This window comes from Sorangium sp. So ce590 (assembly GCF_051521365.1).
Classification (GTDB): Bacteria; Myxococcota_A; Polyangia; order Polyangiales; family Polyangiaceae; genus Sorangium.
The window spans coordinates 7,443,128-7,499,781 of the sequence record NZ_CP150346.1; the positions used below are offsets into that span (position 1 = coordinate 7,443,128).

Below are 56,654 nucleotides of genomic sequence, written 5' to 3' on the forward strand. Positions count from 1 at the left end.
CGCGACCGGGCCGCGCACGCCGGGGAGCTCGTGCCGGCTGAGGCTCCACCCGTCGCCGACGGCGGACGAGCGCGCCCTGCTCGAGGTGATCGACCCGCATCAGCTGCCGTTCGACCCCGCCGCGGTCGAGGCCATCGACAAGCACAACGGCTCGCTCTTCGTGGGCGGGCTCGGCACGCTCTGGCGCCACCTCTTCAGCAGCAGCGACGCCGGGAGCAGCGACGCCGGCACCAGCGACGCCGGCACCAGCGACGCCGGCACCAGCGACGCCGGCACCAGCGACGCCGGCACCAGCGACGCCGGCAGCAGCGACGTGAGCCACAGCGACGCCACCTAGCCGCACAGGCGGCGCTCCGCCCGCACCGTTGCCGGCCGCCGGTGGCACATGATATGCTGGTGTACTGTAAGCCTGCAGCCAGTTTCTTCGGGTTGTCTCTCGAAGTGGAAGCGTTGACGCGACGAGGAGTATGCAAGAGGCAGAGATCAAGATCGGTGGCATTTCGGTGCGCGACCTGGCGGAGCAGTACGGTACGCCGCTCTATGCCTACGACGCCGAGCGCATCCGGGAGAACTTCCGTCGACTCACGCGCGCGCTGAGCAGCTGTTACCCGGAGGTGTCCGTCTTCTACGCCATCAAAGCGTGCAACAACCTGGAGATAGCGAAGCTCCTGGTCGAGCAGGGCTCCGGCGTGGACGCCGCGAGCCCGAACGAGATCCGCCTGGCGCAGGCGCTCGGGCTCTCGGGCGAGCAGATCATCTACACGGGCAACAGCCTCTCGGACGACGACCTGACCGCTGGGCTGCGCGCCGGGGTGATCTTCAACGTGGATGACCACGGCATCCTGCGGCGCCTGTTCTCGCTCGGGCGGCCGCGCTGCATGTCCTTCAGGATCAACCCGAGCGGCGAGGACATCGCGACGCCCGATCTGAAGCCGTTCGCTGGCCCGTCCGCGAAATTCGGGATCCACCCGCGCTACGTGGAGGAGGCCTACCGCACCGCGCTGGAGAACGGGGTCGAGCGGCTCGGGGTGCACATGATGCCTCACTCGCAGGCGAACAAGCCGGAGAGCTTCGCGCACGTCACCGGCAAGCTGCTCGACCTGATCGGCCCGGTCGCCCGGAAGCTCGGCTTCGACCTCGCGTTCCTGGACATCGGCGGCGGGCTCGGCATCCCCTACCGCAGGGAGCAGCCGACGCTCGACGTGGACGCGGTCGCCCGCGAGATCGCCGCGATGGTGCAGAAGAAGTGCGCCGAGCACGGCCTGAAGGCGCCCCGCCTCGTCATGGAGCCGGGGCGCTACTTCGTCGGGGACGCGGGCAGCGTGCTCGGGCGGGTGATCTCGATCAAGCAGGGATACCGGACGATCATCGGCACCGACATCTCGATGAACACGATGGCGCGGCCGGTGATGTACGGCGCTTACCACGAGGTGCGGATCAACGGCCGCCGCGGCCAGACCGCCCCGATGGCGATGACGGGCCAGGTCTGCGAGAACACCGATATGTGGATCAGCGAGCGCGAGTTCCCCGCGGACGTCGCCGAGGGGGACGTGGTCGTCCTGATGGACGCCGGCGCGTACGGCCACGTGATGAGCTACGACTACAACGGCCGGCTGCGACCGGCCGAGGTGCTCATCGACGGCGGGCGGAGCCGGCTCATCCGGCGGCGCGACACGTTCGAGGACATGGTCTCGCGGATGTGCCTGTCCGACGACATCAAGGAGCGGCTGCGCACGACGGTCGTGGGGGATCCGGCGAGCACGGCGGGGCGCGGCTGAGCGGCTGAGGACCGGGGCGAGAGGCGCACGCCCGGAGGCTTTGCCGGGCAGCCCGGCCCCCTCGCAGGGGTTTGCCGGGCTGCCCGGCCCCCTCGCAGGGGCCTACCGCGCTCGCGAGAGCAAGGGCTGGATCCGGCGCGTCACGGGAACGGGCCGAGCGGAGCCGGGGAGCCAGGCGCGCCGATGCCGGTGGCCGGAGGGGGAAAGGCGCCGAGCGGCGAGCCCGGAAAACCACCGCCCGCGACCGGAGGGGGAAAGAGGCCGGGCTGCGGGCCCGGAAAACCGCCGCCCGCGACCGGAGGGGGAAAGAGGCCGGGCTGCGGGCCCGGGAGACCGACGGCGATGGGGACGCTCGGAGGGCCAGGGCTCTCGCACGGGAAACAAATGACGTTGCCGCGGCCAGTCAGGATGGCGCCGTGAGGGCACCCGTGGGCCCAGGGTGTATAATCGAAGCTGGCAGGCTCGGTGACACAGGTGTTCACCACGGCGACATACGTGGTCCCCGGCGGACAGTGGTGGCAGTGATGAGCGGCGGACGCCTCACCCACGCTCTCCTCGGCGTCCGCAGGCGCCGCGACGGCGGACAGGTCCCCCCGCTCATCCCCATCCACCTCGTCCGTCGCCGCCATGCAGCCAGCGATCACCGTCGACAACGAGGCAGCGAGCAGCACGACGATCTTCGTCGATTCAGCCATGTGGAATCTCCTGATTGAAGGGGAGACAAGATCGCTCGATCTCCTGCCCTGAAACCGACAGAGTCGTCACGACGGAGCTGACCAGCCCCAACTACTTTGGATGACACCGGCAGCTCGTCAAGCGCGCTGGCGGAGCGCCAGGAGACAGCGACTCACACCTGGATTTGCGCGAATCCAGCGATGAACAATCCGCCCACCGGCGGTTCGATCAGCGCGCATGTCGACCGGCGCCGCTCGTGATCTACCCTGTTTTCTTGTATACGTGGCTCATGCCGTTCACGTTCGTCTGCATCGATCACGTGCAGCTCGTCAGGCCGCCGACGCCCGCGACCTGGCCTTGCTCGCGTGACGGTTCGCCGGCCGGGACAGCCCGAGGTTCTCCCGCAGCGTGCGGCCCTCGTACTCCGTTCGGAACAGCCCACGACGCCGCAGCTCCGGGATCACCAGCTCGACGAAATCATCCAGCCCGCCCGGGAGCCACGGCGGCATGACGTTGAACCCGTCGGCCCCGCCCTGCGTGAACCACGCCTCCAGCTGGTCCGCGATCTGCTCCACCGAGCCGACGAGCGTCCAGTGCCCGCGCGCTCCCGCCACCCAGAGATAGAGCTCGCGGATGGTGAAGTTGCGCTTGCGGGCGATGTCGAACATCAGCGCTTGCCGGCTCTTGTTGTTGTTGGTCTCCGGCAGATCGGGCAGCGGACCGTCCACCGGGTACCCCGACAGATCGATCCCGCCCGACAGACCCGAGAGCAGCGACAGGCCGACCTCCGGCAAGATGAGGTCCTGCAGCTCCTGGTACTTCGCCCTGGCCTCCGACTCCGTCCGGGCGACCACGGGGAACACCCCCGGCATGATCTTCAGCTGGTCGGGGTGGCGACCGTACCTGGCCATCCGGCCCTTGACGTCGGCGTAGAAGGCCTGCGCATCCTCCAGCGTCTGCTGCGCGGTGAAGATCACCTCGGCCGTCTCCGCCGCGAGATCCCTGCCCGCCTCCGACGATCCCGCCTGCACGATCACCGGGTGCCCCTGGGGCGGACGCGGGATGTTGAGCGGCCCCCGAACGGAGAAGAACTTCCCCTTGTGATCGAGCGTGTGCAGCTTGTCCGGGTCGTAGTAGGCCCCCGACGCCTTGTCGCGGAGGAAGGCGTCGTCCTCCCAGCTGTCCCAGAGGCCGGTGACCACGTCGACGAACTCGCGCGCCCGGGCATACCGCTGCGCATGGTCGGGGTGGGCGTCGAGCCCGAAGTTCCCCGCCGCCTCGCCCCCACCGGTGGTGACCACGTTCCACCCTGCCCGCCCCTGGCTGAGGTGGTCCAGCGAGGCGAACTTGCGGGCCAGCAGGTAAGGCTCCTCGTACGTGGTCGACGCCGTGGCGATGAAGCCGATGCGCTCGGTGACGGCCGCGAGCGCGGAGAACAGCGTGACCGGCTCGAAGCTGGCCCCGTAGGCGGTGCGGCCCTGCGCCCCCGGCCGGTTCTGCAGCGCGAGCCCGTCCGCGAGGAACACGGCGTCGAACCTGGCCCGCTCCGCCGTCTGCGTGATGCGCTTGTAATGACCGAAGCGGATGCCTCCATCGGCCTGCGCGTGCGGGTGCCGCCAGGCGGCCACGTGGTGTCCTGCGCCAGGTAAGAAGGCGCCCAAACGGATCTGCCGCGGATTGTCGCTCATGGGTTGTCCTCGGTCTCGGTGCTGGCGCTCGCGCGCGGACGTGCCGTCCTGCGCGCCGTGCGTGCCCTGCGTGCCTTGCTTGCCCTGCCTGAGCGCAAGCGGCGTGCCCGCGAGCGGGACCACGGGCGCGCCGGCGCAGAGCGAGGCACCGCCGCCCCCAGCGCGACGACGGCGTGCTGCGGGAGCAGCACCGGACCACCAGCGCTGCGGAAGCGCTGCTGGCAGGGAAGCACCCGCCCGGCCGGAAGGCCCGAGCGCGGCGGCAGCGCGGGCTACTGCCAGCGGAAGAGCTTGAGGGCGAGCGCGAAGCAGACGGCGCCCCAGCCGACCAGCACCGCGAGCTCGGGCGCGAGCGCGGCGAGGGGCGTGGCCTCGAGCATCACGCCGCGGAGCGCGTCGTTGAGCGCGGTGAGGGGCAGCGCCTGGATGAAGGGCTGGACCGCGTCCGGGAAGCGCTCGGTCGAGAAGAAGACGCCGGAGAAGATCCACATCGGGAACATCGCCAGGTTGGTCAGGCCCGAGACGCCCTCGAGCGTCCGCGGCCGCGCCGCGATGAGCAGGCCGAGCCCGACGAACGAGAGCGCGCCGACCACGATGACCAGCGCGAGCGCGGCGAGCGAGCCGGCGATCGGCACGCCGAGGGCGAGGACCGCGAACAGCAGCAAGGCGATGACCTCGATCGCCAGGAACACGAGCCGCGCCCCGAGGTGCGCGACAAGGAGCTGCCAGCGCTTCATCGGCGCCGCCACGAACAGCTTCAGGAGCTTGCCGATGCGCTGCTGCACGATCGAGAAGCCGATCGCCCAGATCCCGGTCGACATCAGGTTCATGCCGAGCAGCCCGGGCACGAGGAAATCGATGTAGCGCGAGCCCCTCTCGGTCATCTCGAGCGCTGCCGGGCGGAACGCGTCCGCGCGCCCCGCCGCCCGCTGGAGCGCCTCGTCGACCTCGAGCCGGGCGATGCGGCTCTCCTGCCGCGTCGGATCGAACCAGTACGTGGGCGGATCGGTGGCCAGCACGACCAGCGCGACCTTGCCGGCCCGGAGCTCCTGCTGCGCCTGCTCCCGCGGGACCACCCGGGCGACGACCTGCCCGGAGGCCTCGAGCGCGGCGCGCCGCGCCTCGGCCCCGGCGCCCACCTCGACGCTCACCGGCAGCGGCGCCGCGGCCTGGTCCCGGAACGCGACGGCCAGCGCCGACGAGAGCAGGATGGGGAACACGAGCATCCAGAAGAGCGCCTCGGGCTCGCGCAGGAACTCCGCCACCCGCGCCCGGATGAGGAGCACGAGCGGCGCGCCGCGCAGCGAGCGGAACCACCGCGCCATCACGCCGCCTCCTCGCCCGCGAGCTTCCGCCCGGCGAGCGCCATGAACACGTCCTCCAGGCTCGCGTGGTGCGTCGCGAGCCGGCGCGGCGCGGCGCCGCGCGCGGCGCAGAGCGCGAGCAGCGGCGGGAGCACGCGCGCCACGTCACGCACCGTCAGCCGGAGCGCCCCGTCCGCGAAGCGCAGGGCCTCCACCCCGGGCAGCGCCCTGAGCTCCTCCTCGGCGATCTCGCCGTCCACCTCGACCTCCACGACGTGCTCGGCGCCCAGCGACGCGACGAGCGCCGCCGGCGTGCCGAGCGAGAGCAGCCGCCCGCGGTCGACGATCGCGACGCGGTCGCAGAGCCGCGCGGCCTCCTCCATGTAGTGCGTGGTCAGGAGGATCGTGCGGCCGCGCGCCTTCAGGTCCTCGACGACGTCCCAGATCTCGCGGCGCGACGCCGGGTCGAGGCCGGTGCTCGGCTCGTCGAGGAAGAGCACCTCCGGGTCGCCCGCGAGCGCGCAGGCGAGCGAGAGCCGCTGCTTCTGCCCGCCCGACAGCCCGCGCACGAACGCGCCCGCCTTCTCCTGCAAGGACACGCAGCGCAGCGCCTCCTCCGGATCGAGCCCGCGCGGGTAGAAGCTGCGGAACAGCGCGATCACCTCGCGGACCCGGAGCTTGTCCGGGAAGCGCGTCTCCTGGAGCTGGATGCCGAGGCGCTGGCGCAGCGCGATGCCGTCCCCCGCCCAGCGCTCGCCCAGCACCTCGACCTCCCCGGCGTCGGGGCGGGTCAGCCCCTCGAGGATCTCCACCGTGGTCGTCTTGCCCGCGCCGTTCGGGCCGAGCAGGCCGAAGCACTCGCCGCGCCGCACCTCGAGGTCGAGCCCGTTCACGGCCACGACATCGCCGTAACGCTTGACCAGGCCGCGGCAGACCAGGGCGGGAGAGCCAGACACGGGGCGCATGTATCGCAAGGAACGCCGAAAAGGAACCGCCGCGCGCAACGGCCGGGCGGCGCGTGCGGGGCGGAGACGTGCTCCGGATCGCCCGCGGCGCACGGAGCGCGCCTGCAAGCGCCCACAGGAGCGCCGGAAAATTCGACAGGCGACGCGACGCATTGCCTCTCCGGAGAATCGAATCTCAGCAGAGCCTGCGGTAAGCGCGACGAGCGTGGCCCTGCAAGGAACCATCCGGTCCGAGATCGTGGCTGGTCGGTCTGCAATCTCAGAGCGACGGAGTGGGGGGGCGCGTAGTGAGCGATGAAGAGGGAGTGGTGCCCGTGCACTGCGGCGAGGTCATCGCGGACCGCTATCGGGTCGAGCGGCTGCTCGGGATCGGCGGGATGGGGGCCGTCGTCGCGGCGCGGCACCTGTCTTTGGGCGAGCTCGTGGCGATCAAATTCATGCGGGCGGAGCACTGCGGCAACGCGGCGCTGCTGAGGCGGTTCCAGCGCGAGGCGCGCGGGATGTTCCGGCTGAAGACCGAGCACGTGCCGCGGGTCCACGACCTGGGCGCGCTCGCGCCGAGGCCGGGGATCGCGCTGCCGGTCCCGTACATCGTGATGGAGCACCTCTCGGGCAACGATCTCCGCTCGATCGTGGAGCGCCGCGGGCGGCTGCCGGTGGACGAGGCGGCCGAGTACGTCCGTCAGGCCTGCGTCGCGCTGATGGAGGCGCACGCGCTCGGGATGGTGCACAGGGATCTGAAGCCCGCGAACCTGTTCCTGACGTACCGGACCGACGGCACGCCGCTCATCAAGGTGCTCGACTTCGGCGTCGCGAAGTTCTCGTGCGCGAGGCCCGAGGAGGACGGGCTCGAGATGACGACGGCGCGGTCGGTCATGGGCTCGCGCCGCTACATGGCGCCCGAGCAGATGCTCACGCCCAAGGACGTGGATCTGCGCGCGGACCTGTGGGCGCTCGGGGTCGTGCTGTACCAGCTCGTGAGCGGCGCGCTGCCGTTCGGCGCGGAGACGCTGGAGCAGCTCGTGCTCGTGGTGTCGGAGCAGGCGCCCCGGCCGCTCCGGAACGTGTGCGCCGATCTGCCCGAGGGGTTCGAGGAGATCGTGATGGGCTGCCTGGAGAAGAACCGGGCCCGCCGTCCGGCCTCGGCCCGCGAGCTCGCGACCGCGCTCGCGCCGTTCGCGCTGCGCGGGCCGCCCGACGCGACGCTGCCCACGGCGGTCCAGCGGAGCCAGCCGACGTTCACATGGCTGGACGAGGGACCGCCCACGACCGCCTTCCGGCCGCCCACGAGCGCCTTCCGGCCGCCCGCGACCGCCGTTCGGCCGTCCGAGGCGCAGGGGTCCGGGGTCCTCCGCCGCCCCAGGCGGGCATGGCTGGCGGCCGGCGCCTTCTCCGCGAGCGCCGCGCTGGCCATGACCGTCCTTCCGCCCGGGTGGCCGCGCACGGGGGGGGGGCCGCGCACGGGGGGGGTCACCTGGACCGACCGCGCCGGCGCGCAGCACCTCGCGGCGGTGCCGCAGGGGCTCGCCGCGGAGCCGCAGGGGACCCCCGTGGCAGGCGGGCCGCTCCACGCGCCCCGCGCCGCGGCTGGCGGCGCGCCGCACGGCGGCGCGTGCGGCGCGCCCGAACCCGACGCGAGAGATGCGCCGCCGGCCGCGTTCGACGGCGCCGGCCCCGTCGCACCCGCGAGGGGGGCGCCGCTCGCGCGGGCGAACGCAGGGAGGCCGTCGCGCGCGCCCGCGCGCGCGGCGCTCGCGGCCGGGACGCGGGTGGGCCTGGCGCCGCAGGGCCTGGCGCCGCAGGGCCTGGCGCCGCAGGCGGCCCCGGCGCAGGCCGCTCCGGGGCCCGCGCCCACGACGTCGTCTGCTGCGGCGCCGCCGCCCGGTCGGGACTCCGCGGCCGGCGCTCCGGTCCACGTGGCAGGGCCCAGCCTCGGCGCGAACGCTCCGACGGTGGGGGCGCCGGACAGCCCCTGGTGATCGCCATGCGCCGAGGAGCTCTCCCGAAGGTCTGCAGCTCGCGCCCGCGCCGGCTCGCCTGCGCCCTCGCGGCGCTGTCGCTGTCGCTCTCGCCGGCGAGCGGGGCGGCTTCCGAGTCCGGCTCGAGGCCCCCCAACCCGGGACAGCCCAACCCGGGACAGCCCAACCAGCCCAACCCGGGACAGCTCAACCCGGGACAGCCCAACCCGGGACAGCCCAGCTTGAGGCCCCCCAACCCGGGACAGCCCAACCCGGGACAGCCCAACCCGGGACAGCCCAACCCGGGACAGCTCAACCCGGGTCAGCCCAACCCGGGTCAGCCCGGGGGACACAAGGAGCAGGTGCTCGCGCTGTATCAGGTCGCCCGACAGCTGCTCGACGCGGGGCGCGTCGCCGAGGCGTGCGCCGTGCTCGAGCAGGGCAGGACCCTCGATCCGACGGCGATCAACCTCCTCCTGCGGCTCGGCGAGTGCCTCGCGCGCGCGGGCAGGACCGCGGGCGCCTGGAACGTCTTCAGCGAGGCCGCGGCCATCGCGAAGAGCGCGGGCGACCCCCGCGCCGCGCGCGCGGCTGCGCTCGCGGCTGCGCTCGAGCCGCGGCTCTCGCGCATGGCGATCGAGCCGCCCGCGGCCGGCGCCGCGCCGGGGCTGGAGATCCGGCGCGACGGCGTGCTGATCCTGCCCGCCCAGTGGGGGCAGGCGCTCCCGGTCGATCCCGGGACCCACACGGTCGAGGCGCGTGCGCCCGGCAGAAGGCGCTGGTCCACCGCGCGCGCCGTCCCGCCGGACGGCGCGCGCGTGGTGATCCACGTGCCCCCCCTGGAGCAGGAGCCGCCCCCGCGCGCGCTCTCCGCGGCGCTGCCGGGCCCCCGCCGGCAGGCGCCTCCCGTCCTGGGGAGCGCCGGCCGCGGCGACGGCGGCGACACCGGCGGCCGCGCGCAGCGGATGATCGCGCTCGCGACCGGCGGCGCCGGCCTCGTGGGGCTCGGCCTCGGCGCCGTGTTCGGCGCGGAGGCGATCGCCCGCCGGGACGCCTCGAACCGGGGCCACTGCGACGCGCGCAACCGCTGCGACGCCGCCGGGGTCGCGCTGCGCGAGGACGCCCAGTCCGCCGGCACCGCCTCGACGATCGCCTTCTCGGCCGGCACCGCCGCGCTGCTCGCGGCCGGCCTGCTCCTCTGGACCGCGCCGCCCCGCGCCGCCGCCCCGCCCGCGCGCCGCGCCACGGCGGCGGCCGCCGCCGGCCCCGGGGCGTTCTCGCTCGTCGTGGGCGGGAGCTACTGACGTGGGCGCGCGCGGCGCGATCGGGATCGGCGGGCGCCTCTCGCTCGTGGCGCTCGGCTGCGCCGGGTGCAACACGCTGCTCGGCCTCGAGGACGGCCTCCTCGTCGACGAGCGCTGCGAGCCGCTCTCGGCCGTCGCCTGCTACACCGGGCCGCCGACGACCGAGGGGATCGGCGCCTGCCAGCGGGGCCTCCGGCGGTGCAACGCCGCCGGCGACGGCTACGGCCCCTGCGAGGGCGAGGTGACGCCCGCGCCCGAGCGCTGCGGCAACGCGGCCGACGACGACTGCGACGGCGCGGTCGACGAGGCGGACGGCGACGCCGGCGACCCCCCGGCCGGCGGCGGCGAGGTCTGCGCCTGCGGCCCGGGGACGGTCGAGGTGTGCCCCTACGGCGGGCCGCCGGGGACCGTGGGCGTCGGCGCGTGCAGCGCCGGCCGGCGCACCTGCGGCGACGACGGCCGCTGGGGCGCCTGCACCGGCGAGGTCACGCCGCGGGCCGAGGACTGCACGACGCCGGCCGACGAGGACTGCAGCGGCGGCGGCGACTGCGGCGCGGTGCTCCCCGGCGGGCTCCTCGGCGCGCTCCTCGGCGGCTCCGGTCAGCAGCGGGCGCGGGCGCTCGCGGCGGGCCGCGGGGGCTTCGCGATCCTGGGCGGCGAGTTCGAGGGCTCCCTCGACCTCGGCGCCGGGCCGATCGCGACCGGCGCCGAGCGGGACGTCTTCGTGGCGCGGATCGAGGCCGACGGCGCGGTCGCGTGGGTGCGGCGGCTCGTCGACGAGGGGCAAGGCGCGCTGCAGGCGCTCGCGGTGGACGCCGGGGGCGAGATCGCGATCGCGGGCGACCTCGTGGGGGTGATGGGCGCCGCCGGGCTCACCGCGCCCGCGCAGCAAGGGTTCGTGGTCAAGCTGGACGCGGGAGGCGGGCTGCGCTGGGGGACGTTGCTCCCCGGCAAACCGCAGGACGTCGCGGTCTCGGCCGCGGGCGACGTCGTGGTCGCGTCGGCGCTCCTCGGGCACGGCGGGAGCGACGTGGCGGTGGCCAGGCTCAGCGCGGCGGGCGTGCCCCTCTGGACGCGGGTGTTCGGCGGCGCGGGGACGCAGGAGCCGACGGGCGTGGCCGTGGACGCGCGCGGGGATGTGGTCCTGACGGGGACCTTCGAGGACGACCTCGACTTCGGCGAGGGGGCGCCCCGGCTGTCGTCCGCGGGGATGAGCGACGTGTTCCTGGCCAAGCTCGACGAGCGCGGCGAGCACGTCGCGTCGCTGGCCTTCGGCGACGGCCGCCGGCAGTACGGGGGCGACATCGAGATCGGGCCGGGCGGCGAGATCGCGCTGAGCGGGACGTTCGAGGGGCTCCTCGACCTGGGCAGCGGCACGCTGTTCTCGGAGGGGCTCTCGGCGTTCGTTGTCGAGCTCGGGGCCGCGCGAGAGCACCGCTTCAGCCGGGCCTACCCGGCGGAGCAGCCGCCGCGCCTCGCGCTCGAGGCGGACGGCGGGCTCGTCCTCGCCGGCAGCGTCGAGGGCCCGACCGATCTCGGCGGCGGCCCCCTCGACGGCGCCGGCCGCGGCAGCGACATCGTGGCGGCGCGGCTCGATGCCGAGGGGCGCCACGTGTGGAGCAAGCGGCTCGGCCCGGGCGCCGGGCGCAGCGGCGGGCGCCGGTCGGCGGCGGGCGTCGCGGCCTCCGTGGACCGCGGTCACGTCCTGCTCGCGGGGACGGTCGAGGGGAGCGTGGACCTCGACGGCGCCGCGGCGCAGTCGACCGCGGCCGACATCCTGGTGGTGCGCCTCGCGCCGTGAGGCCCCCGGAGCGCTGAGCAGGCGGCCATGTCGCGCAGGAGAGCGGCCGAGCCCCGAGCCACCTTCGCGTCGGGCCCACAAAACACGACAGGCGACCTGCGAGAGGCCGCCTGTCCTGTCCGGTCAGGCCGGAGAGCGGTAGATCACTCGCAGGAGTTCGAGCACTCGGTGAGCGCCTGGCAGTCCTCGGCCGCCTCGCAGGCCGTGTAGGCGTCGTCGTAGCACGGGCCCGTCTCCGACTCCTCGATGACGCACAACTCGCAATCGGTGTTGTTCACTTCCACGTTCACCTCCCCGTCTTCGCCGCAGACGTCGGTCGTGGAATCCGTGGTGTCGCAGAACGCGGCGCACCGACTTTCTGCCGCGCAGCCGCAATGCAAGAAGGTCAGCGCATTGAACGCCTCCGCCTCGCTGGGACGTGCTTCAGAACAGCAGGTCATGCACGCCTGGGCCTCCAGGCTGGAGCACTCATTGCCCCCGCCCTCACCGCCCGTGCCGCTATCCTCACCGCCCTCGCCGCCGGCGCCCGACGTGGTGCTCGTGGAGGTGCTCGTCGAGCCGCCCGTGCCGCCCTCACCGCCCGTGCCGCCGTCGCCGTCGGTGATCGTACAGGCTGCCATCGCACACACGCTGACCAGGATCGCCGCAAAACCAAGAGCTTTCATGAATGAATCCTCCGACAAGAAGAGTTGCGCTGCTCATGTGGAAGGACGCGTCGAGCGACGCCGCCCGGCAGCCCTTCCTGTGCACTTCAGCGCCGCCGTTGGCGCCGGGTTCTGTTCCTACACCAGAAATTTACGCGATGGTATCCGCTGCGTGCTCACAGCTGCGCCTTGCGGGCGCCCCCCCGGAGGCGTTCGAAGAGCGCGCGCTTCCGCGAGATGCGCCCGCCAGGCGCGTGTGAGCGATCCACCATCAGCAAACTTGTGAAGCAAGAGCAGATCCTAGCACGGAGGCGACGTGGGGGATCAAGTGTGTCGCGTAGATAACCTGCTCTCCGGGAACCACGACGAGCGCAGGCGCCCTCAGCGGCTCATGCGCGACACCGGGGCCGGACGAGCTCGCTCGTGCGACATCCTCGTACAGGGAAGCAGTATCCAGGCGAACGAACGGCCCAGTCAGGCCGGTTTGCAGCAGCGCGTCATTCCGGCGTTCCCGCGGCTCGTCCGGGCTGTCCCGCCGAGGCCAGAGCGCCGGCGCGGCGCCCGGGCAAGCTGCTTTGAGCTCACGCGAAGTGCGCTGAGCTCACGCGAGGAAGGGAGAGCGCTGGATCGCCGCGCGACGGGCGGCGCTACGAGCCGCCCGCGGCGCGCCGCATGGCGCAGTCGAGGTCGCCCTTGCAGGGGTCGCTCGCCGCGCGCGCGCCGCCCTGGCTCGGCGGCGGTGCGGCGGCGCCGGCGGCCGGTCCGCTGCTCCCGGCGGTGCGCTTCGCCGCGGCCTTGCCCGCGCCTGCCGGGGCGGCGGGCCGGGCCTTCGCCCCGCGGGCGGCGCGCTCCTTCGCCTTGTCGCCCGGCTTTGCCGGAGGCGCCGCCGCGATCGCGGCCGGGGCGTTCGCCTCCGCCTTCGGCAGGTGCGAAAGCGCCGCGCTCGCCGCGGACCGCACCCCGGGCTGCGCGGCCGCGTGGAGCGTCTCGCGCGGGGCGCCGAGCCACACCGCGCTGGCGACGACCGCGGCGCCGACGAGGCCCATGGCGCCATAGCGCACCCCCGCCGCCCGCCGCGCGCGCGGCGGGCGCAGGTCGATCGGGACCTCGGACGGCACCGGCGTGAGATCAGGCGACCTGAACGCCGGCAGCTCGGGCGCGCCGAACGGAAAGAGATCCAGGTAGCTGCTGCGCTCCTGTTCATCGCCGGCGGCCGGTCCGTGGATATCCACCGTCCCGGAGCCCTTCGGGCCCTGATCGATCCGCGCGCCGGCCACCTTCGTGGTCGCTGCCTGCTCCACCGCGAGCAGCGCGCTCAGGGAGATCACCACCGAGTTCTCGTCCCGCGGCCCGGCCACGACGCTGTTCGGCGTCGCTCCACCGCTCGCGGATCGCCCATCCGTCTCACCGGGCATGTGATTCGTGCTTCTCATACGCTCCACCCCGTCTGCCGTCCGTGTCGCTCGAGCACAGGGCGCAGACAGCATCCATCAATGTACCTGGGCTCCACCGCTCTTGATACAAGTTTTTTACTGCACTGGAGAGCGCACCTCATCGCAACAGCGCCGGAGCGCTCAGCGCTCGTGCGCGCGGAGGCCAGAGCTCCCCACACCGTATCGGCGCCGGCGACACCTGGCGTGGCGCGCGCGCCTCGCTGCCGGGGCCGGCGCTCCGGAGCCAACGCCTGCCCGGCCGCGCAGGCGCCTCGGACGGCCCTGCCCTTCGCCCTTCCGCGCGCCGCCCTGCCCGCCCGCGCGCGGCCCGCGTCCGTGCCCGCAGCCGCCGCCGTCGAGGCGGCGCGCGCGAGACTCGCTTTGTGATCGGGGACCCAAATGGCCGGCGGAAAGCGCGCCTCGTCGCCCGACCGGTCGACATTTCATCTCGAGGAAACCTCGAGGAAACATGGCACTCGGCATTAGACATTTCACCGCGACATCGTGTCGCTGGCCCCTGTCCGAGGGCCGAGCCCTGCTGCGCAGGGCGGTCCTTCGGTGTCCAGCCGGGAGTCTCCAGTTGTCGACTCCCGAGCTTTCCCACGGCTCTCGTGCAGTCGGATCGCCGCGTCGATGCAGGGCATTGAACGCGCACCGGCACCCAAGGAGGATGCGTTGAATATGTTCACGTCTGGGTTGGACGTTGAGGAGCGGCCGGCGACGGGCTCCTTTCGGCGGCGGGCGGTCTGCTTCGCGGCGGCGGCCCTCGCCGGCGCGGCCCTGCTCTCCGCCTGCGACAAGGAGGGCGAGGGGGCGCCGGCGCCCGGGACGGCGCCCGCGGCGCCCGCCTCGGACAGCGCCACCATCAAGGTCGGCGTGCTCCACTCGCTGAGCGGCACGATGTCGATCAGCGAGGTGGCCGTGAAGGACGCGACGATCCTCGCCATCGAGGAGATCAACAAGGCGGGCGGCGTGCTCGGCAAGCAGATCACGCCCGTGATCGAGGACGGCGCCAGCGACTGGCCCACGTTCAACGAGAAGGCCAGAAAGCTCATCCAGCAGGACGGGGTGGCCGTCGTGTTCGGCGGGTGGACCAGCGCCAGCCGCAAGGCGATGCTGCCCTCGTTCGAGGAGCTGAACGGCCTGCTCTTCTACCCGGTCCAGTACGAGGGCCTCGAGCAGTCGCCCAACATCTTCTACACCGGCGCCGAGCCGAGCCAGCAGATCGTCCCCGCGATCGACTACCTGCTGGAGCAGGGCAAGAAGCGCATCTACCTGCTCGGCTCGGACTACGTCTTTCCGCGCACGGCCAACAAGATCATCAAGGCCCAGCTCGCGGCGAAGGGCGGCGAGCTCGCCGGCGAGGAGTACCTGCCGCTCGGCGGGACCGAGGTCAGCACGATCATCAGCAAGATCGGCGCGGCCAAGCCGGACGCCGTCTTCAACACGCTGAACGGCGACAGCAACGTGGCGTTCTTCAAGCAGTTCAAGGACGCCGGCTACACGGTCGACAAGATGACGGTCCTCTCGGTGAGCGTCGCCGAGGAGGAGGTGCGCGGCATCGGCGCCGAGAACATCGCCGGACACCTCGTCTCGTGGAACTACTACCAGACCACGGAGACCCCCGAGAACCAGAAGTTCGTCGAGGCGTACAAGGCCAAGTACGGCGCCGCGCGCGTCACGGACGATCCCATCGAGGCGGGCTATTTCGGGGTCTACCTCTGGAAGCTGGCCGTCGAGAAGGCGAAGTCCACGGAGGTGGCCAAGGTGAAGGAGGCCGCGAGCGCCGGAGACATCGAGTACGCCGCGCCCGGGGGGCTCGTCCGGCTCGACGGGAAGAACCAGCACACCTGGAAGACGGTGCGTATCGGCCAGGTGCGCAAGGACGGCCTCATCCAGGAGGTCTGGAGCTCGGGCAAGCCGGTCCAGCCGGACCCGTACCTCGCCGCATACCCCTGGGCGAAGGAGCTGGCCGCGAAGTAGCGCGGCCGGAGGCGGCAGTCCCGCCCTCGAAGCCCGAGGGCCCGACCACGGAGGCGCAGAGCGCACAGGGGGCTCGTCGTGATGCCCGCTGTGCCTCTGCGGCTCTTACCTCTCTTGCGCGGCGTCTCAACCTGTTCGGTGCTCTAGCATGAACGAAGTTCTCCTCCACGCCTTCAACGGCCTGAGCCTGGGCTCGATCCTCCTGCTCATCTCGATGGGCCTCGCGTTCTCGTTCGGGCTGATGAACGTGATCAACATGGCCCACGGCGAGTTCATCATGGCGGGGGCCTACACGACGTACGTCGTCGGGCAGCACCTTGCGCCGCTCGTCGGGGGGACGGACGCCGGGCTCTGGTTCCTGCTCGCGCTGCCGGCCTCGTTCCTCGTGGCCGGCGTGCTCGGGCTCCTGCTCGAGCTCACGATCGTGCGCTTTCTCTATGGCAGGCCGCTCGACACGCTGCTCGCCACGTGGGGGGTCGGCCTCGTGCTGCAGCAGGCCGCGCGCAGCCTGTTCGGCGCGTCCAACGTGCAGGTCTCGAGCCCGTCGTGGCTGAGCGGCGGCGTCGCGCTCTCGGGCGGGGTGCAGCTGCCCTACAAGCGCGTCTTCCTGATCGCCCTCGTGATCGCGTGCATCGTCGCCGTCTACACGTACCTGCACCGCTCCGCGGGCGGCAGGCGGCTGCGGGCGGTGATGCAGAACCGGCAGATGGCCTCGTGCCTCGGCGTCCGCACGCGCCGGGTCGACGCCGCGACGTTCGCGCTCGGCGCGGGGCTCGCCGGGGTCGCGGGGTGCGCGCTGACGCAGCTCGGCTCGATCGGGCCGTCGCTCGGGACGAACTACATCGTCGACGCCTTCATGGTGGTCATCCTCGGCGGCCTCGGGCGGCTGCCCGGCACGGTGGTGGCGGCGCTCGTGATCGGCGTCGCGAACACGCTGCTCGAGCTCTCGACGACGGCGTCGCTCGGCAAGGCGCTCGTGTTCGCGCTGGTGATCGCCTTTTTGCAGTGGCGGCCGACAGGCCTGCTCGCCCTGCGCACCCGATAGAAGAGGACACGGACATGGCCCTTCGAGACTCCACCCTTCGCAGCTTCCTCTGGACCTGGGGCGCGCCGCTCGCGGTGGCGTTGCCGCTCCTCGTCGCGCCGCTCGTGCTCTCGGACTTCCGGCTGAACCTGCTCGGCAAGTTCCTCACCTACGCCATCGTCGCCCTCGGGCTCGACCTCATCTGGGGCTACGGCGGGATGCTGAGCCTCGGACAGGGGCTCTTCTTCGGCCTCGGCGGCTACGCGATGGCGATGTACCTGAAGCTGGAGACGTCGGGCTCGCGCCTGCCCGATTTCATGAGCTGGAGCGGCCTCGAGGCGCTGCCTTTCTTCTGGGAGGCGTTCCGCTCGCCGGTCGTGGCCGTCTGCGCCGTGGTGCTCCTGCCGATGGCGATCGCGTCGGCGGTGGGCTACCTCGTCTTCCGCAGCCGCGTCCAGGGGGTGTACTTCTCGCTGATCACCCAGGGGCTCACGCTGATCGCGTCGATCCTCTTCATCGGCCAGCAGGCGCTCACGGGCGGCACGAACGGGATCACGAACCTGAAGACGATCTTCGGCTTCGCGCGCGGGGCGGCCTCGACGCAGACGGTGCTCTATTTCGTGACGCTCTTCTGCCTGGGGGCGCTCTACCTTTTTTGCCGGAGGCTCACCCAGTCGCGCTTCGGGCGCCTGCTCGTGGCGATGCGCGACGACGAGAACCGGGTGCGCTTCCTCGGCTACAACCCGGTCACCCTGAAGACGCTGGTGTTCGCGCTGTCGGCGGGCATGGCCGGCATCGCCGGCGCGCTGTTCGTCTGTCAGGTCGGCCTCATCTCGCCGTCCTCGATGGGCGTGATGCCGTCGATCGAGATGGTGACCTGGGTGGCGGTCGGCGGGCGCGGCACGCTGATCGGCGCGGTCGTCGGCGCGATCCTTGTGAGCCTGGGGAAGAGCGCGCTGAGCGAGTCGTATCCCGAGGTGTGGCAGCTCGCCTTCGGCGCGCTCTTCGCGGCGTCGGTCATGCTGCTCCCGACCGGCGTCGCCGGCTTCCTTCGGCGCCACGGGTCGAGGCTCGTGCGCCGCCACGCGGGCGGCGCGGCGGGTCGGGCGGGCGCGCTCGGCGAGGCCGCCGTGGCCGGGGCGGCGGGCGAGGTCGAGCCGGCGGCGCGCACCGAGGTGCCGGCGACGTCCGGGCGCTGAGGGGGAGGAGCGGAGATGAGCGGGGACGAGCGCGGGAATGAACGCGGGGATGGACGCGGGGATGGACGCGGGGATGGACGCGGGGATGGACGCGGGAATGGACGCGGGGATGGACGATGAATGAGCGCGACGACGAACAGAGGAGCGAGGGGATGAGCCGCGGCAACATCGTCGAGGTCCAGCAGGTGACGGTGAGCTTCGACGGCTTCAAGGTGCTGGACGGGCTCGACTTCTCCATCCAGCGCGGGGAGCTCAGGTTCCTGATCGGGCCGAACGGCGCGGGGAAGACGACGCTGCTCGACATCCTCACGGGCAAGACGCGGCCGTCGAGCGGACGTGTGGTGTTCCACGGAGGTGGGGAGTCGGGGCGAGAGGCCGTCGAGGTGCACAGGTTGCCGGAGCACGCCCTGGTCCAGCAGGGGATCGGGCGGAAGTTCCAGACGCCGGCCGTCTTCGGCAGCCTCACGGTGCTCGAGAACCTGGAGGCGGCGATGGGCTTCCGGGAGAGCGCGCCGGGGCTGCTCCGCGGGCTGTCCGCGGCGCAGGAGAAGGAGATCGCCGAGACGCTCGACCGGATCGGGCTCCGGCGGCGCGCGGAGCTGCGGGCCGCGGTGCTCGCGCACGGGGAGCGGCAGTGGCTGGAGATCGGCATGCTGCTCGTGCAGCAGCCGAAGCTGCTCCTGCTCGACGAGCCGGTGGCGGGGATGACCCGGCGCGAGCGCGACCGCACGGGGGAGCTCGTCCAGGAGATCGCCAAGCAGCGGTCGGTGCTGGTGGTGGAGCACGACATGGAGTTCGTGCGGCGCTACGCGAGCACGGTGACGGTGCTGCACGCCGGCAGGAGGCTGTGCGAGGGGCCGGTCGAGGAGGTCCAGGGCAACGCGCAGGTGATCGAGGTCTACCTCGGGCGGGCGCACGACGCAGGGCGCGCGCGCGGCGGCGCGGCGGCCGCGGCTGCGGCGGAGGAGCGGTAGAGAACATGCTGGTGATCGAGGATCTCGCGGTCTACTACGAAGAGAGCTGCATCCTGTCGCAGGTCAGCCTGGATGTCGCGCCCGGCCGGGTATCGTGCCTTCTTGGGCGCAACGGGGTCGGCAAGACGACGCTGCTCAAGGCGATCATGGGCGTGCTGAAGCCGCGGCGCGGAAAGGTGGCGCTCGACGGGGCGGACCTCACCTCGAGGTCGCCGAGCGACAGGGCGCGCGCGGGCATCGGCTATGTGCCGCAGGGGCGAGGGATCTTCCCCTATCTGACGGTGCGGGAGAACCTGCTCATGGGCTTCGAGGCGAAGAGCGACTCCGCGCCGAGCCCGGCGGCGCTGGAAGAGATGATGACCATGTTCCCCATCCTCAAGAAGTTTCAGGCGCGGGCGGCAGGGACGCTGAGCGGCGGGCAGCAGCAGCAGCTCTCTCTCGCGCGCGTGCTGCTGAGGAAGCCGAAGCTCCTCTTGCTGGACGAGCCGACGGAGGGGATCCAGCCGTCGATCATGCAGGAGATCGGGGAGGTGATCAAAGGGCTCGGGAAGCAGGGCGACATGGCGATCCTGCTCGTGGAGCAGTTCCTTGATTTCGCGCTCTCGACGGCGAGCGAGTACTTCATCATGGATAACGGGGGGATCGTGCGGCGGGGGAGCGTGGCGGAGTTCGACGACGAGATCGCGAGAGAGTTTCTGGCGGTGTGAGCGGCCGCGCGACGACCTACGCCAGCGCCTCCTCTGCGCTGGCCGAGGTCACCGCCTGATCGAGCCATCGGTGCAGGGTGGTCAGCTCGGAGCAGGCGTCGATCTGGCAGCTCGCCGAAACGTGCGCGCAAGAGCCGCAGCCGGCGTGCCGGCCGGCCCGGCGGTTTCCTCAGCTCGGTTCGTCCAGCACTTCGGCGAGGGTCTTCGCGCTGAGCACCCGCTCGGCCCACTGCTCGAGCACCGCGATCTCTGCCCCCTCGACTCGAGCCACAGCAGCTTCCGGCAGCTCGCCGAAACGAGCGCGCAAGAGGCGCAGCAGGATGGCACGCTCTCCTTCGCGGCGACCCTGGTCGCGTCCCTGCGCGACGTACTTCTTCGCGAAATCGCTCTGGTACTCGTAGCCCTTCATCATCACCTCCAGCGCCCGGCGGGCCGCCGCGTTCAGGGAATTTAGCACGACATCGCCGTAGAACCTGGCCCTGTCCTCCTCGATCCCCCGGATCGCGGGCAGCGCGGCGGCGGCGATCCTCGCTCCCTGCTCGCTGCTGCCGTGCGCCAGGGCGGAGAGCACGGCCAGCTCGGGCCGGCGGACCGCCTCCGCGAGGTCCGTCACGACCGGAACCGCCTCACGCCCCAGCACGGGCGGGCGCAACACGAAGCCGGGGATGCCGGTCTCGATCGGCGCTGCGCACCAGGCGGCGACGTGGGGGTCGGGCGCGACGACGAGCAGGCCCACCTGGCAGCGGTGCGCGGCGCGCGCGCCCATGGTGTAGTCGGGCCAGCTGAAGCGCTTTCGTGGATCGATGCCGAGCTGGACCTCGACGATGAGCACCCAGATCGGCGCGTCGCCGTCGAGCAGGACGACGACGAGGTCGGCGCGGTACTCGGCAGGCTGGATCTCGGTCAGGTCGATCGAGGTGAGGCGCGCTCCCGAGTAGGGCGGGAGCGGGACGCCCAGCACCTCGACGAGGAGCTCGGCGGCGAGCGAGGGGCGGTTCTTGAAGAGATCCACGAGGATCTCGTGGGCCATGGAGGGCATCGCGACGTGGCTGGCACGTGGGCGCGCACGCGGTCAAGTTCAGCGCATGTCGCGGTCCGGTGACACGCGGAATAAGCACGCTGCTCGGGAGAGAGAGACATCACTCTGACAGATCGCACGTAATTGCGTGCGCCTGGGTGCGCTGCTGACCAAGCGGCTCACCAAGCCGGTGCCTGCGCGATTCCGGGTTGCTTGGCGCAATCCTCCTGGCGGTCGGCTCGCTCGATACGAAGGCGCCGCGCGGAGCGCCCGGAGCAGCGCGACAGCAGGCGGCGCCGGGGCATCTCTGCGGACCCCTGGGGGTGCGCGCTGCGGGGAGTGTGCAACCGGCTCGCGCGGCAGGGCGCGAGCGGTCACGCGGCGCGGTGGACAGCGCCCGTGCGGCGGCTGTAGGAGTAAATATGCTCAGCAGGCGCGCCGGGTGGTGGTGGGCGGCATCGACCTTCCTGGCCAGCGGTTGTACGGCGCTCCTGGGGCTGGACAAGGACTATCACCCGCTGGATGACGCGGGCGGCGACGCCGGCTCGGGCGGCGGCGACGCAAGCTCGGGCCGCGGCGGCGGCGACAATGGCACCGGCGCCGGCACCGGAGCGTGCACGCCCGGCGATGCGCGGTGCTCGGACAACCGACCAGAGCAATGCAACGACCGCGGCCAGTGGGACGCCCCGGAGCCGTGCCCTCCGGAGGCGCCCGTGTGCAGCGGAGGGGCGTGCACGACACCGCCGAGCTGCGAAGGGCTGCCAGCGACGTGCGGGTCGGGCGCCGACGAGGGCTGCTGCGCGAGCGCGCTGGTGCCGGGGGGGACGTTCAACCGCGGCAACGATCCTGCGTATCCAGCGACGGTGAGCGACTTCCGGCTGGATCGCTTCGAGGTCACGGTGGGGAGGTTCCGGAAGTTCGTGGCGGCGTACCCCGGGAGCCGGCCCGCGGCCGATGCGGGAGCGCACCCGGACATCCAGGCGAGCGGGTGGAAACCGGCCTGGAACGGCGAGCTGCCCCCGGACGCGGCGGCGCTGCGAGCCGCGGTGACGTGCACTCCAGACAACCCGGACATGCGCACGTGGACGGAGGAGCCCGGCGCCCAGGAGCACCTGCCGATGAACTGCGTGAGCTGGTACGTCGCCTTCGCGTTCTGCGCGTGGGACGGGGGCCGGTTCCCCACGGAAGCCGAGTGGAACTACGCGGCGGCCGGAGGGGACGAGCAAAGGCAGTATCCGTGGTCGAACCCGCCGGAGTCGACGACCATCGACGCGAGCTACGCATCCTATGATTGCAGGGAGAGCGCAGCGCCCGGCTGCACGTTCCAGAGCGACTTCGGCGACATCGCGCCCTCCGGGTCCCGCTCGCCGAGGGGCGACGGGCGGTGGGCGCAGGCGGATCTCGGCGGGAGCATGCGGGAGTGGATGCTGGATGGATACGGGACCTACCCGGCGGAATGCGTCGATTGCGCCAACCTGACGGACACCTCGAGCCGGGTGGTCCGCGGCGGGAGCACCTTCGGCGCGCCGAGCTATCTGTTGACGTCCGCGCGGGTCAGCGTGGCGCCGTCGGCCCCCTACTACAGCCTCGGCGTGCGGTGCGCGAGGACGCCCTAGAGGGCCGCGCTCAGCCGAAGAAATCGAACGCCGTCCCGGCGCCCCGCTCGCGCGCGGCGGCGTAGACGACGCGCGCGAGCGCCACGTCCTGGATCGCGAGGCCGGTCGAGTCGAACACCGTGATGGCCGCGTCTCCGCGCCCCGCGAGCTTGCCCGCGACGACCTCGCCGATCGTCCCCTGGATGTGCTCGCGGTGCAGCGCGCCCGCGTGCAGCGGCACGTTGACCTCGCCGCTCTCGGTCGCCTGCGCCCAGTCGTCGATGATCACCCGCGCGTCCCGGAGGATCTCCGGATCGAGCTCCTGCTTACCGGGCGCGTCGGCGCCCATCGCGTTGATGTGCGCCCCTGGGCGGACCCACGCGCGCTGCACGACCGGCGCGCGCGCGGGCGTGGAGGTGCAGAGGATGTCGCAGCCGGAGGCCTCCTCCACCGAGACGGCGCGCCCGCCCGCCTCGGCCGCGAACCGCTCGCTCGCCTCGCGCGAAACGTCCGCGGTGAGCACCTCCAGCTGAGCGCCGTAGACGGCGCGGTGGGCGTCGAGCAGGAAGCGCGCCTGCACGCCGCAGCCGATGAAGCCGAGCGTCCTCGGGTTGGGCCGCGCGAGGAGCTTCGACGCGATCGCCGCCGCCGCGCCGGTCCGCACCGCCGTGAGCCGGGTCGCGTCCATCACGGCGAGGGGCGACGCCGTGGCCGGATCGCTGAGGATGTAGAGCCCCATGACGGACGGCAGGCCGAAGCGCGCCGGGTTCTTCGGGTGCGAATTGACCCACTTCACCCCAGCCGCGCCGTCGGCGTAAGCCGGCATCGCACGGAGATCCCCGTCGTGGGCCGGCAGCCCCAGGTACAGCTTCGGCGGCATCGCGGCCTCGCCGCGGCCGTGCGCCGCGAACGCCGCCTCCACGGCGGCGATGGCCGCGTCCATGGCGAGAAGGGAGACCACATCGGACTGGGACAGGAGCAATGTTTTCTCGGGCTTCATCGGACGCGACCGTACGCGAGGCCGAAAGCGAGCGCACGCGTACCGGCGGCGGGCAGGTGTGCTCGCATGCTCCGCGCACCGCCTTCGTGCGCCCTCTTTCCGCGGAAGGGACGCCTGGCCTGCTCGGATCTGGCAGCCGGGAGCGGCCGGTCACGGAACGCCGGCGACATGAACCGGGGGGTTGGCAGGCGAAGCCATTGCGCTGAAGATGGCGAAGCTGCGCCGTGGGGTGAGGTGCACCTCGCGTCTTGACGATCTCTCTTCTGGTGGAGCGAGTGGATGAACGTACGACTCGTTGCAGGTCTCTTTGTGCTCGCGTTCTCGGCGATCGCCGGATGCGGCGATGATGAAGGCGAAGGTGGCAAGGGCGGCGCCGGCGGCGCCGGCGGGAGCGGCGGCAGCGGCGCCGGCGCGTCGGACGCGACAAGCACGGGCAGCAGCGGCGGCGCCGAGCCCACCGGCACCGGCGGCTCCGGCGGCGCCGAGCCCACCGGCACCGGCGGCGCCGGCGGCGCCGAGCCCACCGGCACCGGCGGCGCCGGCGGCGCCGAGCCCACCGGCACCGGCGGCTCCGGTGGAGGGACGTCCGCCGGCCATGGCGCGGCGTGCACCTACGACGCGGCGTGCGCCGGTGAGTACTGCATCACGGAGACCGACTGGGGCTGGCCGGCCGGGGCCTGCGCGAGCCTCTGCGATCCCGCCGTGGGCGCCTGTTCCGACGGCGCCGTCTGTGTCGATTTCGGCGAGTCGCTCGGCCTGTGCATCCTTCGTTGCAGCACGACCGACGAGTGCCGCGATGGCTACAGGTGCAGCGACATCGGCGGCGAGATCACGGCGTGCATCCCGGGGTGCACCGTGAACTCGCAGTGCGCGGATCTCGGCGTGTGCGACAGGCTCGACGGCGTCTGCAAGCTGGGCGAGGCCGACTGCGCCGACGGCGAGGACGACGAGGGCGACGGCCAGATCGATTGCGCGGACAGCGACTGCGCCGCGACCTGCGGCCCGCTCGTCGACGCAGCCTGCGCGGGCGCGACGCCGGTGACGACGACGACGATCGAGGGCGACACGTCGAGCGGCACGCGCGCGCTCAAAGGCAGCTGCACCGGCGACGGGCCGGAGGAGCTCCACCTGTTCACGCCGCCCGCGGGCCAGTCGGGCACGCTCCTCGTCGTGCTCCAGTCGGAGAGCAACCACGGCCTCTATACCCGCACGGCGTGCGCGAATGCTTCCACCGAGCTCGCGTGCGCGGATGAGCACGCCGCCTCGGACGCCGCGCCCGAGGAGGAGTCGTTCGCGCTCGTCGTGCGCGAGGGCCAGGCGGTGCCGATCGTCGTCGACGCCCGAACGCGCGCCGACGCAGGGCCGTACACGCTGGAGCTCGTGTTCTCTCCGGCCACCTGCGGCGATCGGATCGTCAGCGCGCCCGAGGAGTGCGACGACGGCAACACGGTCGACGGCGACGGCTGCTCCGCCGCGTGCACCGCGGAGCTCGACGACGTCTGCGAGGACGCGTCCGTGGCCGTCCTGGGCGACAACCGGGGCGACACGACGGGCGGCACGGTGCTGTTCGCGGGCAGCTGCATCCGCCCCAACACGCCGGAGAGGATCCACTCGTTCACGCCGCCGAGCGCCGGCAGGCTCAGGCTGGTGCTGTCCTCCGCGACAGATCAGGGCATGTACGTGCGGACGGGCTGCACGGGCCCCGAGCTGGCGTGCATCGACGCCGTGCTCGGAGGCCGCGATGAGACGCTTACGGTCAGCGTCCAGGGCGGCGTGCCCCTGCTCATCTTCGTCGACACGGACAGCCAGAGGAACGCTGGGCCTTACACGCTCAACCTCTCCTTCACCCCCTCTCCCTGAGCTCCGGCGCCGCCGCGCGGCGCGACCGAGCGCCCTCCGGACGGGGCGGATGAGGTACGCTGCGCGCGTGCTTGCCGCCCCGCCTTCCGCCCAGCCGCCTCGCCGCACGCGCCTGCTCGTCGCCGCGTTGCTGACCGCGTGCGCCTGCCAGCCGGCCTCCGCGCCGCCGGCCCGCGCCTTCCAGGACGCCCCGCCGCTCCCCGGCGCGCCCCGCATCGCAACGCCGTCGCCGCACGACGCCACCCCGGCCCCGCAGCCCGCGCCGTCGACCGCGGGCGATGGCGCGTCGGGCGCGGGCGCCGGCGCGGCGCGCGCGACGCTCGACAGCAGGTCCCCCGTCAAGCTCGCGCCTCCGCCGTTCAGCCAGGCGCTCTTCCGGCCCGCGCCGGCCGGAGGCTCCGCCGCGCCGCGCCTCGTGAAGGTCGCCGAGCGGAAGAACGAGATCACGGACGGGGCAGCGTGGTTCACCACGAACGGCCTCTCCCTGCCGACGCTGCAGGTGCCGAGCGCGGCCGCGGGGGGCGCGAGCGGCGCCCGCCCCCTCCCCTCCTTCGTTCCCGAGGGCTACCGCGATCAAGCGCTCGTCAAGGCCATCGATCACGGCGACCACATCGCGCTGTTCTACGGCCCAGACTTCGCCGAAGCGCGCTTCGTCGCGATCCTCGACGCGGCGCACGAGGTCGTCGCCTTCTTCGACTTCGACAGCTTCCTCACGCCGCCCGAGTTCGCGCCCAAGGAAGCCGCGTTCGTGCGGGGCCACGTCGGCTGGGCCGTGGTCAAGGACGGCGTGCTCTACGTCTCGTCGGGACACAGGACGTATGCGGCCTCGTCGAAGGGCAAGAACGCCTACCTCTCGGCCATCGATCTCGCCTCTGGGCAGCTCCTCTGGCAGAGCGCGCCGCTCGTCTGCAACGCCGAGAACTTCGTCCTGCGCGGAGATCATCTCCTCTGCGGATACGGCTTCACGGCCGAGCCGGACTTCCTCTATGTCCTCGAGCGCGCCACCGGCAAGGTGGTCTCGAAGCTCCCGCTGAAGAGCGGACCAGAGTTCCTTGTCGAGAAGGACGGCAAGCTCTTCGTCCGCACCTACGACACGGATTACGTCTTCGAGATCCGCTGAAGCGGCGCTCGGGGGGCGGCCGGCGCGCCCGCTGACGGCGGGGGCCGGCACGCCGCGATCCGAGGGCTCCGCGGTACCTGCAGCTGCGGTCATCCACCCCGCGCTTCGCGCCGAGGATGTCCAGCGCCCCGGAACGGCCCGGGAGCGGGCGCTATGCCCCAGGGCGCCCACGGCTCCTCCGAGGGCGAGGCGAGGTGGCGCCGCGAGATCTCGCCCTCGTGCTCGCTCCCCTGTCGTTCCTCGGCGCCGGCGCGACGACGCGCCGTGCGCACCTGCTCCCGATCGGCACGGCATCTCGGCACGGCGGGTGGGGCCCTCGCATCGCTCGGCGCGATGGCCCGCCCGCCGCAGCGGCCGCCCCTCGCTGCCTTCCATGGAAGAGCTCGCTCGCCGAGCGTCGACACGCCTTCCTGGACCGGACAGGCGCGTAGAACGCGATGAAATGCAACGGAATGACGCGAGACGCCCCGGGTGTCGCAGATTGCCCCAGGAGAGCACGCTCGTCGCTCCTCGCCCACGCCGCCCGCGCCAGCCTGGAGATCCACGAGGAACGCAAGAAGCTGCTCCTGTCGCGCAGAGCTTGCGCCGCCCCGGCCGCGCCCGGCGTCGCTCGAGCGCGAAACTCGCCGCCATCGGGCTGCCGCACGGCTGAGCGACCATGGCAGCGAACTTGCTACCTGCTCACTTCAAGCACACACGAGGTGTTACCTCACAGTTCCGGAGCGGCGCGCGTTCCGGGAGTCCAAGCGACGCAGGATGAAAAGGAGCGAGCATGCAAGTGGAGCTCACCTTCCGGCACATCGATAAAAGCCCCTCGCTCGAGGAGCTGATCCGCGAGCAAGCGAACAAGATCCAGCGCTTCAACGACCACATCAACAGCTGCGCCGTGGTCGTCGAGCGCGAACACGCGAGCCAGGGCACGGGCGGAGAGTACCGCGTGCGCGTCGACCTCCACGTGGCCGGCAAGCACGAGATCGTGAGCGAGGAGCGGGCCGCCAGGAACCTGCTGCCCACGGCGGTGCGCGACGTGTTCCACCGCGCTGGTCGCCAGCTGAAGAAGCTCGCGAGCGAGCAGCGGAGCGAGGTGAAGGCCCACCCGGCGCAGGACACCGCCGGCGTCATCACGAAGCTGTTCAACGACCACGGGTTCATCAGGACGATCGAGGGTCGGGAGATCTATTTCCACGAGCGAAGCATCGTATCGGCGCCGTTCTCCGAGCTGAAGATCGGCATGGGCGTCGCCTACACGGAAGAGGACGGCGACGACGGGCCTCAGGCGAGCACGGTGCGGGTCGTGGACGCGCGCGGCGGCAACCGCGGCCGCGAGGAGATACCCACGCTCAGCTAGGCCGAGCCAAGAGAGCGCGGGGCTCGTGCGCGCGGCGCGGGCCCCGCCGCTCCCTCGTTCGCCCTGCGGGCGGCTATATCGTCGTATCGCGCAGCCACGGCGGGAGAGGCGACCGCCGCGGCGTCGGGGCCATCGGGGGCTCGGCCGGCGGCGTCGCGATCTCCTCCATCTCGTCCTGTGCAGGCACCGCGTCCCCGTCCCGGGGAGGATCTGGCTGCGGCTGCGCCCTCTGCCGCCTCGTCTCCCACGCCTCGCGCTGCCGCTCCAGGTCGTCGATCCGGTCGGAGGCCTCGTCGAGCTTGCGCTCGAGCCAGCCCACGCGCGCGGATTCACGCCTCAGCTCCGAGAGCGCCGCCCTGAGCTCGTGATCTCTCGAGCGGAGGGCGGCCCTCGCCCGCTCGCGCTCGCTCTCGGCTTGCTCGATCCGCGCCGACAGGCGCTCGCGGTCGATCTCGAGCCCGGTGATCTCGCGCTCCATGGCGCTCTTCGACTGCTCGTAGCGCACGTCGGCCTCGGCCTTCGCGGCCGACGCGGCCTGGGCCGCGCGCCGCGCCCGGAGCTCGGCGTGCTCGGCCAGGCGCTTCGCCTCGTTCATCGACTCCTTGGCGGAGTTGGCGCTCTTCGCGTCGTCGCTCGCCCTCATCGCCAGGGCGAGCGCCTCCTCGGTCGCGCGCTGCGCCTCGCTCATCTTCGCGAGCGCCTCCTGCGCCGAAGCGTTCGCGGCCGCCTCGAGGCGGCTGTGCTCTCGCGCGGCGCGCTCGGCGGCCTCGGCCGTCTTCCGCGCTCGCGCCGCGTGCATCCAGAACACGGTGGTCGTCGCGACCATGCCCATCAGCACGACCACGCCGAGGGCGAGGAGCCCCCGCGTGAGGCGCTCGCGGCGCGCCTCCGCCGCGACGGCGGCGTCGAGGAAGGTGCGCTCCAGAACGGTGAGATCGTCGATGTCCCGGGCCCAGGCGGACAGCTCGTGCAGCGCCTTGCCGCGAGGCAAGAGCTTCGGCGCCTTGCCGCCGAGGACCCACCTAGAGAGCGCCTCGTCGAGCTCCTTCTTCGCCCGACCGAGCCGGTGGAGCGCGCTCGCCACCTCCGTCATGCGCGGCCGCGCCTCGGGCTCGAACGACAGCACCCGGTGGACGAGGGCGACGAGATCGGGCGGCGTGGAAGCGCTCATCGGGGGCGGCCATGCCCCGCTCGGCGCGTCGGGCGTCCGCCCCTCGAGCAGCTCATAGAGGATGACGCCGAGGGAGTAGACATCCGCCTTGACGTCGACGCTCCCGGAGTGGCGCTCCTGCTCCGGCGCCATGTAGCTCCTCGTCCCGAGGCCCCACACGCCCTCTTGCGTGAACGGCATCGTGGGCTGTCCCGCGCCCTCGCTGTGCGGCGCGGCCTCGATCGACGCGCGCGACCCCCGCGCCACCGCGGAGGAGGCCGCCTCGGGCGGGCCCTCGACCGACGCGGGGTGGATCGCGGACCTGCGGATGCTCACGAGGGGGAGGCTCCTGAGCGCGTCGTCCTCGCGCGCGTCGCTCTCTGAGGTTGCGCCCGCGGCGCTCGCGGTGCCCGCCGCGAGCGCGGGGCCGTTCGTGGTGGCCACCGTCGGCGCCTGCCGCGTCGAGAGCTCCGTGCGGATCGTGGGCACGGACGCGGGCGCGATGGATCCCCTCCCCTCCAGCTCCAGCACCTCGGGGAGACCGCCCCAGAGCACCTTCGCGATGCCGAAATCGAGGATCTTGACGCGGCTGCCCCCGGGCGCGAGCTCGTCGTCGACCACCATGATGTTCTCCGGCTTCAGATCGCGGTGGACGACCTTCGACGCGTGGGCCGCGGCCATGGCCGAGGCGATCTGGTAGCCGAGGCGCACGACCTGCCGCGGTCGATCCGCGGGCGGCGCCGCCTGCACCCAGTCGCGCAGCCCCCGCCCGTCGAGGTGCTCCATCACGATGTAGGGCGAGCCGTCCTCGAGCTCGCCGGAGTCGAAGACACGGACGATGCCCGGGTGGTTGATGATGTTGACGGCGATCGCCTCCTGCCGGAAGCGGGCCACGACGTCCGGCCGGCGGGCGTAGTCGCCGAGCAGCACCTTGATCGCCGCCCGCGCCCGCGTCTTCGGGTGCCGCGCCCGGAACACCCGCCCCATCCCGCCGCGGCCGAGCTCGCCTTCGATGAGCCAGCCGCGCAGGACCGCGGGGAACGGCGCGAGCTCGTCCTCGATGCGGTCGGAGGCCGGGCGCATCTCCATGCCCGACCATCCTGCACCTGCCCGCCCGGCGGCGGAAGCCCCGACGCGCGCCGGCGCGCCTGACCCTCGACCGTGGGACGGGGTCATGGACGCGCCGGCGCGCGGGGCTCGGGTCATCCCGCGCTCGCGCAGTAGCCTGCCCACACCTCCGGGATACGCCGCTCGCTCAGGCCCAGGACGGGCGCCGGCGGCAGCCACTTCGGCTTCACCGGGGCGCGGAGCAGCTTCATGCCGGCCTGCTCCGGCGTCCGGCCCCGCTTCATCGTGTTGCACGCGTAGCAGGACGCGACGATGTTGTCCCAGACGGTCCTGCCGCCCTGCACGCGCGGGACGACGTGGTCGTAGTTGAGCTCGCGGGCCTCCTTCTTCACGCCGCAGTACTGGCAGCGGAAGCCGTCGCGCAGGAGGACGTTGACCCTCGAGAACCTCACGCCGCGCTTCATCCCCAGCGTCGGCCGCTTCAGCCGCACCACCGCGGGTGCCTTGATGGAGAGCGACGGCGACCGGATGTCGTCGTCGTATTCCTCGATGACCTCCACCTTGCCCAGAAAGCTCATCGTGACAGCGGTCTGCCACGAGATGACCTTATGGGGCACCATCCATGGCGTCAAAAGCAGCGTCTGCGCGGTCATGGCCCACCTCTCTAGCGTCTCTTTCTCTTCATGATGTCACTCCACGTCACGTGCGATGAGATAGAATTGGCAGGCTCGCTCGCTCGGGCGCGGGCTCCCGAAGTAGCACGCAGGCGAGCGGAGCGGCCCGGTGTCCCCAGCGGGATTCGAACCCGCGTCTCCGGAGCGAAAATCCGGCCGCCTGAGCCTCTAGCAAGATGGGGACATGGTCACGTAACCACGCAATAGCGACCACCGGCCGCGGGAGCTCCCGGCTCCGCGGCGTCGCGGGCGCGGTCCTCTCCCGAGGCGCGGCTCTCGTGGCTGGAGCGGTGGAGGAGAATCGAACTCCCGTCGCGAGCTTGGCACGCTCGCACTCTACCATTGAGCTACCACCGCAGGTTCATGATGAAAAAAGGAGGCGGGCCGCCGGGCGCCGCGCGCGCCCGCACGATGTGCGGCACGCCGGCCGGCGGCCCGCCTCGGCGCCGAGAAGAACGAACGGGCAAGGGGCGCTGTGGGGGCTCAGGGTAAGGTGATAACCCACGAGCTTCGGCCCGTCCGGTGGAGCGACGAGGGGTCGAACCTCGATCCCTGCCGTGCGAGGGCAGTGTTCTCCCGGTTGAACTATCACCCCGCTTCAGCGAGTCGACCCTCGCGTCAGATCTTCATTGTCATCTCCTTCTCCATTGGCTCCATTGGACGGCTGTCCGCCGATTTCGTTGAGCCAGGCTCGCTCTTTTTTGGAGGGAGCCGGGCTTGCAGCAATCGAAGCGTCTCGCGGGAGCTCTGTAGAGCTCTCGAGGCGCCCCCGAGGAGGATCGAACTCCCCTCACCTGATCGACAATCAGGCTGCCTCACCAGATGCATACGAGGGCAACACGGCGCCGCCGGCGGGATTCGAACCCGCGACATCCTAGGGAATGATAACCGTCCTCCTTCGGCCCGGGTCGGGCAAGCGGGCGGAGAACGGTATAGGTGCTCTACCAGACTGAGCTACAGCGGCAAGGTCGGGATCCGAGAACCGTCGTCCCTCGGCCCGGGTCGGGCAATGGGCGGACAACGGAGGGCGGGATCCCGGCGCCCCCGGCGGGACTCGAACCCGCATCGACCGGCTTCGTAGGCCGGCCCCTGTCCATTCGGGCTCGGGGGCAGCTCCTGGGAGCCGGACGCTGGCGTCGAACCGCACCCGGCGTCGGACGGACGGGCCGGCGGAGCCCGTCCGTCACGCTTTCTGTCACGAGGTATCCCGGGTGAAATCCGCCATCACCTGGGGGGCCGCCCCGTCGAACCCCACGACATCGAGCATGCCGGGGTCCGTCGGGTCGGCGATCGAGAAGCCGGTCGACGTCATGCCGACGACGACAAGCTTCGCCGGTCGGCCCATCGCCTGCCGGTAGTCCCTGAGCGCCTGAAACGGGTGAACGCCGCCCGCCCAGGTCTCGTTGTCCGTGTAAATGACGAACGAGTCGACCTCCACCCGGTTCCGCTTCGCCCAGATCATCGGCAGCGCGCAGTCGGTGCCGCCGAAGGGAAGGCCCTCCACCGCGCGCAGCACGTCATCGAGCCGCTGCTCCGGCGAGATCGACAGCGGCAAGAGGCCGGAGACTCCCCCGCCCCACTTGCCGCCGTACCCGCCCGACGCCGCCGAGAAGCCGACCACGCTGTACTCGCGCTCGATCCTCGCCGTCGCCATGGCCATGGCCGCGCTCGCCACGCGCGGCGTCAGGCCGGGGACACCAGCGATGTTGCCGCTGGTCATGGATCCGGAGATGTCGAGCGCCAGGAGGTGCTTCTTCCTTGTCGGCTCGACCGCCCGGAACGCGAGGTAGAACGCCTCGTTCAGCGCGTCGACGATCTCGCGGACCGGGGTCCACGAGAGCGCGTTGGCGCGCCGGCGCGCGCGCTCGCCGTGGCCCTGCTCGTAGACCTTGAGAGCCGAGAGCACGGCGACGGGGTGGACCCGCGCCGCGGCCAGGCGGCCGGCGTCGGTGAGCTGTTGCGCCACCCTGCGGGACGCGTCGCTCATCGGCGAGAGCACGTCGATCGCGGTCATCTTCCCCAGGTTCCGGATGAGCGCGGTCTGCGGCATGTGCTCGAGCAGCGCCTCCCAGACCGCGGGGTCGTTCTTCCACTCGGTCTGGAGCATCTCGTGCGTGAAGCGATGCTGCCTGATCAGCGCGGTGACCTGCTTCCGGTTCGTCGCCGCGCGGAGCGACTCGAACGCGCGCACCGCGTCCGGCAGCTCCCCCGGGGGCAGCGCCTTGCCACGCGCCGACTCCTTGCCGAGCGCCTCGATACCGCCGACGATCCAGCGGTACAGGGCGTCGTGCTGCGGGGTCGGCGCGACCGGATGCGCGAGCCGCAGGAGATCGCGGTGGCTGAACCCGTCGCGCTGCTGGTACTTGATCGCCTGATACGCGACCCTGTCGACCGGCTTGCCGTTGTACCAGGCAGCGACGGCGGACCGGAGCCCGCGCCCCCACTTGCGGAAACCCTGCACGTCGCGGGCGAAGTGGAAGAGATCCGTCCCCGTGCGGCATACCTCGGGCAAGGCCGCGAGGGCAGCCTTCCGGGTCTCGATCTTCGGGTCGGCCGAGGCCATCGCGAGCGCGAAGATCGCAGGCGCGTTCTTCGGCGCTCGCCCCGAGCCGCTGATGTCGACGATGCGCTGCACGGCGCGGGGCCCGTCCGCGGCGAGGCAGGCCTCGACGGCGCGGGCGTTCTCCACGGTGAGCTTCCGCTCGCTCGCATAGTAGGTCCCCCCCTCCGCGCCGAGGATGAGCCAGCGGTCGAGCCTCGCCCACTCGTCGAGGGCGAAGGCGAAGCCACCGGCGCTGTTCTTCGCCTGATCGGCGCGGGCCTTGTGCCGCTGCGGGGTGACCAGCGCGGCAAAGTGCTTCAGATAATTGGCCATGACACCACCTCCGGCCCGAGAGCCCGGGCAAACGAGGACGGATAAGCGGCGCGCTCGGAGGATCTCCCAAAGATAACCGAGCGCGATCGACCCGTCCTGGGTGGGCGTACGGGGATCGAACCCGTCTTCGCAGGGTCACAACCTGCCCTCTTCACCAGAAGAGTAACACCCACGCAAGCTATCGTCGGGATGGCCGGATTCGAACCGGCGGATCTCCTCACCCCAGATGAGGCGCCTCTCCACTGGGCTACATCCCGGAGCGCCTGCCCACGGCAGGCGCCCACGGCCCCCCGGGCCCGGAGGCGAGCCCGAGCCTCGCGTGAACAAGGCGGGCCCTGACCTCCGAGCGCCGGGGGCGCGGCTCCGGCGGGAGGGATCGAACCTCCAACCCTCCGCTTAACAGGCGGACGCTCTACCATTGAGCTACACCGGAACATGGAGGCGCAGCGCGCCTCCATCTACATCGTACATCCTGGTTGTCACAGAACGAGCGACCCCCCCGCAGAGGGATCCACGAGAGCGCATCGGCGATCTCTGCGCTCTCACGCCGCGCTCGCCGGCATTTCACGCCGAGCGGTGCGCCGGGTGGACCCGAGAGGAATCGAACCTCCAGCCGTCCGCTTAAGAAGCGGCTGCTCTATCCATTTGAGCTACGGGTCCGCACGGAGGGCGCACCTCCGCATCGCCTGCCACGCGGGCAGGCCATCATCCTCTGAAGAGCTCGAACCTCCGCGTCGAAAGAGCGGATGATCTACAGCCGCTCGGGCCATCCCTCGCCCGGAGCGGGCGTACACGAATCCCGATCGCGCCCCCGCGAGCGCGCACCATGGCCCCCGAACGTCATTCGTTATCGATTCGAATGCTTCCAGCGCACTCTCTACCGCGCCTCCTTTCCATGGGCGCAATTCCCCCCTGCCGCAGCGCGCGACGACCTCGCACGCGCGGCAAGCAAGACAATCCCTCTCCTCGACGAGCCTGCAGCCCGCACCCCACAGCGGACCCGAAGCCCACAAGGGAGCCACGGCCCACAGCGGGCCTGCAGCCCACAACGGGCCTCCAGCTCACGAGCCCCAAAACGCCGAAGGCCGCCTGGGTTTCCCGAGGCGGCCTTCGCGAACGTCGTGGATCGACGCGTGCTTAGCTGCCTCTAGGCGCTATTCTCCGGGGTACCGAGCTTCCGCGACGGGCGGAGGCCGCAGGCGTGTCCGGGGTCGTGCGCCAAGGAATCGTCACCCAGCAGATGCTCCCATGCCACGATCGCTTCAGGCGTTCCCGCCTTGGGCTGGTTGGCGATGAGCTGCATGTCGTCGTGGCGGCTGAACATAACGAATCCTTGTGTGCCGGATAAGTACTCCCCTTGGACGGGCTGTGCAACCGAAAAGTTCCTGGAGTCGATTCTTTTTATTCTCCGCGCTCGATACCGGGGCTCTCCGGGCCGCAGCGCGGATCAGCGCAATCAGGGGATCCCGCGGTTTTCCGGGGGTTTGCCCGACGTATACCAAGGGCGGCGGCGGGCCCGATCACCGCGCATCATGGGAGGGAGGCGGCGGACGGTGGCAGCGCGGAGCACACATCGTGCCCTATCGGGCGCCGACCTCGATCCGGAATCGCTCATTGCACCCGGCGCCCGAGACCACCACGTGACCTCCCTCCACCGTCACGCTGGCCTCGCTCACTGCCGGCCAGCGCAGCGCCACCAGCGCTCGGCCGGTACGCGCGTCGTAGAACGTCTGCTCGCGGTGGCTCACGCCGTCGCGGCAGCGCTGCTCTTCGTTGGGCTCCCCGTCGAAGACCGCGCCGGCGCCGTCAAAGAACCCCTCGACAACGAGGAGCTCCCCCCTGGTCGAGCCGCTCACGGTGCGGAGCCCGTGGCAGCGCGCGGGCCAGCCCCCCGAGCGACCGCCGTTCGCGACCAAGAACCCCCCTGGCCGGCGGGGGAAGACGACATGGTTGTGGAGGTAGATATACGTCGCGTACTCGCGAGGGAAGATCCACGGCGGATCGCCGGCGCACGGGCCGTCGCTCGCGCGCTTGCCCTCGGGTCCGCACAGGTGCGCTCTCGCCGCGGCCTCGGTCGCCGCCTCGCCGAGCTCCTCCCCGCTGGGGCCGACCCGCTCGCGGAGCTCGGTCCAGCTCTTCGCGATGACCGCGCTCTCGAGGCCGGTCTTGCGGATCTCCACGGCGCACGTCGACCTGCCGGCGAGCTTGCCGCGCGTCGCCGGCGAGGGCCTGAGCGCGTGCGCGTTCGCGTAGGCGACCCGGGCCGCCTCGGCGTCGCCGGCGTTGTCGCGCAGGAGCCCGAGGTTGAACCAGATCTGGGAACGGAGCTCGGGGTCGCCCGCCCCCGCCAGCGCCGCGGAGAAATCGCCCTCCGCCGCGTCGCCGTGGCCGGCGCCGAGGTGCGCGAAGCCCCGCTCCGCGAGCGCCCGCGCGTCGCTCGGATCCGCAGCGAGCGCCTCGGTGAACGCCTGGACAGCCGCGCCGAAGTCCCGCTTCTTTGTCGCCAGCCGGCCCCTCGCCAGGGCCGCATCGTGCGCGGCGAGGGCCTGCTTCTCCTTCTCGGTGAGCGGGCGCGGCGATGCTCCGCCGCGCGCGGGCAGGGCCGGCGACGCTGGCGGGGCACCGCTGCTGGCGGACGAGGCGACGGCGGCCGAGCTCGCCGCGGCCGGCGGCGAGCTCTCGGCGACAGGCGGCGCACGCTCGGCGGCCGGCCTCTGCGGCTCGTCACGGCACCCCGCGACGGCGCACGCCGCCGCGAGCGCGAGGCCGAGCGCGAGACGCCCTCCCTGGGTCGTCGATCTGCTGGTGTTCCTCATGGTGCCGGCGCAGGCGTCGCGCTGCTCAAGCCTCTGGCCCGCTCGCGCTGCCGCTCTTCACGACGGCACTCGCGGCTCGCGTGGGGCTCTGGAGGTCGTCGAGCACCGGGCTCGCCCGCTCCGCGGCCTTGCGGATCTCCTCCAGCGCGCCGTCGAAGCTGCCCTGTCCCGCCTGCGGGTTCGCGGCGACATGGGCCTTCGTGGCTCGGGACGTGTCGATATCGAGCGCGCAGCAGCTGCCGCTGATGTCCATGGTCATGGTGTGCATCCTCTCGCGTCTAGGTCGACAGGGCGCCGGCGCGCTCCGCGGCCGCCTCGGCGGAGCGCACGGCGGCGTCGATCCCGGAGCCGTGGAACGCCGAGCCGGCGAGGAGCACGCCGCTGCCGGCGAGCGCCTGCTCGGTCTCCCGGACCCGCGCCGCGTGGGCGGGCGTGGAGACCGGGAGCGCGCTCGACCAGCGCGAGACCCACGCGCGCTCGGAGGGCCCGCGCACGCGCAGCACGCGCGCGAGCGAGGCCTCGGCGCGGGCCGCCCATGCGCCGTCGTTCATCTGCTCGAGATCCGCCGGCTCGGGGCGGAAGAAGAGGCGAAGCGCGACATGGCCGGCGGGGGCGCGATCGGCGAACTTCGAGGTCGTGAACGTGCACGCGCGGAAGCCGTGCGCCTGGTGCCCCGCGGCGACGACGAAGCCGGTCCCGTCGAGCGGGTGCTCGATCGCGGCGCGCGGGTAGGCCAGCGACACGGTCACGCTGGAGAGCGTCTCGGCGTCGCGGAGCGCCCGCGCCGGCTCGCCGAGCAGCGCGGCCGCGCCGGCGGCGTGGGTCGCGAGCACCACGACGTCGGCGTCGATCTCGGCCCCGCCGGCGAGCGCGAGCCGGAGGCCGCCGGCCGCCCGCTCGAGCGAGACGGCCGCCGCGGAGGTGCGCACGTCGACGCGCCCGTCGCTCGCGAGCGCGCGCGCGAGCGTCTCGGTCAGCTGCGCCATCCCCAGGCGAAAGGTCCGGATCCCCTTGCCGAGCTCGTCGCGCGGCACCTGGAAGCCGAGGAACGCCGCCGCCTCGCCCGGCGCGAGCTCCCGCAGCGCAGCGCCGTCGAAGCCGAACGACCTGTGCGTCTCCTGACCGACGAGATCGCCGGCGATGCCGAGCGCGTCCGCCAGCGCGGGGACCGCCTCGCTCCGCGCGATGAACCCCTCGGCGCCGTGCTCCACCACGAAGCCAGAGGTCCGCTCTGTCCAGAGCTGCCCGCCGATCCGCGGCGCCGCCTCGACGAGCGTCACCCGGTCGCCCGCCGCCGCTCGCCTGAACGCGACGATGCACCCGGCCAGACCGCCTCCGACGATGGCGATGCGTCGCATCGCACCCCTATACCACGACGCGGCGCCACGAGAGGCACGCTCGGCCGCGACCCCATGGAGGTCTATTGGACCCGATCGCGCTCTTCAGGGCCGAAGTTCACCGGCGCCTCAGCCGAGCTGCGACAGGAACTTCCTGAGCTGCTGCGCCTCCACCATCGTCATCACCGGGACGAGCCAGGCCTCGAGCGAGGTGGTGTCGCGAAACGCCTTTCGGCTCGAGTTGTGCGCGTCCCGGATGAGCCGCTCGACCTGGAGACCCAGGATCGCGTTCGCCACCGGCAGCAGGTAGACCGTCCGATGCACCGTCGCGTTCTGGACGCGCATCATCTCCAGGAACTTCTCGGCGCTCTCGGGCGCGAGCACGTCGACCTGGAGCAGCTCGATGCACACCACAGCCCCGTGCCGGTTCTGGGTCACGATGCCCTGGATCCTGGCGATGCACGCGTCGACCTCACCAGCCGGGAGCGGTGAGGCGAGCCTCACCTCGATGAGACGACCGGCTCTGTTGTCAACGGAGTACATGAGCGAAATTAAACGTACCGTAGACGTCCGAGCCAGAGCGCGTCAATGAACGGCGAATTCGTGCGGTTCGGCCCCGTACGCGCGCCCACGCCAATGACGCTTTGTCTGCGGCCGCCTCCATAGGACAAAACCGCCCGAGACGGCGCTCACGCGTCGGACGAGAAGATCACCTTCCCGGGGCGCGCCTCTTCCTCGGAGGCCGCCTCCCGCTCGGCCTCGATGGCCTTCGCCTCGGTCTCCAGATCGGGAAACCGGTACCGGATCCCCTCGCCCGCCTCGAGATCCACGTCGCCCCCGAGCGCGACCACCTCGCGGGTGATCTCCTCCGAGCGCGGCGCCTCCCCCGCCGCGTCCTGCCAGGCCCGCTGGAGCACGGCCTCCGTGATCGGCTCCCGGCCCTGCCTGGCGCCGATGCGGGTGAGGATCGCCCGCAGCACCGCCCGCCGGGCGTTCCGCCGGGCGAGCCGCCGCCGCTTCAGCGGGCGCAGGAGCGCGCGGCCGAGCGGCAGCGCGAAGAGGGCGAGCGAGAAGACGAGCGGCACCACCCCGAGGGCCACCGCCGTCCCTGTGGCGGGCAGCTCCGCCATCGGCACCCCGCGGACCAGGAGCCCGAGGTTGTCCAGGGTAAGGTTCGCCCCGAGGGCGTAGAGGCTCATCAGCAGGTTGAACCCGTTGAGCGCCACGATGATCGCGTTCGCCCCCGGGCCGTTCCCGGTGAGCGGCGGCAGCTCCTCGCGCTTCGCCCAGACGGGCGAGGGCGACCGCGACGGCGCCTCGGCCGCCGTCCGCCGGATCGCCTCGAACCGGTAGACGATGCCCCCCTCCTCCGAGACGTCGACCGTGCCGTCGTAGTCGAGCATCAGCCGCGCCATCAGCGGGTCCGCCTCATCGCGCGACAGCCCCGTCACGCGCATCACATCGGCGAGCCCGATCCGGCCCCGCTGCGCGCGGATCTCGGCCAGGATGAGCTTCTCGTTCTCCAGCGGATCGGGCGGCGCCGGCGTCGGACCGAAGAAGAACCGGTTCACCTTCTCGTAGAACGGCGTCTCGTCCCGGCGCTGCCCGAACGCCCCGCGGCGGCCGTGCGACGAGGACCACGGCGGATCGGCCGTCCACACGAACGGCGAGAACGGGTGGAACGTCCAGAAGATCGCGTCGAAGACCATCCGGAAGAGGAAGTAACCCGCGAACGATCCGGAGAAGCTGCCGTGATCGCGCGAGTCGCTGCTCGAGCGGGCGAACATCTGGGCGAGCAGGATCCCGACGAAGATCACGACGTACGCGATCAGGACGATCGCGATCCACGCGCGCACGACGAAGCGGGCCACGCCGGCGGCGCCGCGGAGGACGGCCCCGAGCGCGCGCTCGAGCCGCGTGCGGGTCTCCCACGGCTTGGTGAAGCCGTGCGGGAAGCGGAAGAGCAGCTCGCCTTCGGACGTCGCCTTGAGGTGCCCGCGGTACTCGCTGACGAGCAGGTGCAGGCCGCTCTCGGCGTCGCGCAGCGGCAGGCCGCTCCTGGCCGAGGCGTCGGCGAGCGTCAGATCGCCGGTGTGCCCGCGCAGGGCGGACTCCAGGATGCCGGCGGCGCGGCGGGCCTCCATCAGCTTTGGAGATTTCAGCGTCAACGGTCGCTCGCCCTCGTTCCGCGGCAGCGCAGCCGCCCTCGCTCGCGGCACCGCCGCGACCGCTGGCACGGCGTCGCCGCGCTCGTTTCCGGAGGCACAACTTCCCCCGTGCTGACCTACATGGTGACGCACAGGGTTCCGCGCAAAGGTCGCGGCGATTTTTTTCGCGCGCCAGCCGCCCGCGTTCGCGGCGGCTCCCGTCGCGCCAGCCGCCCGCGATCGCGGCGGCTCCCGTCGCGTCAGCCGCCCGCGGCCGCGGCGGACGGGGGCGGGTGCGATCTCGGCGTGGCGTCGACCATCCGCACATCGAGGCCGAGGGCGTCGCGCAGCATCCCCGCCTTCGCGACGACCGTCCACTCCTCGAGCGCTCGATCCTCCGCGCCCTGCACCCCGAGCACCAGCGTGTCGCCCTCGATGCGGCCGCTCACGTCCACGACCTTGGCCCGATGCTCGCGATCGAGCGCGTCGGCGATGCGGAGGATCGACGCCATCGTCTTGACCTTGGCGCGCGCGTCGCGCGAGAGCGCGCGGAAGTTGTCGTGGTCCATGCTGGGCGGCGACTTCCTGTGGTAGCGCGCGATGTTCGCGACGATCGCGCGCTCCTCCGGGGTCAGGCCCATGAGGTCGCTGTGGGCGATGATGTAATAGCTGTGCTTGTGGTGCCCCTCGTAGCGAACGAAGTCGCCGATGTCGTGGAGCAAGGCCGCCGCGCGCAGGAGGATCCGGTCGCGCTGACCGAGGCGGTGGCGCGGCGCGAGATCGTCGAAGAGCCGCTCGGCGAGGCGGGCCACGAGCGCGCCGTGCTGCTCGTCGAAGTGGTAGCGGCGGCCGAGCCGGGTGCAGGCGTCGCTGACGGCGGCGGCCTCACCGCGGAAGTCGGGCCCGAGGAAGTGCGTGTGGGCGAGGTCGACGAGCACGCCCTCCTTCAGCCCGACGCCGGGCGCGACGATGAGCGGCTGCGCGAACGTCCGGACGATGCGCGTCAGGATCGTCGCGGCGGGGACGATGGTGTCGGCGCGGTCCGGGCGCAGGCCGTAGATCTGCGCGCGCTCCTCGGGCGTCTTCGACACCAGGTCGTCGAGCAGGCGGAACATCGCGGCCACGTCGATCGCCCGCCCCTCCACGGGCGCGCCCGACACGGGGCAGAGGTCCGCGAGCGTCTCGATGTTGCCGCCCGTACCGACGAGCAGATCGACCCCCGAGCCCTCGCCGAGCAGCTCCACGATCTCGCGCGTGGCGTCGGCCATGACGCGGTCGATGTATTCCTCGAGGAGCCGCCGGTGCCCCGCGTCGACGGGGCGGCGATCCTCGAGGAAGGTCTCGACCATCCGCACCGTCCCGACGGGGAGCGAGCGCGAGAAGACCGCCCCCCGGCCGCGCAGCAGCGTGAGCTCGGTGGAGCCACCGCCGATGTCGACAAGCAGCGCGGTCCGCTCGCCGAGTGGGACGCGCTCGCAGACGGCGAGCTGGACGAGGCGCGCCTCCTCGACGCCCTCGATGACCTCGACGTGGACGCCAGCCTCGCGCGCGGCGCGCTCGACGAAGAGGTCGCCGTTCTGGGCCTCGCGCGCGGCGCTCGTCGCCACGGCGCGGTAGCGGTCGACCTTGGCCGCATCCATCGCCGTACGGAAGCGCCGGAGCGCCTCGCAGGCGGCGCCGATCACCCCCGACTCGAGCCGGCCCTTCGTGAACACGTCGTGCCCGAGGCGCACGGGCGCGCGATCCCCGTGGACGTCGCGGAACGGGTGGAAGCGCGGTGCGTCATGCGCCCCGGCCGAGCCCCCGGCGAGCGCCGGCTCCCGGCCGGCGCCGAACGCCCCGAGCGCCGGAGGATCGACGTCGACGATGCGCAGCCGGATGGCGTTGGATCCGATGTCGATCGCAGCGAGCCGCGCCATGTCGGGAGAAGTAGCGAAGCTCCGGGCTGTTGGCTACTCTCATGCCGCTCATGTGGAGGAAGCTTCAACGCAGGTCGGGGGCCCACCAGCTCGGTCCCCTTCAGCATCGGTCTTCAGAGCGCGCGCTCGCGCCCGGGTCTGCCCGCGGCGCGCCCCGTCTCCTCGGCGGTGCGCGCGAGGCGGCGCGCGCCGCGCTCGGGATCGCGGCCACAGCGCTCGCGCTCGCCGGCTGCGGCGGCGGCGAGGCGCGCGCGCCGAACCCGCTGCGCTCCCTCGACGAGCGCCGGGCGATCGAGGTGATCCGCCGGGCGATGGCGCAGGAGGGCGCGAAGCCGGTGCTCGGGCGCCAGATCGATCTCGTGAGCGGGGCCAAGGTCCGCATCGACGTCGGCGTGCAGAGCCGCTCGTACGGCGTCGTCTACGTGACCGAGGAGGACGCCCAGGCGCTCGGCGCCGCGATCCCGCCGCCGAACGGCCGGGACGAGAAGCTGCGCATCGTCCGCGGCGGGCCGGACGGGGCCATCCGCATCGTGCTCCTCTACCAGCAGAACTACCTCTACGACGATCTCGTCGGCGAGTCGCACGAGCGCACGACGATCACGGCCGAGCGCGAGCTGACGCGCGACGTGCAGGACTTCATCACGTACGCGCGGACGCAGAAGTTCCAGTGAGCGCGCGCGAGCAAGACGAGGGCGCGCGCCGACCCGCGCGCCGCCGGGGACAGCCGACAGCGACCGAGGGCCGCGCGCGCCGCGCGCTCGGCGGCGGGGGGTTGCTCCTCGTGGCCGGGCTCGCGCTGGTCGGCGTCGGGCCGTCCGACGCCGGCATGGCGCTCACGGTGCTCGCGCTCGTCGTGCTCATCTACGGCATCCACTGCTTCGGCCGGCTGGGGCCGGAGCGCGACGAGCGGGCGCGGCTTCCGTCGCGTTGAGGCTTGCGGCGCGCGGCGCCTTCGAGCATATCCGCCGCCATGTATCGCCCTACGCGCCAGCACCAGCACCTCACCCTCAAAGTCACCCAGAAGCAGGAGAGGAGCGCCCAGAGCTCCCGCAAGCCCGGCCGCAAGACAAAGCGCTGGAACAAGTTCCTCGCGCAGTACGCGCCGCTCGTCGCTGGCGCCGAGACGGCCGCCCCCGCCGAGAGCTGAGCTCCGACGCTGGCCGACGGCGCCCCCTCGGCGCCCCGCCCTCTCGATTTCCGTCCTTTTATTACATTCTTACAACGCCATGACCGACGGGCGCGAGCCGCGTCCGCTCCGGGCGACGGCCGCGCCGTGTTCGTTCCAGGGGACGACCGCGCCGTCTTTGCTCCGGGCGATGGCCGCGCGGCCCCTTCGCCACGCCGCGACCGCGCCGCCCTCCCTGTGCTTCCTGCATTTTTCGTGATGGCGTCGCGCTCCTGTCGCCACGCAGCCAAGAGAACCCCCCCTCTCCGCGTCTGACTCGCGATCGCCAGGCGGCCTGTCATCCACTCCGCGCGAGACAGGCGCGCCGGCGCAGCGCGCGCGTCGTGTGCGACGCGCGAAGGGACCACTCCATCTCTCGCGCAAGGAAGGATCCATGGCCGATCGACCTCCGTCCCGCGCTGCCCGCGCAGCCGCGTTGCTCTGGTGCTCCCTCGTCGTGGGCGGGACATCGCTCATCTCGGGGTGCCTGAGCCGCCCCATCGCCCATCAAGATACCCGCACGACTGGCACCGTCGTCGAGCGGCTCCCGCAGCGCGTCGACAAGATCGATCTCCTCCTGACCATCGACAACTCGGCGTCCATGAAGGACAAGCAGGACATCCTCGCGCTGGCCGTGCCCGACCTCGTGAGGCGCCTGGTCGACCCCCGGTGCGTCAATCCGCTGAAGCCCACGGAATCATCCCCGCCGATGAACGGCAGCTGCCCGAGCGGCACGGAGCGCGAGTTCGAGCCCGTCCTCGACATCCACATCGGGATCATCAGCACGAGCCTCGGCGACCACGGCGCGGAGGGCCCGTGCAAGGCGGAGGGGAACCACTTCTCCAACAACGACAAGGGGCACCTCATCGCCAGGAGCGACACGGACAACGACAACGAACCGCCGACCTATCAAGACAAGGGCTTCCTCGCCTGGGACCCGGAGCAGAAGCTGACCCCAGCGGGCGAGTCCATCCTCGACGACGGCCAGGGCGGCGGCCTCGTGCCGACGCTGACGAACATGGTCAGAGGCGTGGGCGACGTCGGGTGCGGCTACGAGTCGCAGCTGGAGAGCTGGTACCGGTTCCTCGCGGATCCAGCGCCCCACGATAGGATCGTGGTGGTGAAGGACAACGCGGTGCGGGAAGGGCGGGACACCACGTTGCTGGAGCAGCGCAAGGCGTTCCTCCGACCGGACTCGCTCCTCGCGATCATCATGCTGTCGGACGAGAACGACTGTTCCATCCGCGAGGGCGGGACGGCCTTCTGGGTAGCGAGGTCGAGCCGGATGCCCCGGCCGCGCAAGGAGTGCGAGACGAGAGGCCCGGATGACCCGTGCTGCAGGTCGTGCGCGTCGGAGAGGGGCGAGTGCCCGGTCGATGAGACCTGCACCGAAGGGGACAGGATCGCGGCGCTCGACGAGGAGCGGGACCCGATCAACCTGCGCTGCTTCGACCAGAAGCGGCGGTTCGGGGCCAACCTGCTCTATCCGATCGACCGCTACACGAAGGCGCTCACGGAGGCGCAGATCGCGGATCACAAGGGCGATCTCGTCGACAACCCGATCTTCTCGGATCTCGACCCGACCGACGAGAACAGCACGGTTCGGCCGCCGGAGCTCGTGTTCTTCGCGGGCCTCGTGGGCGTGCCCTGGCAGGACATCGCGCGCCGGAACGACGCGGGCCAGCCCGATCTCCGGGAAGGCAAGGACGGGGACGGCAATCCGATCGGCGGCTTCAAGAGCGCCGAGGAGCTGAGCGCTCCGAACGCCGGGTTCTCGAGCACCTGGGACATCATCCTCGGCGATCCCAGGGCGCGCCGCCCTCCCGCGGACCCCCACATGGTCGAGTCGCCGGCCCCCCGCGAGGGCGAGAACCCGATCACCGGGACGCGGATCGCTGGCCCGGACTCGCCGGACAACGCAAACGAGATCAACGGCCATGAGTGGAATCCCAGGACGGGATTCGGCGACCTCCAGTTCGCCTGCACCTTCCGGCTGCTCGCGCCCACGCAAGGCGGAGACTGCGCGAACGACGGGGCAGACCGGAATAGCCCTCTGTGCGAGGACAACCCGGACGGCACTGACAGCGAGCGCCAGATCTATGCGAAGGCCTATCCGGGCCTGCGGCAGCTCGAGCTCATCCGGGACCTCGGGGAACAGGGCATCGTCGGCTCGGTGTGCCCGGCGCAGCTCAAGGACTCGGGGCCGGGCGACTCCGACTTCGGCTATCGGCCGGCGATCGGCGCGATCGTCGATCGCCTGAAGACGAGGCTCGGCGGGCAGTGCCTGCCCCGCGCCCTCCAGCCGAACGGGGCCGGACAGGTCAGCTGCCTGGTCCTGGAGGCGCGGAGCGTGCCCGACGGGCAGTGCCGCTGCGACGGGCTCGCGGCGCGGCGGAAGGTGCCCTCGGAGAACCTCGCCGCGGAGCGGATGGTGCTCGACGATCCGGTCGCGGCGGCGAACGGCTGGAACTGCGTCTGCGAGGTCGAGCAGCTCAGCGCCCCGGACGAGCTCAAGGCTTGCCAGGACACGATTCCGCCGGCGCCGGTCGAGGTCGGAGGCGAGAAGGTGCACGGGTGGTGCTATGTCGACCCGCGGCTCGGCCTCGGCAAGGACGAGGTCGTCGCCAAGTGCCCGTCCACCGAGCGCCGGCAGGTCCGGTTCACCGGCGACGGTGAAGCCCGCGACGGCGCGACGCAGTTCGTCCTCTGCTCCGGCGACACCGCCGACCAGTAGCGCGGCGTGGACCCGCAGCGCGACGGCGTTCACTCCGGCACCCATGCCGGCGCATCCCGCCGATCCGGGCGTGCCAGGAATGGCGAGAGCGGCTGGCGTCGAGGCTAGTTGCCCGCCGTGTGGGCGATCGCGAAGATGAGGTTCCGCTCGAGCCGGATCCCCTGCGGCGAGCGCCACGCCTCGAGCTCCCTCGCCAGCCGCTCGCGCACCTCGCGCTTCTCCTCGGCGCTCAGGTGCGAGAGGTGATTGCCGAACGAGCTCGAGCCGCTGTGCCTCAAGATCTCATCGATGTCGGCGGCGTGGTCGACGAAGGTGCGGATCTCCAGCGTGTCCACGATGAACCCGGCGCGCTGGAGCAGCGCCCGGGCCTCGTCGACCGTCAGCTTGTACGGGAGAGTGCCCTGCGCCTCTTTCCCGAGCTCGGCGAGCACCTTGCGCTGGATCGGCTCGAGCTGGTGCGGCTTCTCCCGCGATCCGGTGCTGAACCCGAGCTTGCCGCCGGGCTTCAGCACGCGCGCCGCCTCGGAGATGGCGCGCTGCTTCTGGGCCTCGTTCAGCCAGTGAAGGACGCTGTTCAGGTACACGACGTCGAAGCTGCTCGAGGCGAAGGCGGAGAGATCCTCGGCGCGCCCGACCGCGGTCGTGAGGTTCGCGCGGGTCTTCTGCCGGGCGATGTCGACGCGGAGCGGGAGGGGATCGATGGCCACCACGCTGCCCTCGGCGCCGACGCTCTCGGCCACGTGCGCGGCGAGTCGGCCGGTGCCCGCCCCCACATCGAGCACGCGCTGGCCGCGCCGCACGCCCAGCGCTTCGATGAGGAGCTTGCCGTGGTTGAACTGCCGGTCGCTGCCGCGCTCGTAGGCCTGGGCGAGCTCCGGGGTATCGAGAGAGAGGCTGATCGTGCTCATGCGGGCCGCCTGAGCAGGGGGCGTGCCGACGCCCGGTGCGGCGTGGCCAGCCGCGGGCGCGACGAGCCACGCCGGCGCCCCCCCCCCCGCGAGCGAGCCGCGGCCCGCGATCGCCGCTGCTCGTGGATCAGCAGCGCTGCTGCTCGGCTGCTGGGCGCCGCGCAGCTCGGCTGTTGGGCGCCGAGCAGCTCGGACAGCGCGCTTCCAGGAGCGGCCGGGGGCGGGCCACCCCGGAGCCGGCGGGCAGCGGCACAGGGCGTGCAATCCACGTGAGCTCGAGCAGCCTGCGCGTCCGCGCGCCCGGAGCCCCCGGCGGGCGACGCATGCCCGCCGGCGCAGGACCTGCGAGATCTCTCGTGTAGAAGGAATGATTCAGATGGAGAAGAGACGGATCGGATCGCTCGACGTGTCGGTCGTGGGCCTCGGGTGCAACAACTTCGGCGGTCGCATCGACGAGCAGCGGACGGCGGCGGTGGTCGACGCGGCGCTCGACGCGGGCATCAACTTCTTCGACACGGCCGACATCTACGGCGGTACGCGCAGCGAGGAGCTGCTCGGCCGGGCGCTCGGCGGCCGGCGCGGCCAGGCGATCATCGCGACAAAGTTCGGCCTCCCGCTCGACGGCGAGCGCGAGGGCGGCGCGAAGCCGGCGTACATCCAGCGCGCCGTGGAGGCCAGCCTGCGGCGGCTGGGCACCGACTGGATCGACCTCTACCAGATCCACCGCCCGGACCCCGAGACGCCGATCGGCGACACCCTGGAGGCGCTCGACGCGCTGGTCCGCGCCGGCAAGGTGCGCGAGATCGGCAACTCGAACTTCTCGGCCTCCCAGCTGCGCGACGCCGAGGAGGCCACCCGCCCGGGAGCGGCGCGCTTCGTGAGCGTCCAGAACGAGTACAGCCTGCTCCAGCGCGAGCCCGAGCGGGAGGTGCTGGCGGAGAGCGAGCGCCTCGGGCTCGCCTTCCTGCCGTACTTCCCGCTCGCGAGCGGGCTGCTCTCCGGGAAGTACCTCCCCGACCGCCCCGCCCCCGCCGGCGCCCGGCTCTCGGCGCCCGACGGCGGGCTGACCGCCCGCTTCCTGACCGAGCAGAACCGAAGCGCCGCCGCGGCGCTCGCCGCCTTCGCGTCGTCCCGGGGCCACACGCTGCTCCAGCTCGCCTTCTCGTGGCTCGCCGGCCGGCCGGCAGTCGCCTCCGTGATCGCCGGCGCGACGTCGCCGGAGCAGGTGCGCGCCAACACCGCGGCCGTGGGCTGGCGGCTGACCGCCGACGACCTTCAGCAGCTCGATCGCCTCGCGCCACGCTGAAGAGGGGCCGGCAGCCCTGAAGCGCCGCGCCCCGCCGCGTGGCGTGAGGCTACGACGCCTTGACGCCCTGAGCGCTCGGGTTCCCCGGCCCCTCGAGGTACTCGTCGTACGTCCCGTTGTACAGCTGCGGCCCCCGGGGCGACAGCTCGAGCACGCGGGTGCCGAGCTTGCCCACGAAGTGCCGGTCGTGGCTCGTGACGATGACCGTCCCCTTGTACTCGATGAGCGCCTGGAGGAGCGCGTCGATGCTCTCCACGTCGAGGTGGTTCGTCGGCTCGTCGAGCACCACGATGTTGTTCTTCACCAGGATGAGCTTCGCGAGGAACAGGCGCGCCGCCTCGCCGCCGGAGAGGTTCTCCGTCTTCTTGAGCCCGGCCTCGCCGCTGAACAGCAGCTTGCCGAGCACCGAGCGGACGTGCTCCTTGGGCGCGCTCGGGTCGAAGCGGTACAGCCACTCGTAGGCCGTGAAGCCCGGCTCGATCGCCTCGTGGTGATCCTGCGCGAAGTAGCCCACGTTCGTGTCGTGGCCCCACGTGACCTTCCCGGCGTCGGGCGTGAGCTCGCCGACGAGGAGCTTGAGCAGCGTCGACTTACCGATGCCGCTCGGCCCGATCACCGCGAGCTTGTCGCCGCGGTTCAGGTTGAAATCGAGCTTCTGGATGACGTGCAGGTCGCCGAAGCTCTTGGCGAGGCCCTCGACGCGCAGCACGTCGCGGCCGGAGGGCTTCTCGATCTCGAACTTGATGTACGGCCGGACGACGCTCGTGCGCCGCACCTGGATGCCCGCCTCGAGCTTCTCGATCTCCTTCACGCGCGACTGCGCCTGGCTCGACCGGCTCGCGCTCGCGCCGAAGCGGGCCACGAAGTCCTTGAGCTCGGCGATCTTCTTCTTCTTCTGCGCGGCGTCGGCGTCCGACTGGCGCTTGCCCGTCGTCTTCTGCTCGATGAAGTCGTCGTAGTCGCCCGTGTAGAGCGTGACCGTCTGGTAGTCGACGTCGGCGACGTGCGTCGCGATCGCGTTCATGAAGTGCCGGTCGTGGCTGACGACGAGCAGCGTGCCGCGGAAGGTGTCGGTGAGGTACGCCTCGAGCCAGCGGATCGAGTCGAGGTCGAGGTGGTTCGTCGGCTCGTCGAGGAGCAGGACGTCGGCGCCGGCGAACAGCGTCTGGGCGATGAGGACGCGGAGCTTGTACCCGCCCGCGAGCGTGCTCACCGTGCTCGTGTGCCGGGCGGTCGCGATCCCGAGCCCCTCGAGGATCTCGGCGGCGCGCGCCTCGGCGGTGTAGCCGTCCTCCTCGCCGATCGTCCCCTCGAGCTCGGCCAGCCGCATGCCGACCTCGTCGGTCATCTCGCCCTCGTACAGCCGGTCGCGCTCGTGCATCGCCTCCCAGAGGGCCCGGTTCCCCATCAGGACCGTGTCGAGGATGCGGTGGGACTCGTAGGCGAAATGGTCCTGCTTGAGCACCCCGACCCGGAGCTGCTTCGGGATCTCGACGGCGCCCTGATCCGACTCCTCCTCGCCGGAGATGACCTTGAGGAGCGTCGATTTCCCCGCTCCGTTCGCGCCGACGAGCACGTAGCGCTTGCCGGGGTCGAAGCGCATCGACACGTTCTCGAAGAGAATTTTGGGACCGTACCGCTTGGTGAGCTTTTCGAGCGTGATCATCTCAGCGGCGCGGGGGATAGCACGTGGGCGCCTGCGCTTCCGGTGAATTCCGGCGGAAGCGCGCCCGCGCCAGCGGGCCACGACGAACGTGGCGCGCCCGCCGGCCGCGCCCGCTCCAGCCGCACCTCCTGCCGGGGGCTCCCGGTGAGCTCCTGCAGGAGCTCCCGGTGGCTGACGCCCACCCCGGCCAGGCGCCGCTGCAACGTCCGCGCGCTCCTCCCGGAGCTCTCGCCGACGTGCACAAGGCTGGGGTCGCCCGCATCGGGCGCCGGGGCGTGCCGGAAGCCCGGCGCGAGCTCATCGTCGTGCGAGGCCGTGCCGCGGAGCTGCAGGCGGGAGAGCGCCGCCTGGCCGATCTCGATCGGCTCGGCGTGGACACGTCGGCCCTGAGGTCCTCGGCCGAGTCGTCCCTCCGGATGTGGGGGCGCGCCCAGGGCCCGCTCCCCCGCCGGTCGCCGCTGCGAGGCCCTTGCTCACGCGCGTGCGTCTTCGCACGTCGCGTGCAGCACTAGCGTTGGGCTCACTCGGACCATTGCGGATTCCAGACGACCTCCCAGAGATGACCATCTGGGTCCTGGAAGTAACCGGAGTAGCCGCCCCAGAAGGTGTCGTGCGCGGCCTTGATGAGGACGGCTCCCGCTGCTCTCGCCTTTGCCATGACAGCGTCGACCTCCGCTTTCGATGTGACGTTATGGCCCAGCGTCATCTCGGTCGGGCTCGCACGACCTGCGGAGAGGCCCGTGTCATGCGCGATGCTCGTGCGAGGCCACAAAGCCAGACGCAAGCCAGGCTGAAGCTGGATGAACACAACAGCGCCGTGTTCAAATTCTTTGCCAACAATGCCTTCGGTCTGGAAGCCGAGCCCCTCCCTGTAGAAACGCAGCGACACGTCGAGATCGTCGACACCGATGGTGATGACTGTGATTCGTGGCTTCATGTTCTCTTCATTTCGTCGTCCTAACACGGCCCCTCCGCGCGCCTGACGAAGGCGCTCATCAACGCGGCGCATTCGGCCGGATGGGTCTCGAGCAGGAAATGCGGGCCGTCGAGGATGTGCGCCTCCATGCGCGGGAGCGCCTTCATCCAGGAGAGGGTCTCCTCGAGGTCGAAGAAGGTATCGTGCCGCCCCCATAGCATCAGCGCCGGGGGCTGCCAGCGAGCGAGATAATTGGCAATTTCCGCGAACCGCGCGAAATGGCTGCGATAGTCCAGCACCAGCGCACGCTGCGTCTCGAGCCGGCCGGGGAGCGACATGATCCGCCAGTCCTCCTCCCATCGGGGATCGATGCGCTCGGCGATGTCCCGGGGAACGCCGCCCACATATTGGTCGCGCGTCCCCTCGAAGGTCAGGTGTGCGGTCGCCTCGGCTTCCCGCTCCGGCGTGGGATCGTCCCAGTAGGCTCTGGTCGCCGACCATTGCGGCCCCATCCCGCTCTCATGGGCATTGGCATTCTGGACGATGAGGCTGCGTATCCTGCTCGGCGCGCGCGTGGCGAGATGAAGCGCTACCGCCGCTCCATGATCGTGGAGGTAGAGGTGGAAGGACCCAGCTCCGAGCCGCGCGAGCAGTCCGTCGATCATGTCCGCGAAACGCGAAAATGAGGGCCGCTCAACCGGCTCGGAACCTCCGAACCCCGGAAGGTCCGGGGCGATCACGAAGCAGTCCCGCGCGAGGGCGCCGATCACGTTCCGGAACGATTCCGAGGAGCTTGGAAAACCGTGGATCAGGAGAAGCGCCGGCTTCTCCCGATCGCCCGCCAGGCGGACCGCCATTTCGGCACCTTCGATCTCAAACCTCACCAGCTCCGGCTTTCTCATCGCACCTGGTTCCTTCCATGCCTTCAAGCGCCTGACGAGCCTCCCCGCCGAGCTGGACTGTGGCGCGCCCCCCGGCCGTCAGCCCTTGGACGGATCGGAGCCAGCTCCATCGCGAGTCGGTGACCTCCTCTTCGGGCACGATCATGTGGAACGAGGCTTGTTCGGCGGCTGATTCGAGCCAGATGGAAGGCGCCGTTCACGCGGCGCGCTTCGCGCCTTTGCCATGAGCGCTCCCTCCCGACGTTCGCCGCGGCGGCGGCTTCCCACGCGAATGAGGCGGAAGCGCGATCAGCACCTCGGCCGGGATCTGCATCGATACGTGGAGCTTTCGGATCATCGGGAGCGTGAGCGCCCGTTCGCGGCCCAAGACCTCCGAGACGCGTCCCCTGGAGCCGATCAACCGCTCAAGCTCCTTGCGAGTCCACCCGAGCTGCTCGTCGCGTCAATCTCGTCGTATTCGGCATGCGTGCCGAGTCCAGAACTCAACGAGAGTGCTGCGGCTGAAGACCACTCACGGAGTGAAAAGCATATCATGCACCCGCGGTGGGAGCAAGCCCTTCGAGTGCAGCCTCCGGTGGCGGCTGAACCACGCTCTCCGCTGTCGCCCGCGGAACGCACTGGCGCTCCCCCGTCGGGTGCAGCGCCGGGTTCGGCGGCCCATTGCGACGGTACGGGGCCCACCTGCCACGCCGAGCGCCGGCCGTCGCGGCGAGCTCGGCGTGGGACGGGCGGTCTGCCGGTCCGTCGTCGAGCACATACCGGCGGGTCGTCGGAAACCTGCCTCGCTGGGCCCCGCGCGAAAAATCGTCCGCCATGTCTAAAGGAACGCGGGGACGGTGCGGAATAGGGTTATCGACGAGGCGACGTGACCATGAAATCGGTGGTCTTCAACGCTCGCGTCCTCGCGGTCATGCTTTCAATACAAGGGCAACAGCCATGCGAAAACTGTCATTTCCTTCATCTGCGTGCTTGCTCCTCGTCCTCTCCGGCTGCGTGACCGAGGGCGTCGAGCCCACGACGGCAGCTCCCGACGATCCGATCGTCGCGAGCGGAGCGCCCGCGACGGAGATCGTCGCGAGCGGAGCGTTCGCGACGGACGCCGATCGTGAGCGCTTCGAGGCGGAGGTTCTCCCTTCGGCGCGAGCGTTCCTCTCCTACTGGGCCGAGGTGGGGCTGGCCGTACCCCATGAACCCGCGCGCCTCTTCATCTCTCCGCCTCCCGGCATGAAGGCGTCAGAGGCTCTCCCGGAGCTCTACGGCGAGAGCATCTTCGATGACCTGCGGGCCCTCGAGGTCGATGTCGCGAACGCCGCCTCGAACCGAGCGGCGCTCGATCTGATCGACGCGTTCACGTGCGCGCATCCGCCGCTCGATCGCGGATTCCTCGAAGATGCCGAAAAATACGTGGATGATCCCGACATCCGCCCGGCCGACTTCGCGGAGGCCCTCCGGGAGTACCACGACGAGCGGATGGCGCCCGACGCAACGTTCTCGTTTCACGCCGACAACGGCGAGTTCGAGCTGCCGGCGAGGAGGAATTGCTCCTACGTCCTGCTGGGGCACTCCACGGAGCCCACGCGCGCGCATCCTTACCTCGAGCGAGACGTCGTCAATCACGAGCTCGGCCATGCGCTCCACTATGGCCTCTGGATGGCCTCCGGCCCGCTCGGCGAGCGGCTCAGCGCCAGCGCGAACGAGGCCATCGCGGACATCCTGGCGCACGTGTTCGACGGTGACGCCTGCCACGGCAAGGTGCTGGACGAGCGCGGGGCGCCGGTCGGGTGCCGCCGGAGGATGGACGTCTACGAGTCGTCGGTCTCGGACGCGGTCTGGGAGCGGGGCCGCGGCGATCACGAGACAGGCCAAGCGCTCCGGCAGCTCGTCTGGACCCTTCGTGGAGAGGTGACGGCCGACGCTCTCAGAGCGGCTATTCGCGACGGTGTCGCCGCGGTTCAAGTCGCTCTGAACGAGATCGATGAGGAGCCGCTCTCCAATGTACCGGTGTTCGATGACGAGATCCTGGCGATGCGCTACCGCTTCGTGCGCGAGTATGAGGCGACGAGCGCCTTCTTCAACGCCGTATGCGGGAGCCTCGGCCATGCGCCGCGCGCCTGTGACGAGCACCAGGAGCGCCTCGGGGATCCACGCCTCGCGATGCGCGAAGCGTGGCTGGCGAACGCGCCGACCGCGATCGGGCCCAGGGGCGTCACGCTCACGGACGGCCGCCGTGTGGCGTTCGAGATCGAGGGGGCGCTCATCCAAAATATGACGGTCACGCTGGCCGATGGCGAAGGCGAGGTTTATCCGGGGGACCCCGATCTGGGGATCCCCGAAGAGGAGAGAGAGCCATCGAGCGGGCGCGTCACCCTGTGGTTCTCGGCTCCGGGCTCCGCGTCGCCAGGAGCGCAGGTCGGGTGGACCTCCGACGGGGCGCTGACGGCGCGGTGAGGGGCTACCCGATCGGCCGCGCAGGCTCGACGCGGTGTTGATTTGCGAACCCCTGAAGCCGTGGGGCTCGCTCCTGTCGCCGCTCGAAGCGGCGCAGGTCCGGCGCTGGGCGCGCGCGGACGAGCGGCGAGTGAAGGCGGCCCCTCGATGCCTGGATGCGTGTCGAGGCAGAGAGCTCGCGGCCGCGCTGTGAGCGGCTGGGTCCTGCGCTTCGCGACGCACACGGCGAAGCCGGCGATCTGCGCGCGCGAGGAGGCGCAAGAGGCCGCGATCGGAGCGCTATTGCAGCTGCACCGTATACGACGAGCTCCCGCCGAGGCCGGTGATCTGAATGAGCTGGACGACGTAATCGCCGGGCTCGCCGAAGAGCGACGACAGGTCGTTGTCGCCTCCCGTCAGATCGGTCTCGGCCGGAAGCTCTCCGTCAGGCGCGTCGCGTCGGGCCACCACGGCGAGTCCCCAGGCCGTCTGATCGAGCGTGACGTGGAGGGAGGTCGAGGCGTCCGCGCTGACCAAGAACCAGTCCTCGTCCGCGTTCGTGGTCAGCTCCCACGCGCCCTGCAGGGTCTGTCCAGCGCCGAGCACGGTCGCCGTCTCCACCGAGGCGCCATGGTCGTCCGCGTAGATGAAGAGATTGCGGTCGATCTCGTCGGAGGTGGGCAAGATCGGGGAGGAGACCAGCTGTTCTCCCAGCGAAGCCCGCAGGATGTACGTCCCCGCCACGCTCGGCCTCACCGAGACTCCCCGGTCCGAGGACTTCGCCAGCAGGCTTCCCTCGTCGTCGAGGAGCTCGATATTTACGCTTCCGCCGAAGGAGTAGAGCGCGCCCGCCTGCAGCTCGACGGCGAACATGTCCACGTCGCCGGGCGGCTCGAGGCGGGCCGTCCGCTCGCCGAGGTCGACCGCGCTGGCCGACTGAGGGAGACCGCCGTGGTCGTCCTCCACGTGACACAGCGGCCGTGACGGGTCGTCTGCATGGCCCTCGCAGGCGCGAAAGTCCCGAAGGAGCCCCAGATAGAGGGAGAGCCAGCGAGAGAAGACCTCGCGGTTCTGCTCGCTCATGCCCGACTGCTCGACGGCGCCCTGCATCAGCTCGGCCTTGCTCAGCGTCACGTCGATTTCGCTGAACAGGGGGGCGCTCTGGTTGCGCCGCAGCCAGTCTGCGAAGGCATCCCGGTTCTGCTCGATCGTCCGACCCTCGTTGGCCACGTAGTCCGGCCGAAAGACGCCGACCAGGTCGAAGTCGTAGGGAGCACGTAAGTACTCGTTGCGCTCGGGATCGACCAGCATGATGGTATTCTTGTTCCCGACCCAGTCGTACTGAACCACGAAGTTGTTCAGAAGATGCAGCAGCAAGAGCGAGTGCTGGTTCTCCGAGGGCGGCGCCTGGTCGACCGCGTTCAGGTCTTCTGCTTCTACCATGCCGCAGCGCTCGGCCATCTCGTCCTCGGGCTCGCGCACGAAGGCGAGGTGGGTCTCCTCGGTGTCGGTCTGCGTGTCGTGGTAGGTGAGCCGCACGAGCCGTGTTTTCAGCGAAGGTACCCGCAGCTGGTCGAGCACCTGATAAACCGCGTGTTCCATGAGCACGCGCTGCTCGTACGCCTCCATGGAGTCCGCCTTGAGCGCGGGAGGCAAGCCTTCTGTGTCGCCGCAATGTGTGGCGAACTTCACGGATTTGCCGAGGTGCTCGAAGACGTTGTCCTTCTGCTTCTCCGGAAACTTGAGCGAGAACGGACGGAACCCGCACAGGAAGCGCGAATGCCCGCGAGCGATGATCGTCGCGGCGCTCGTCGTTGCGCCGCCGTCCATCTCGATCACGGCCGCCGAGCTGGATTCTTCCTTCGTGGGCGCGGTGTTCAGCTTGGTGAAGTCGGCGGAAATCCGCATGTCCAGCACCTCACGGCTCTTGAACATGGGAGACGTCGAATCGCCGCAGATGAACGGCCGCGAGCCCAGGGGCTTCACGGGGTCCACGGGGTCCACGGGGTCCACGGGGTCCACGGGGTCCACGGGGTCCACGGGGTCCACGTCGTGCTCGTCGGGCGAAACACCGTCGGGCGAGGCATTGGAGGACCCGCCAGTACACGCTCCGCACAAGGCGAGCGTTGCGACCATGGGCAGGAATGTTCGTCTCATGTGAAGCTCCTTTGGATAGCCGACGGCGCGAGGGGGCGCTGGAAAGTGGGTCAGTTCACGAACCGCCGCATGGCAGCAGGCCGTCCTCGGAGCCGTCTCCGGCTCCGGAGGAGACGCCCCTATCGCTCCCTCGGCCGAGAGGGGCGCTCTCGTTCATGCACCCGGCGTGGGAGAGCGCCGAGGTCGCCGGGGGCAGGGTGGGCAGCGAGCGCGGCCAACCAGGGCCGCAAAGCTCGGCTCGCCGAGCCGCGGTGGCGAACGTGCGCATGATGCTCCCTGGATGCCGCCGGGCTCGCCGATCCTTCATCCAATCGCATGCGCTCGCGTCGTTTTTTCGCGGTGCGGCGGATGTGATCCGGCGTACCGCCCGCGTGACACGGCGCAGCCGCGCGGCCCCCTCGGCCCTCCTGCGCAGTCCGTCGGCCCTCCTGCGCGAGCCCCGGCGCCCTCCTGCGCGGGCCCGTCGGCTCTCCTGCGCCAGCCCCGGCCCCCCCTGCGCGAGCCCCCGCCCCTCCTGCGCACCACCGTTGGTGTCCTGCGCTACGCTCGCCCCCATCCTGCGCAGCCCCGCGCCCCTCCTGCGCGCCCCTGTTGGTGTCCTTCGTCACCCTCGTCCGGCTCCTGCGCAGCCCCGGTGGGTCTCCTGCGCAGCCCTGGCGCCCTCTCGTGCGCCACTTCTGTATGCTACGCAACATTTGCTCCCTCCTGCGCCCTCTTCGCCAGTTCCGTGGCCCGCTGCCCGCGGCGCCGGGCACGCCGCTCCCCTCGATGCCGCGGCACGCCGCCTCTCCCAACCCTCGGCCCCAGCGCCTCCCTCGCGACGTGACCGACTCGTGCTCTCCGCTGGCCAATGCCTTGTTCGCCGCTCCCCTCGCCGATGCGTCGGCCCCCCATTCCGCAGGGGGCCCCGACAAGGAGGCGTATCTTTACCATGGCAAAGGCATCCACCACCACGTCGCCCAGGACCAACAAGGTCGCAAGGAAGCGCGCTCCGCGCGAGAGACAGGGCGCGCCTCGGTCCTCGACGAGAGCAGCAGCGTACATGCTGAGCGCCGCCCGCGAGGCGGAGCTCCTCGGAGAGGAAGTATCTTCCCCGAGGGGGTCGCCTG

Annotated in this window: 43 protein-coding genes and 10 tRNA genes (1 of these 53 cut by a window edge); 20 read left to right on the forward strand and 33 right to left on the reverse strand. The window is 71.5% G+C overall.

What is annotated here, in order from left to right; genetic code table 11:
* Both WMF28_RS27700 and lysA read left to right on the forward strand, forming a co-directional pair.
* A protein-coding gene (locus tag WMF28_RS27700) for a phospholipase D-like domain-containing protein (protein WP_437596340.1) crosses the window boundary here: on the forward strand, positions 1 to 337 show its end. 1,328 nt of this gene lie to the left of the window's left edge; the window shows 337 of its 1,665 coding nt (coding positions 1,329-1,665); its start codon lies beyond the left edge, outside the window; the stop codon is at positions 335 to 337.
* A gap of 130 nt (positions 338 to 467) precedes the next feature.
* The gene (lysA, locus tag WMF28_RS27705; RefSeq protein ID WP_437596341.1) at positions 468 to 1,778 is read left to right on the forward strand and encodes a diaminopimelate decarboxylase; all 1,311 of its coding nucleotides are present in this window, start codon (positions 468 to 470) and stop codon (positions 1,776 to 1,778) included.
* A gap of 140 nt (positions 1,779 to 1,918) precedes the next feature.
* Here the strand turns inward: lysA and WMF28_RS27710 are convergent, their stop codons facing one another.
* From WMF28_RS27710 to WMF28_RS27725, 4 genes are all read right to left on the reverse strand, one after another.
* Complete coding sequence (locus WMF28_RS27710; protein WP_437596342.1) at positions 1,919 to 2,473, reverse strand: hypothetical protein; 555 nt, start codon at positions 2,471 to 2,473, stop codon at positions 1,919 to 1,921.
* 309 nt (positions 2,474 to 2,782) lie between these two features.
* The gene (locus WMF28_RS27715; protein ID WP_437596343.1) at positions 2,783 to 4,141 is read right to left on the reverse strand and encodes an LLM class flavin-dependent oxidoreductase; all 1,359 of its coding nucleotides are present in this window, start codon (positions 4,139 to 4,141) and stop codon (positions 2,783 to 2,785) included.
* A 272-nt stretch (positions 4,142 to 4,413) separates the two neighbouring features.
* Complete coding sequence (locus tag WMF28_RS27720; protein ID WP_437596344.1) at positions 4,414 to 5,466, reverse strand: ABC transporter permease; 1,053 nt, start codon at positions 5,464 to 5,466, stop codon at positions 4,414 to 4,416.
* Positions 5,466 to 6,410: an ATP-binding cassette domain-containing protein gene (locus WMF28_RS27725; protein WP_437596345.1), complete on the reverse strand. Its 945-nt coding sequence runs from the start codon at positions 6,408 to 6,410 to the stop codon at positions 5,466 to 5,468. The genes WMF28_RS27720 and WMF28_RS27725 overlap by 1 nt, the downstream gene beginning before the upstream one ends.
* A 314-nt stretch (positions 6,411 to 6,724) precedes the next feature.
* Between WMF28_RS27725 and WMF28_RS27730 the strand changes: the two genes are divergently transcribed.
* Genes WMF28_RS27730 through WMF28_RS27740 form a run of 3 tightly spaced genes read left to right on the forward strand, consistent with a single transcriptional unit; the run spans position 6,725 to position 11,473 of the window.
* On the forward strand, positions 6,725 to 8,389 hold the full coding sequence (locus WMF28_RS27730; RefSeq protein WP_437596346.1) for a protein kinase domain-containing protein: 1,665 nt from the start codon (positions 6,725 to 6,727) through the stop codon (positions 8,387 to 8,389).
* Between the two features lie 5 nt (positions 8,390 to 8,394).
* A complete protein-coding gene (locus WMF28_RS27735) occupies positions 8,395 to 9,672 on the forward strand; it encodes a tetratricopeptide repeat protein (protein ID WP_437596347.1) in 1,278 nt (425 codons plus the stop codon).
* 1 nt (position 9,673) lies between these two features.
* On the forward strand, positions 9,674 to 11,473 hold the full coding sequence (locus tag WMF28_RS27740; protein WP_437596348.1) for a hypothetical protein: 1,800 nt from the start codon (positions 9,674 to 9,676) through the stop codon (positions 11,471 to 11,473).
* Between the two features lie 143 nt (positions 11,474 to 11,616).
* Here WMF28_RS27740 and WMF28_RS27745 read toward each other — a convergent pair whose 3' ends face one another.
* Both WMF28_RS27745 and WMF28_RS27750 read right to left on the reverse strand, forming a co-directional pair.
* Positions 11,617 to 12,138 (reverse strand): hypothetical protein, encoded by a 522-nt coding sequence (locus WMF28_RS27745; RefSeq protein ID WP_437596349.1) that lies wholly within the window; start codon positions 12,136 to 12,138, stop codon positions 11,617 to 11,619.
* Between the two features lie 626 nt (positions 12,139 to 12,764).
* Positions 12,765 to 13,532, reverse strand: coding sequence for a hypothetical protein (locus WMF28_RS27750; RefSeq protein ID WP_437596350.1), 768 nt, complete (start codon positions 13,530 to 13,532; stop codon positions 12,765 to 12,767).
* 699 nt (positions 13,533 to 14,231) lie between these two features.
* Here WMF28_RS27750 and urtA point away from each other — a divergent pair.
* The 5 genes from urtA (at position 14,232) to urtE (ending at position 19,437) form a co-directional block, all read left to right on the forward strand.
* Positions 14,232 to 15,533 (forward strand): urea ABC transporter substrate-binding protein, encoded by a 1,302-nt coding sequence (urtA, locus tag WMF28_RS27755; RefSeq protein WP_437596351.1) that lies wholly within the window; start codon positions 14,232 to 14,234, stop codon positions 15,531 to 15,533.
* Between the two features lie 148 nt (positions 15,534 to 15,681).
* Positions 15,682 to 16,578, forward strand: a complete 897-nt coding sequence (gene urtB / locus WMF28_RS27760) for an urea ABC transporter permease subunit UrtB (RefSeq protein ID WP_437596352.1) — start codon at positions 15,682 to 15,684, stop codon at positions 16,576 to 16,578.
* 14 nt (positions 16,579 to 16,592) lie between these two features.
* Complete coding sequence (urtC, locus tag WMF28_RS27765; RefSeq protein ID WP_437596353.1) at positions 16,593 to 17,756, forward strand: urea ABC transporter permease subunit UrtC; 1,164 nt, start codon at positions 16,593 to 16,595, stop codon at positions 17,754 to 17,756.
* Between the two features lie 152 nt (positions 17,757 to 17,908).
* On the forward strand, positions 17,909 to 18,730 hold the full coding sequence (gene urtD, locus WMF28_RS27770; protein WP_437596354.1) for an urea ABC transporter ATP-binding protein UrtD: 822 nt from the start codon (positions 17,909 to 17,911) through the stop codon (positions 18,728 to 18,730).
* 5 nt (positions 18,731 to 18,735) lie between these two features.
* A complete protein-coding gene (gene urtE / locus WMF28_RS27775; RefSeq protein ID WP_437596355.1) occupies positions 18,736 to 19,437 on the forward strand; it encodes an urea ABC transporter ATP-binding subunit UrtE in 702 nt (233 codons plus the stop codon).
* A 169-nt stretch (positions 19,438 to 19,606) separates the two neighbouring features.
* Here urtE and WMF28_RS27780 read toward each other — a convergent pair whose 3' ends face one another.
* Positions 19,607 to 20,467, reverse strand: a complete 861-nt coding sequence (locus WMF28_RS27780; RefSeq protein ID WP_437596356.1) for a DUF4351 domain-containing protein — start codon at positions 20,465 to 20,467, stop codon at positions 19,607 to 19,609.
* A gap of 410 nt (positions 20,468 to 20,877) precedes the next feature.
* Between WMF28_RS27780 and WMF28_RS27785 the strand changes: the two genes are divergently transcribed.
* Positions 20,878 to 22,071 (forward strand): formylglycine-generating enzyme family protein, encoded by a 1,194-nt coding sequence (locus tag WMF28_RS27785; protein ID WP_437596357.1) that lies wholly within the window; start codon positions 20,878 to 20,880, stop codon positions 22,069 to 22,071.
* 10 nt (positions 22,072 to 22,081) lie between these two features.
* Here the strand turns inward: WMF28_RS27785 and WMF28_RS27790 are convergent, their stop codons facing one another.
* Entirely contained in the window at positions 22,082 to 23,050 is a 969-nt protein-coding gene (locus WMF28_RS27790; protein ID WP_437596358.1) for an ornithine cyclodeaminase family protein, read from the reverse strand.
* A gap of 279 nt (positions 23,051 to 23,329) precedes the next feature.
* On the opposite strand from WMF28_RS27790, the gene WMF28_RS27795 reads away from it, so the two are divergent.
* The 3 genes from WMF28_RS27795 to WMF28_RS27805 all read left to right on the forward strand — a co-directional run bounded on the left by WMF28_RS27795 (position 23,330) and on the right by WMF28_RS27805 (position 27,378).
* Positions 23,330 to 24,910, forward strand: a complete 1,581-nt coding sequence (locus WMF28_RS27795; RefSeq protein WP_437596359.1) for a DUF4215 domain-containing protein — start codon at positions 23,330 to 23,332, stop codon at positions 24,908 to 24,910.
* A 67-nt stretch (positions 24,911 to 24,977) separates the two neighbouring features.
* On the forward strand, positions 24,978 to 26,030 hold the full coding sequence (locus WMF28_RS27800; RefSeq protein WP_437596360.1) for a hypothetical protein: 1,053 nt from the start codon (positions 24,978 to 24,980) through the stop codon (positions 26,028 to 26,030).
* A 772-nt stretch (positions 26,031 to 26,802) separates the two neighbouring features.
* Complete coding sequence (locus WMF28_RS27805) at positions 26,803 to 27,378, forward strand: HPF/RaiA family ribosome-associated protein (RefSeq protein WP_437596361.1); 576 nt, start codon at positions 26,803 to 26,805, stop codon at positions 27,376 to 27,378.
* 73 nt (positions 27,379 to 27,451) lie between these two features.
* Here the strand turns inward: WMF28_RS27805 and WMF28_RS27810 are convergent, their stop codons facing one another.
* From WMF28_RS27810 to WMF28_RS27905, 20 genes are all read right to left on the reverse strand, one after another.
* Complete coding sequence (locus WMF28_RS27810) at positions 27,452 to 29,617, reverse strand: protein kinase domain-containing protein (protein ID WP_437596362.1); 2,166 nt, start codon at positions 29,615 to 29,617, stop codon at positions 27,452 to 27,454.
* Between the two features lie 113 nt (positions 29,618 to 29,730).
* Positions 29,731 to 30,249: an HNH endonuclease gene (locus WMF28_RS27815; RefSeq protein WP_437596363.1), complete on the reverse strand. Its 519-nt coding sequence runs from the start codon at positions 30,247 to 30,249 to the stop codon at positions 29,731 to 29,733.
* A gap of 131 nt (positions 30,250 to 30,380) precedes the next feature.
* Positions 30,381 to 30,454, reverse strand: a tRNA-Glu gene (locus WMF28_RS27820).
* A gap of 99 nt (positions 30,455 to 30,553) precedes the next feature.
* Positions 30,554 to 30,627, reverse strand: a tRNA-Gly gene (locus tag WMF28_RS27825).
* 166 nt (positions 30,628 to 30,793) lie between these two features.
* Positions 30,794 to 30,865 (reverse strand) — tRNA-Ala (locus WMF28_RS27830).
* Positions 30,866 to 31,034: 169 nt separating this feature from the next.
* A tRNA-Asp gene (locus WMF28_RS27835) sits at positions 31,035 to 31,106 on the reverse strand.
* A gap of 7 nt (positions 31,107 to 31,113) precedes the next feature.
* Positions 31,114 to 31,234 (reverse strand) — tRNA-OTHER (locus WMF28_RS27840).
* A gap of 75 nt (positions 31,235 to 31,309) precedes the next feature.
* A tRNA-Arg gene (locus tag WMF28_RS27845) sits at positions 31,310 to 31,381 on the reverse strand.
* Positions 31,382 to 31,465: 84 nt separating this feature from the next.
* Positions 31,466 to 33,145, reverse strand: coding sequence for a TROVE domain-containing protein (locus WMF28_RS27850; protein WP_437596364.1), 1,680 nt, complete (start codon positions 33,143 to 33,145; stop codon positions 31,466 to 31,468).
* 97 nt (positions 33,146 to 33,242) lie between these two features.
* Positions 33,243 to 33,317: transfer RNA gene (locus WMF28_RS27855), tRNA-His, on the reverse strand.
* Between the two features lie 12 nt (positions 33,318 to 33,329).
* A tRNA-Pro gene (locus tag WMF28_RS27860) sits at positions 33,330 to 33,402 on the reverse strand.
* Between the two features lie 104 nt (positions 33,403 to 33,506).
* Positions 33,507 to 33,578, reverse strand: a tRNA-Asn gene (locus WMF28_RS27865).
* 153 nt (positions 33,579 to 33,731) lie between these two features.
* Positions 33,732 to 33,805: transfer RNA gene (locus tag WMF28_RS27870), tRNA-Lys, on the reverse strand.
* Between the two features lie 487 nt (positions 33,806 to 34,292).
* Complete coding sequence (locus WMF28_RS27875) at positions 34,293 to 34,469, reverse strand: hypothetical protein (protein WP_437596365.1); 177 nt, start codon at positions 34,467 to 34,469, stop codon at positions 34,293 to 34,295.
* Positions 34,470 to 34,725: 256 nt separating this feature from the next.
* Positions 34,726 to 35,961, reverse strand: a complete 1,236-nt coding sequence (locus WMF28_RS27880; protein WP_437596366.1) for a tetratricopeptide repeat protein — start codon at positions 35,959 to 35,961, stop codon at positions 34,726 to 34,728.
* Between the two features lie 25 nt (positions 35,962 to 35,986).
* Positions 35,987 to 36,220: a hypothetical protein gene (locus WMF28_RS27885; protein ID WP_437596367.1), complete on the reverse strand. Its 234-nt coding sequence runs from the start codon at positions 36,218 to 36,220 to the stop codon at positions 35,987 to 35,989.
* Positions 36,221 to 36,239: 19 nt separating this feature from the next.
* Positions 36,240 to 37,319 carry a protoporphyrinogen/coproporphyrinogen oxidase gene (locus WMF28_RS27890; protein ID WP_437596368.1) on the reverse strand — a complete coding sequence of 360 codons (1,080 nt, stop codon included), beginning with the start codon at positions 37,317 to 37,319 and terminating at the stop codon, positions 36,240 to 36,242.
* Between the two features lie 108 nt (positions 37,320 to 37,427).
* The gene (locus tag WMF28_RS27895) at positions 37,428 to 37,841 is read right to left on the reverse strand and encodes a hypothetical protein (protein WP_437477975.1); all 414 of its coding nucleotides are present in this window, start codon (positions 37,839 to 37,841) and stop codon (positions 37,428 to 37,430) included.
* A gap of 146 nt (positions 37,842 to 37,987) precedes the next feature.
* Positions 37,988 to 39,466, reverse strand: coding sequence for a hypothetical protein (locus WMF28_RS27900; RefSeq protein WP_437596369.1), 1,479 nt, complete (start codon positions 39,464 to 39,466; stop codon positions 37,988 to 37,990).
* A gap of 239 nt (positions 39,467 to 39,705) precedes the next feature.
* Positions 39,706 to 41,364: a Ppx/GppA phosphatase family protein gene (locus WMF28_RS27905; protein ID WP_437596370.1), complete on the reverse strand. Its 1,659-nt coding sequence runs from the start codon at positions 41,362 to 41,364 to the stop codon at positions 39,706 to 39,708.
* Positions 41,365 to 41,414: 50 nt separating this feature from the next.
* Here WMF28_RS27905 and WMF28_RS27910 point away from each other — a divergent pair, with 50 nt between their 5' ends.
* From WMF28_RS27910 to WMF28_RS27925, 4 genes are all read left to right on the forward strand, one after another.
* Positions 41,415 to 42,035 (forward strand): hypothetical protein, encoded by a 621-nt coding sequence (locus tag WMF28_RS27910; protein WP_437596371.1) that lies wholly within the window; start codon positions 41,415 to 41,417, stop codon positions 42,033 to 42,035.
* Positions 42,032 to 42,295 carry a hypothetical protein gene (locus WMF28_RS27915; protein WP_437596372.1) on the forward strand — a complete coding sequence of 88 codons (264 nt, stop codon included), beginning with the start codon at positions 42,032 to 42,034 and terminating at the stop codon, positions 42,293 to 42,295. The genes WMF28_RS27910 and WMF28_RS27915 overlap by 4 nt, the downstream gene beginning before the upstream one ends.
* Before the next feature lie 39 nt (positions 42,296 to 42,334).
* Positions 42,335 to 42,511 (forward strand): hypothetical protein, encoded by a 177-nt coding sequence (locus WMF28_RS27920; protein WP_437596373.1) that lies wholly within the window; start codon positions 42,335 to 42,337, stop codon positions 42,509 to 42,511.
* A gap of 412 nt (positions 42,512 to 42,923) precedes the next feature.
* Entirely contained in the window at positions 42,924 to 45,263 is a 2,340-nt protein-coding gene (locus WMF28_RS27925; RefSeq protein ID WP_437596374.1) for a hypothetical protein, read from the forward strand.
* 104 nt (positions 45,264 to 45,367) lie between these two features.
* Here the strand turns inward: WMF28_RS27925 and WMF28_RS27930 are convergent, their stop codons facing one another.
* The gene (locus WMF28_RS27930; RefSeq protein ID WP_437596375.1) at positions 45,368 to 46,171 is read right to left on the reverse strand and encodes a class I SAM-dependent methyltransferase; all 804 of its coding nucleotides are present in this window, start codon (positions 46,169 to 46,171) and stop codon (positions 45,368 to 45,370) included.
* Positions 46,172 to 46,547: 376 nt separating this feature from the next.
* Between WMF28_RS27930 and WMF28_RS27935 the strand changes: the two genes are divergently transcribed.
* A complete protein-coding gene (locus WMF28_RS27935) occupies positions 46,548 to 47,477 on the forward strand; it encodes an aldo/keto reductase (protein ID WP_437596376.1) in 930 nt (309 codons plus the stop codon).
* A gap of 49 nt (positions 47,478 to 47,526) precedes the next feature.
* On the opposite strand, the gene WMF28_RS27940 is transcribed toward WMF28_RS27935, so the two are convergent.
* From WMF28_RS27940 to WMF28_RS27950, 3 genes are all read right to left on the reverse strand, one after another.
* The gene (locus WMF28_RS27940) at positions 47,527 to 49,143 is read right to left on the reverse strand and encodes an ABC-F family ATP-binding cassette domain-containing protein (RefSeq protein WP_437596377.1); all 1,617 of its coding nucleotides are present in this window, start codon (positions 49,141 to 49,143) and stop codon (positions 47,527 to 47,529) included.
* A 520-nt stretch (positions 49,144 to 49,663) separates the two neighbouring features.
* Positions 49,664 to 50,080, reverse strand: a complete 417-nt coding sequence (locus WMF28_RS27945) for a VOC family protein (protein WP_437596378.1) — start codon at positions 50,078 to 50,080, stop codon at positions 49,664 to 49,666.
* Between the two features lie 20 nt (positions 50,081 to 50,100).
* Positions 50,101 to 50,961 (reverse strand): alpha/beta fold hydrolase, encoded by an 861-nt coding sequence (locus WMF28_RS27950; protein WP_437596379.1) that lies wholly within the window; start codon positions 50,959 to 50,961, stop codon positions 50,101 to 50,103.
* Between the two features lie 936 nt (positions 50,962 to 51,897).
* Here WMF28_RS27950 and WMF28_RS27955 point away from each other — a divergent pair.
* Complete coding sequence (locus tag WMF28_RS27955) at positions 51,898 to 53,409, forward strand: hypothetical protein (protein WP_437596380.1); 1,512 nt, start codon at positions 51,898 to 51,900, stop codon at positions 53,407 to 53,409.
* A 279-nt stretch (positions 53,410 to 53,688) separates the two neighbouring features.
* Here the strand turns inward: WMF28_RS27955 and WMF28_RS27960 are convergent, their stop codons facing one another.
* Positions 53,689 to 55,545, reverse strand: coding sequence for a hypothetical protein (locus WMF28_RS27960; RefSeq protein WP_437596381.1), 1,857 nt, complete (start codon positions 55,543 to 55,545; stop codon positions 53,689 to 53,691).
* Positions 55,546 to 56,654: the final 1,109 nt, after the last annotated feature.

Bases quoted from the DNA above. Each gene is read 5' to 3' on its own strand.
- WMF28_RS27920 (WP_437596373.1), top strand. From the start codon at position 42,335: ATGTATCGCCCTACGCGCCAGCACCAGCACCTCACCCTCAAAGTCACC.
- WMF28_RS27880 (WP_437596366.1), bottom strand. From the start codon at position 35,961: ATGAGGAACACCAGCAGATCGACGACCCAGGGAGGGCGTCTCGCGCTC.
- WMF28_RS27930 (WP_437596375.1), bottom strand. From the start codon at position 46,171: ATGAGCACGATCAGCCTCTCTCTCGATACCCCGGAGCTCGCCCAGGCC.
- urtC (WP_437596353.1), top strand. From the start codon at position 16,593: ATGGCCCTTCGAGACTCCACCCTTCGCAGCTTCCTCTGGACCTGGGGC.
- WMF28_RS27960 (WP_437596381.1), bottom strand. From the start codon at position 55,545: ATGAGACGAACATTCCTGCCCATGGTCGCAACGCTCGCCTTGTGCGGA.
- urtD (WP_437596354.1), top strand. From the start codon at position 17,909: ATGAGCCGCGGCAACATCGTCGAGGTCCAGCAGGTGACGGTGAGCTTC.
- WMF28_RS27950 (WP_437596379.1), bottom strand. From the start codon at position 50,961: ATGAGAAAGCCGGAGCTGGTGAGGTTTGAGATCGAAGGTGCCGAAATG.
- WMF28_RS27890 (WP_437596368.1), bottom strand. From the start codon at position 37,319: ATGCGACGCATCGCCATCGTCGGAGGCGGTCTGGCCGGGTGCATCGTC.
- urtB (WP_437596352.1), top strand. From the start codon at position 15,682: ATGAACGAAGTTCTCCTCCACGCCTTCAACGGCCTGAGCCTGGGCTCG.
- lysA (WP_437596341.1), top strand. From the start codon at position 468: ATGCAAGAGGCAGAGATCAAGATCGGTGGCATTTCGGTGCGCGACCTG.
- WMF28_RS27735 (WP_437596347.1), top strand. From the start codon at position 8,395: ATGCGCCGAGGAGCTCTCCCGAAGGTCTGCAGCTCGCGCCCGCGCCGG.
- urtA (WP_437596351.1), top strand. From the start codon at position 14,232: ATGTTCACGTCTGGGTTGGACGTTGAGGAGCGGCCGGCGACGGGCTCC.
- WMF28_RS27815 (WP_437596363.1), bottom strand. From the start codon at position 30,249: ATGACCGCGCAGACGCTGCTTTTGACGCCATGGATGGTGCCCCATAAG.
- WMF28_RS27875 (WP_437596365.1), bottom strand. From the start codon at position 34,469: ATGTTCAGCCGCCACGACGACATGCAGCTCATCGCCAACCAGCCCAAG.
- WMF28_RS27945 (WP_437596378.1), bottom strand. From the start codon at position 50,080: ATGAAGCCACGAATCACAGTCATCACCATCGGTGTCGACGATCTCGAC.
- WMF28_RS27935 (WP_437596376.1), top strand. From the start codon at position 46,548: ATGGAGAAGAGACGGATCGGATCGCTCGACGTGTCGGTCGTGGGCCTC.
- WMF28_RS27795 (WP_437596359.1), top strand. From the start codon at position 23,330: ATGAACGTACGACTCGTTGCAGGTCTCTTTGTGCTCGCGTTCTCGGCG.
- WMF28_RS27720 (WP_437596344.1), bottom strand. From the start codon at position 5,466: ATGGCGCGGTGGTTCCGCTCGCTGCGCGGCGCGCCGCTCGTGCTCCTC.
- WMF28_RS27745 (WP_437596349.1), bottom strand. From the start codon at position 12,138: ATGAAAGCTCTTGGTTTTGCGGCGATCCTGGTCAGCGTGTGTGCGATG.
- WMF28_RS27780 (WP_437596356.1), bottom strand. From the start codon at position 20,467: ATGGCCCACGAGATCCTCGTGGATCTCTTCAAGAACCGCCCCTCGCTC.
- WMF28_RS27750 (WP_437596350.1), bottom strand. From the start codon at position 13,532: ATGCCCGGTGAGACGGATGGGCGATCCGCGAGCGGTGGAGCGACGCCG.
- WMF28_RS27790 (WP_437596358.1), bottom strand. From the start codon at position 23,050: ATGAAGCCCGAGAAAACATTGCTCCTGTCCCAGTCCGATGTGGTCTCC.
- WMF28_RS27905 (WP_437596370.1), bottom strand. From the start codon at position 41,364: ATGGCGCGGCTCGCTGCGATCGACATCGGATCCAACGCCATCCGGCTG.
- WMF28_RS27715 (WP_437596343.1), bottom strand. From the start codon at position 4,141: ATGAGCGACAATCCGCGGCAGATCCGTTTGGGCGCCTTCTTACCTGGC.
- WMF28_RS27895 (WP_437477975.1), bottom strand. From the start codon at position 37,841: ATGTACTCCGTTGACAACAGAGCCGGTCGTCTCATCGAGGTGAGGCTC.
- WMF28_RS27810 (WP_437596362.1), bottom strand. From the start codon at position 29,617: ATGGAGATGCGCCCGGCCTCCGACCGCATCGAGGACGAGCTCGCGCCG.
- WMF28_RS27955 (WP_437596380.1), top strand. From the start codon at position 51,898: ATGCGAAAACTGTCATTTCCTTCATCTGCGTGCTTGCTCCTCGTCCTC.
- WMF28_RS27910 (WP_437596371.1), top strand. From the start codon at position 41,415: ATGTGGAGGAAGCTTCAACGCAGGTCGGGGGCCCACCAGCTCGGTCCC.
- WMF28_RS27925 (WP_437596374.1), top strand. From the start codon at position 42,924: ATGGCCGATCGACCTCCGTCCCGCGCTGCCCGCGCAGCCGCGTTGCTC.
- WMF28_RS27785 (WP_437596357.1), top strand. From the start codon at position 20,878: ATGCTCAGCAGGCGCGCCGGGTGGTGGTGGGCGGCATCGACCTTCCTG.
- WMF28_RS27710 (WP_437596342.1), bottom strand. From the start codon at position 2,473: ATGGCTGAATCGACGAAGATCGTCGTGCTGCTCGCTGCCTCGTTGTCG.
- WMF28_RS27940 (WP_437596377.1), bottom strand. From the start codon at position 49,143: ATGATCACGCTCGAAAAGCTCACCAAGCGGTACGGTCCCAAAATTCTC.
- WMF28_RS27725 (WP_437596345.1), bottom strand. From the start codon at position 6,410: ATGCGCCCCGTGTCTGGCTCTCCCGCCCTGGTCTGCCGCGGCCTGGTC.
- WMF28_RS27850 (WP_437596364.1), bottom strand. From the start codon at position 33,145: ATGGCCAATTATCTGAAGCACTTTGCCGCGCTGGTCACCCCGCAGCGG.
- urtE (WP_437596355.1), top strand. From the start codon at position 18,736: ATGCTGGTGATCGAGGATCTCGCGGTCTACTACGAAGAGAGCTGCATC.
- WMF28_RS27885 (WP_437596367.1), bottom strand. From the start codon at position 36,220: ATGACCATGGACATCAGCGGCAGCTGCTGCGCGCTCGATATCGACACG.
- WMF28_RS27805 (WP_437596361.1), top strand. From the start codon at position 26,803: ATGCAAGTGGAGCTCACCTTCCGGCACATCGATAAAAGCCCCTCGCTC.